27 protein-coding genes and 1 tRNA gene are annotated in these 45,348 nt (G+C 62.3%); 12 read left to right on the plus strand and 16 right to left on the minus strand.

Annotated features, from left to right (window positions below; genetic code table 11):
• Nucleotides 1–267 precede the first annotated feature (267 nt).
• Nucleotides 268–891 (plus strand): hypothetical protein, encoded by a 624-nt coding sequence (locus HMPREF2942_RS04755; protein WP_005505326.1) that lies wholly within the window; start codon nt 268–270, stop codon nt 889–891.
• A gap of 575 nt (nt 892–1,466) precedes the next feature.
• Here HMPREF2942_RS04755 and HMPREF2942_RS04760 read toward each other — a convergent pair.
• The 5 genes from HMPREF2942_RS04760 to HMPREF2942_RS04780 form a co-directional block, all read right to left on the minus strand.
• A complete protein-coding gene (locus HMPREF2942_RS04760; protein ID WP_005505324.1) occupies nt 1,467–2,060 on the minus strand; it encodes a protoglobin domain-containing protein in 594 nt (197 codons plus the stop codon).
• A 104-nt stretch (nt 2,061–2,164) separates the two neighbouring features.
• Nucleotides 2,165–3,400, minus strand: coding sequence for an IS256 family transposase (locus tag HMPREF2942_RS04765; protein ID WP_070688517.1), 1,236 nt, complete (start codon nt 3,398–3,400; stop codon nt 2,165–2,167).
• Between the two features lie 649 nt (nt 3,401–4,049).
• Nucleotides 4,050–4,126 (minus strand) — tRNA-Met (locus HMPREF2942_RS04770).
• Between the two features lie 335 nt (nt 4,127–4,461).
• Complete coding sequence (locus tag HMPREF2942_RS04775; RefSeq protein ID WP_070688518.1) at nt 4,462–7,581, minus strand: UPF0182 family membrane protein; 3,120 nt, start codon at nt 7,579–7,581, stop codon at nt 4,462–4,464.
• Nucleotides 7,582–7,797: 216 nt separating this feature from the next.
• Nucleotides 7,798–9,021 (minus strand): YlbL family protein, encoded by a 1,224-nt coding sequence (locus HMPREF2942_RS04780; RefSeq protein WP_070688519.1) that lies wholly within the window; start codon nt 9,019–9,021, stop codon nt 7,798–7,800.
• A 298-nt stretch (nt 9,022–9,319) separates the two neighbouring features.
• On the opposite strand from HMPREF2942_RS04780, the gene HMPREF2942_RS04785 reads away from it, so the two are divergent.
• On the plus strand, nt 9,320–10,783 hold the full coding sequence (locus HMPREF2942_RS04785; RefSeq protein WP_070688520.1) for a zinc-dependent metalloprotease: 1,464 nt from the start codon (nt 9,320–9,322) through the stop codon (nt 10,781–10,783).
• 191 nt (nt 10,784–10,974) lie between these two features.
• On the opposite strand, the gene HMPREF2942_RS04790 is transcribed toward HMPREF2942_RS04785, so the two are convergent.
• Both HMPREF2942_RS04790 and HMPREF2942_RS04795 read right to left on the minus strand, forming a co-directional pair.
• A complete protein-coding gene (locus tag HMPREF2942_RS04790) occupies nt 10,975–11,598 on the minus strand; it encodes a M48 metallopeptidase family protein (protein WP_070688521.1) in 624 nt (207 codons plus the stop codon).
• On the minus strand, nt 11,582–13,516 hold the full coding sequence (locus tag HMPREF2942_RS04795; RefSeq protein ID WP_070688522.1) for an ATP-dependent helicase: 1,935 nt from the start codon (nt 13,514–13,516) through the stop codon (nt 11,582–11,584). Before HMPREF2942_RS04795 ends, HMPREF2942_RS04790 begins: the two co-directional genes overlap by 17 nt.
• Before the next feature lie 321 nt (nt 13,517–13,837).
• Here HMPREF2942_RS04795 and HMPREF2942_RS04805 point away from each other — a divergent pair, with 321 nt between their 5' ends.
• A complete protein-coding gene (locus tag HMPREF2942_RS04805) occupies nt 13,838–14,839 on the plus strand; it encodes a phosphotransferase (RefSeq protein ID WP_070688524.1) in 1,002 nt (333 codons plus the stop codon).
• Nucleotides 14,840–15,839: 1,000 nt separating this feature from the next.
• Here the strand turns inward: HMPREF2942_RS04805 and HMPREF2942_RS04810 are convergent.
• Together HMPREF2942_RS04810 and HMPREF2942_RS04815 are read right to left on the minus strand one after the other, a co-directional pair.
• Complete coding sequence (locus HMPREF2942_RS04810; protein ID WP_070688525.1) at nt 15,840–20,609, minus strand: ATP-dependent DNA helicase; 4,770 nt, start codon at nt 20,607–20,609, stop codon at nt 15,840–15,842.
• A 79-nt stretch (nt 20,610–20,688) separates the two neighbouring features.
• Nucleotides 20,689–24,546, minus strand: coding sequence for a UrvD/REP family ATP-dependent DNA helicase (locus HMPREF2942_RS04815; protein ID WP_070688526.1), 3,858 nt, complete (start codon nt 24,544–24,546; stop codon nt 20,689–20,691).
• Nucleotides 24,547–24,738: 192 nt separating this feature from the next.
• Between HMPREF2942_RS04815 and HMPREF2942_RS04820 the strand changes: the two genes are divergently transcribed.
• From HMPREF2942_RS04820 to HMPREF2942_RS04840, 5 genes are all read left to right on the plus strand, one after another.
• A complete protein-coding gene (locus tag HMPREF2942_RS04820) occupies nt 24,739–25,434 on the plus strand; it encodes a 3'-5' exonuclease (RefSeq protein ID WP_070688527.1) in 696 nt (231 codons plus the stop codon).
• A 166-nt stretch (nt 25,435–25,600) separates the two neighbouring features.
• Nucleotides 25,601–26,968: a threonine/serine exporter family protein gene (locus HMPREF2942_RS04825; protein WP_049346936.1), complete on the plus strand. Its 1,368-nt coding sequence runs from the start codon at nt 25,601–25,603 to the stop codon at nt 26,966–26,968.
• Nucleotides 26,969–27,177: 209 nt separating this feature from the next.
• Nucleotides 27,178–28,527 (plus strand): glutamate-1-semialdehyde 2,1-aminomutase, encoded by a 1,350-nt coding sequence (gene hemL, locus HMPREF2942_RS04830; RefSeq protein ID WP_049349427.1) that lies wholly within the window; start codon nt 27,178–27,180, stop codon nt 28,525–28,527.
• A 32-nt stretch (nt 28,528–28,559) separates the two neighbouring features.
• Nucleotides 28,560–29,741: a hypothetical protein gene (locus HMPREF2942_RS04835; RefSeq protein ID WP_049349425.1), complete on the plus strand. Its 1,182-nt coding sequence runs from the start codon at nt 28,560–28,562 to the stop codon at nt 29,739–29,741.
• Nucleotides 29,742–29,872: 131 nt separating this feature from the next.
• Complete coding sequence (locus HMPREF2942_RS04840; RefSeq protein WP_070688528.1) at nt 29,873–31,045, plus strand: transcriptional regulator; 1,173 nt, start codon at nt 29,873–29,875, stop codon at nt 31,043–31,045.
• Nucleotides 31,046–31,136: 91 nt separating this feature from the next.
• On the opposite strand, the gene hemB is transcribed toward HMPREF2942_RS04840, so the two are convergent.
• The 7 genes from hemB to hemE all read right to left on the minus strand — a co-directional run bounded on the left by hemB (nt 31,137) and on the right by hemE (nt 39,638).
• Nucleotides 31,137–32,138 (minus strand): porphobilinogen synthase, encoded by a 1,002-nt coding sequence (hemB, locus tag HMPREF2942_RS04845; RefSeq protein ID WP_049346928.1) that lies wholly within the window; start codon nt 32,136–32,138, stop codon nt 31,137–31,139.
• A gap of 36 nt (nt 32,139–32,174) precedes the next feature.
• The gene (locus HMPREF2942_RS04850; protein WP_070688529.1) at nt 32,175–33,059 is read right to left on the minus strand and encodes a uroporphyrinogen-III synthase; all 885 of its coding nucleotides are present in this window, start codon (nt 33,057–33,059) and stop codon (nt 32,175–32,177) included.
• A gap of 5 nt (nt 33,060–33,064) precedes the next feature.
• Nucleotides 33,065–34,198 carry a hydroxymethylbilane synthase gene (locus HMPREF2942_RS04855; RefSeq protein ID WP_005505274.1) on the minus strand — a complete coding sequence of 378 codons (1,134 nt, stop codon included), beginning with the start codon at nt 34,196–34,198 and terminating at the stop codon, nt 33,065–33,067.
• A gap of 168 nt (nt 34,199–34,366) precedes the next feature.
• Nucleotides 34,367–35,815, minus strand: a complete 1,449-nt coding sequence (locus HMPREF2942_RS04860; protein WP_070688530.1) for a ferrochelatase — start codon at nt 35,813–35,815, stop codon at nt 34,367–34,369.
• A complete protein-coding gene (hemQ, locus tag HMPREF2942_RS04865; RefSeq protein ID WP_070688531.1) occupies nt 35,812–36,633 on the minus strand; it encodes a hydrogen peroxide-dependent heme synthase in 822 nt (273 codons plus the stop codon). The genes HMPREF2942_RS04860 and hemQ overlap by 4 nt, the downstream gene beginning before the upstream one ends.
• A gap of 134 nt (nt 36,634–36,767) precedes the next feature.
• The gene (hemG, locus tag HMPREF2942_RS04870) at nt 36,768–38,318 is read right to left on the minus strand and encodes a protoporphyrinogen oxidase (RefSeq protein ID WP_070688532.1); all 1,551 of its coding nucleotides are present in this window, start codon (nt 38,316–38,318) and stop codon (nt 36,768–36,770) included.
• A 138-nt stretch (nt 38,319–38,456) separates the two neighbouring features.
• Nucleotides 38,457–39,638 (minus strand): uroporphyrinogen decarboxylase, encoded by a 1,182-nt coding sequence (gene hemE / locus HMPREF2942_RS04875; protein WP_070688533.1) that lies wholly within the window; start codon nt 39,636–39,638, stop codon nt 38,457–38,459.
• Nucleotides 39,639–39,859: 221 nt separating this feature from the next.
• Between hemE and HMPREF2942_RS04880 the strand changes: the two genes are divergently transcribed.
• The 4 genes from HMPREF2942_RS04880 to HMPREF2942_RS04895 all read left to right on the plus strand — a co-directional run bounded on the left by HMPREF2942_RS04880 (nt 39,860) and on the right by HMPREF2942_RS04895 (nt 45,054).
• Nucleotides 39,860–41,122 carry a glutamyl-tRNA reductase gene (locus HMPREF2942_RS04880; RefSeq protein ID WP_070688534.1) on the plus strand — a complete coding sequence of 421 codons (1,263 nt, stop codon included), beginning with the start codon at nt 39,860–39,862 and terminating at the stop codon, nt 41,120–41,122.
• Between the two features lie 200 nt (nt 41,123–41,322).
• The gene (locus HMPREF2942_RS04885) at nt 41,323–41,550 is read left to right on the plus strand and encodes a DUF3107 domain-containing protein (RefSeq protein WP_005505268.1); all 228 of its coding nucleotides are present in this window, start codon (nt 41,323–41,325) and stop codon (nt 41,548–41,550) included.
• A 502-nt stretch (nt 41,551–42,052) separates the two neighbouring features.
• On the plus strand, nt 42,053–43,780 hold the full coding sequence (locus HMPREF2942_RS04890) for a DEAD/DEAH box helicase (protein ID WP_070688535.1): 1,728 nt from the start codon (nt 42,053–42,055) through the stop codon (nt 43,778–43,780).
• An 8-nt stretch (nt 43,781–43,788) separates the two neighbouring features.
• Nucleotides 43,789–45,054, plus strand: coding sequence for a DNA-methyltransferase (locus tag HMPREF2942_RS04895; RefSeq protein ID WP_070688536.1), 1,266 nt, complete (start codon nt 43,789–43,791; stop codon nt 45,052–45,054).
• Nucleotides 45,055–45,348 lie beyond the last annotated feature (294 nt).

The raw sequence follows: 45,348 nt of genomic DNA on the forward strand, positions 1-45,348 counted from the left end.
TCTCTCAAAACCTCCGACTGCCGCGGTAATTTCAGGTGTTCTTCTGTACTTCTGGATAGTGCTACCCGGTAACCTAGCTGACAATGCTACCCCATACATATCAAACGCCCTCCACTCCGTAGGGCTGAATCTCAATGGTACCGCAATCTCGTTCGTAGATATCCAGGAGCAATCAAATTTCGGTTTCTCTGCGCTTATCCCGGTACCAATCCTAATTATTACCTATGTTCTTGTGGCTAGGTTTCGAAGTAAAGGAGCAGTAAGAAAATGAAGTCTTTGTGTTCTATCGAGCGAATTGCAATCATTCGTTGGGTCACGATCGCTTATCTCGGTGCACTAGTTCTTCCGCTGCTGTTTCTCCGTTATGGAAATACCATTGCCGTAGCGCAATCCGCGTTACTCATCATGCTCCCAATTGCCACGGCAGGTCTAGCTTTGTCGCATGCTAAGGTCCCTGCCTCGTACGTCTCGTTTAGTATTCACGATAAAGTTCTGCTCCGGTTCATTGCTAAATCGCTGCTTCTCGCACAAGTAGTTAACCTTTGTTTGAGTCTGCTTTATGTCTCTATCATTGGCGAGCTTGTTAATGAGCGACTGTCGAGTCATACTGCTTTAGTACTTGTTTTCTCTTCGGTTGTGCTAACTCTGGCCTGTTTTGCGCTTCGGCTTTGGACTACTTCATTAGTTTCATGGATTGTTATCATCTTTTTTGTGGTGGCAGGTCTTCCGATTAGCACAGGTGATTTTGCGAACTCACCGATCTTGTTTGCTGTCGTTCCCACGACTTGGATTTTAAAAGGCGCCACCTTTGGCTCCTATATATTTTCTACCGGGTTTCTGTTGGCTGCGATAAGTTCGGGGTTTTTACTAACGTCGGTGAAACGTGCATAGCTATACTTCACTTGGAAAAGCGTATGTGAGGATAGCTGCACTTCCAACGGATAGGTTTCCAAGTGACGGCAAAGCGAAGTCAGCGTTTGCTAAACTGTTCTATCGAATCCCAGTTTGAGATCGGTCCTTGCAAGTTCCACACCTTCGTTTTATTCCGCTATCACGAAGGCTATTTCCGGCTCTTCCGAGTTGAGTGTGGGTGACCAGGTATTGGTCGGGGGTTGTGGGTAGAGGTCGAGGTCCTTGATGATGAGCGGACTTCTACCACCGCGATCTTCAAAGGACCTCCTGTTGACTTCTTACCGTGACGGATCATGGGGCAGCCACACACAGAGCACGATGCAGTATTCACAGGAACGAGGCAAACACGACCAACTGAAAGAGTGACTTTCCCGCACCAGAAAGCCGAAAAGTCACCCAACCAGCAACACGTAGTGTCCTATAACCCAGAAAGAAAGCTCTCCCTGGAAGCCACTGAGGCTTCCAGGGAGAGCAGTCAGAGAGTGCGAAAGACGAATACACCGCTATCAAGCGTGAGGCGGCCGATGGGGGAGTCGTAGGTGGCGAGCGCCGGATCAGAATTGCTCGGGGTGATCGCGGTAGGCATACGCCCACACTGTCACGGCGACAGTCACAGCGCGAGTCCACGCGTCACGGACAGCGTCCAGTTCTGCGCCCTCGAAGCCCTCCGCCAGGAGACGGTGCCCGACCTCCACAGTCGGCGCGATGAAGGCGAGCACGTAGCGCAGAGGCACGAATGGCGTCGAGTCCGCCCCATCCGCCGCGTTCTTCGCCGCGGTCATGTGTCGAGCTCCGATCAGGTACTGGTAGTCCAACCACGCCTGATCCCGCTCGCGCGTGCACATGTCGATGATCCACTGGGCGAATCGGGGCTTTGACGCCTGCGCGTACTCGGGGTTCGGCTGTCCATCCGGATGCGCGGAATGTGCTGCCAGGTAGGTCTTTTGAGCCAAAATCCCGCGCCACGTGTCGACCATTTCCATGGCATGCGGCGCCAGGATGGGTTCTGCTCGCGCGAGCAGCTCTGCGTCACCGGGCTGGACGTGCGCGGCGGCCTCAATCTGGCGTAGATCCTCGAGTGTGAGCGGAGACGTGGGGACGGCATCGGTGCCGTAGGTGTACCCCGACGAGTGGTCGTAAGCGGTCATGCGAACCTCCTTGAACTTGAACTTATGCGTCAATTGTAGAACGTGCTCTTGCTCAGGCCAAGTCCTGTGGAGTGGTGTAATCGTTTTGTGTCCTTCGGGTTGGGTTATGCGCTGAGTTGGAGTGGGGTGTCCTCCTGCCCGGTGGGTTGTGGTGTGAGTCGTGATTTGGTGAGGATGTCGAGGCTGAGGTAGCGTCGGCCTTCGGCCCATTCGTCGTTTTGTTCGGCGAGGACGGCTCCGACTAGGCGGATGATTGCTTGTCGGTTGGGGAAGATTCCCACGGTGTCGGTGCGGCGGCGGATTTCGCGGTTGAGGCGTTCGTTGGGGTTGTTGGACCAGATCTGGGTCCACACCCCGGTGGGGAAAGACGCGAACGCGAGGACGTCTGCCCTGGCTTGATCGAGGTGATCACACACGGCGGGGAGCTTGTCGTGGACGTAGTCCAAGAGCCGGTCGTATTGAGCGTTGACCGATGCCGCGTCGGGCTGGTCATACACCGAGTGCAGCATCGCTTTGACAGCGGGCCATAGTGCTTTGGGGGTGACCGACATGAGATTAGCGGCGTAGTGGGTACGGCATCGTTGCCAGGTGGCTCCGGGTAGGTTGGCGGCGATGGCCTCAACCAGGCCCAGATGGGCATCACTGGTGACCAGGCGCACGCCGGTCAGGCCCCGGGCGACCAGGTCAGAGAAGAACTCCTTCCAGGCTGGAGCGGTCTCACTGGTAGATACGCGCACCCCCAGCACTTCGCGATGTCCGTCATTGTTGACTCCAGTGGCAACCAGAACCGCGCACGAGACGACGCGTCCTCCTTCGCGCACTTTCATGGTGAGCGCATCAGCGGCAACGAAGGTGAAAGGCCCGGCATCGTGGAGGGGCCGGTTGCGGAACTGATCCACGTGCTCGTCCAGGTCGGCTGCCATGCGTGAGACCTGGGACTTGGACAGTCCTGTGATCCCCAGGGTTTTGACGAGCTTGTCCATACGGCGTGTAGACACTCCTGCTAGGTAGCAGTCAGCGACCACTGTGATCAAGGCGCTTTCGGAGCGTTTGCGGCGTTGAAGCAACCACTCTGGAAAGTAGGTACCTGAGCGCAGCTTGGGGATCGCCACGTCAATGGTGCCGACCCTGGTGTCCAGGGGCCGGTGGCGATACCCGTTGCGCTGGGTGTGACGCTGCGGATCTTGTTGACCCCACTGGGCCCCGCACACGGTGTCAGCGTCCGCTGATAGCAACGCGTTGATCACGTGCTGGAGCAAGGAACGCATCAAATCTGGGGATGCCTGGGACAACGCCTCGCCAAGCATGCCAGCAGGGTCGATAATATGAGGAGCGGTCATCGTTGTGCCTCCAAATCGTTTCGAGTCAGAAGTAGAAGAGCTTTCTCGAAGGATCACACGGTGACCGCACCCATCACAAGCAACGGGCCGATCACCACACGGTTACACCACTATGCGGGACGCTACTCTTTCAACCGCTTAGTTACCGCCTGTTTGAGGCTAAGCGGTATATCGAAAACGTTGGTATATCAGTCAAAACATGGTGTGTTGCCGCCTCTACCGCCTAATTTCTAAAAAGTGTACACGCGAGTGTTCATCTTCCTACATATGCGTGTGTATATATAAAAGTTTTCGGTTTTAGGCGGTGAAGGCGGTAAAGGGTTGGGATTCGGTTGAGATACGAGGGAAAATGCTATACCGCTTTTGCATTTTCAGGCGGTAAACAGCCGGTATCAACGCCGATTAGGCGGTGAAAATCCTCCTCTGCAACCTCCCTCCCACGAGATCATGCACGAGCGAAGATAGTCATACGCCCCGAAGGGGCGTTGGATGATAGTCCTCGATGTTGGGTGATAGTCCCCCCTCCCCCCACCTCGACGACGGGCCTGAGTTTGGCTGAAAGGTAGGGAATAACATAGGGATTCGGTCTCGTCAGGGCAAAACAAAACCCGGTATCTCAGCGACTTTTCGTTGAGATACCGGGTTTTTCTGGTTGCGGGGACAGGATTTGAACCTGCGACCTCCGGGTTATGAGCCCGGCGAGCTACCGAACTGCTCCACCCCGCGGCGACTCATACAACTATACAGACCCCAAACCGGGCATGCAAGCCAAAAACGCGATTTGTAACCAAGCACACAAAAATAGGGGCTGTTGGGTAGAAAGCAGTTGGGTAGAAAGCAGTTGGGTAGGAATAGGGGCTACGGGGCAGTGCCAGGGGTAGAACATACAGGAACGGGGTGGAAGTGAATCACTTCCACCCCGTTCCCGCAGAGACCGCTAGAGGTAGTCAGTAGGAGCCGTATCCAGTGCAGGCCCCGGTTCTAGAGCGAGGACGCTAGACCCGTGGACATCCGATCCGTGAGCATCCGGTATGCGCTACTCCCCCGCTGCCTCAGGCATCTTAGTGAGAAGCCGAGGGGCTCGCACTGGGCTTAACACTTACAGGGGCACTCGCAGAAGAGCTAGCCGCTGCGCTCGGAGCTGCAGAAGCACTCGGGGTTGCCGAGCCCTTACTCTGCGCCTCCTCAGCCTCCAGCGCCTTCTTTACGGCAGCTTCCAGGCGCTTCTGAGCCTCACCATAGGCGGCCCAGTCGCCCTTCTTCATTGCCGCATCAGCATCGGTCATTGCCTTCGAGGCATCCGTCAGAGCCTGCTTCAGTTCCGAAGACTGCGAAGCCGACGAGCCGCCGGTCGAAGAGCTAGACGAGCCGGAGGCAGACGCCGAAGGAGCCGGCGAAGCCGTAGCCGAGCCGTCCAACTTAGCACCCGAAGAGCCACCGAACACCTGGTTCAGCGCCTCCTCCAGAGTCGGAGCGAAGCCGACCTTATCGCCGAAGCTCACCAGCACACGCTGCAGACGCGGGTACTTAGCGTCACCGCTCGACTGCACGTACACCGGCTGAACGTACAGCATGCCGCCGCCCACCGGCAGAGTCAGCATATTGCCGTTAATAACCTCGGACGAACCGCGGCGCAGCAGGTTCAGCTGGTTCGACACCTCAGCATCAGAGTTGAAAATGTTCTGAGCCTGGCCCGGGCCCGGAACCACCGAAGAACGCGGCAACTCCAGCAGACGCAGCTTGCCGTAATCGGGGCTACGCTCGCCGTCCTTACCGGTACCGGCATCACCATTAGCGGCAAGGAAGCCGTACATCACGTTACGAGAGTTCGAATCGCTCTGCTGAGGAATGAACGTGGTCGTCAACGAGAAGTGCGCACGAGAATCGCCGGGCATCTGCAGGGACAGGTAGTAGGGCGAAATCGGCTGGTTACGATCATTGGTCGGGTCGTTCGGAATCGACCAGACGTCGTCACCGGCATAGAAGCTATTCGCGTTCGTCACGTGGTACTTATTCAGCATGGTGCGCTGAATATTGAACATGTCAGTCGGGTAACGCACGTGGCTCATCAGCGAAGCGTTCATCTCACGGTAGCTCTTCACCGTGCCAGGGAAAACACCCTGCCACGCCTTCAGCACCGGATCCTCCTCATCCCACGCGTACAGGGTCACCGAACCGTCGTACGCGTCCACGGTAGCCTTCACCGAGTTACGGATGTAGTTCACCGAGTTAGAACGCTGAGCACCCGCAGCGGTTGCCGCATCCTGGGAGCTACCCTGCGCGTAAGGGAACTGGTCACTCGTGGTGTAAGCATCCACAATCCACTGCACGCGGTTATTCACAATCGCCGGGTACGGCTTAGAATCCACGCTCAGGTACGGTGCCACCTTACGCACACGATCCAGCGGGTTACGTTCGTACAGAATCTGCGAACCCTCACGCACTGCATCCGACAGCAGAATGTCAGAGGACTGGAACTTAATCGCATAGGACAGGCGAGCCAGCAGCGAATCAACGCGAGGACCACCGTAACCGGTGAAGGTGTACTTCGCATCGGAGGCGTTGGTTTCGTCAGCAGAGAGCGGACGGTCCAGCTCCAGGGTGTCGCCCTTACCGCCCACAATCGAATACTCCGGCGAGCTCGTGCCAAAGTAAATACGCGGCTCGTAATCCTCGCTCAGGGTACCGGTCGCCTTAATACCGGACTGCAAGAACTTCGGGTTACCCGCAGAATCCACCTGGTTACCATAGGCGGCAATCACACCGTAACCGTGGGTGTACACCACGTGGCGGTTATACCAAGAATCGCCGCTCGTCTGCGCCGGGTTCAGCTCACGAGCCGCCAGCACCGTATCCTGCGTGGTGTTACCCACCGAATAGCGATCCACCGACAGCTGCGAATCAAAACGGTAGTACGGGCGGAACTGCTGCATCTGCGCAAACGCCGAGGACACAACATTCGGATCCAACAGACGGATATTCGCAATGGTCGCGCTCGAAGAGCTCAACGCACCGGCACGAGTATCAATCGTCGCGTCATACGGAGTGGTCTCAATCTTGTCCAGACCGTACGCGTAACGGGTCGCATCAATATTGCGCTGAATGAACTTTGACTGAGCGCCCTGCTCATTCGGAACCACCTGGAAACGCTGAACAATCCACGGGTACAGGCCGCCAGCAACCACGGCAACAATCACCAGCATCGCGGTGCTAATCAGCGGCAGACGCCAACGATTCATCGAAGCAGCCACCACAAACATGATCGCCACCAGCAGAGCAGAAATCGCCAAAATAGCGTTCACCGGGATTGACGAGTTCACATCCGTGTACATCGCGCCAGCCCAGCGGCCCACCTGCTGCTGAGTCGACGAATAGCGGTCCAACCAGAAGCTCACCGCACGAGTCAGCAAGAACGCAGCTGCCACAATCGCAGCGTGACGACGGAACGCCGACGTAGTGCTCACACCGCCCGGCTGAACCTTAATACCGCCGTAGAAGTAGTGCATAAACAGGCCTGCGAGCGCCGACAGCACCACAGCGGAGGTCACCAGAGTCACCACCATGCGGAAGAACGGCAACGCAAACAGGAAGAAACCGTAATCCAGACCAAACTCGGGGTCCGTCTTACCGAAGGACTGCTGGTTGAAGAACAGCGCAACCGTGCTCCACTGGGTCATCGTTGCCGAAGCAATGAATAGACCCAGCAGCAGCGGAACCACAATCAGCAGAACCTTACGCGCCTTATCCACGCTCTCGTGGTAGCGGCGCATGCTCTCCTCAGCACGCTGCTGACCAAACACGTCACGCAGCATCTGCTCGGCAGCATCCGTGCCGCTGGTCGGCACGCTCTGATTCGGGTTCGGCGCCTCCTGCGGCTTCTTCTCGGACGCGGGCGCCACATCAGCATGACGGACCGCATACGACATCGAAGCCCACAGCGGCACAGAAACCACCAGGGCAGCCACCACAAACACGGCGGCCTTCAACAAAATCTGGGTAGTGAACACGGTGCTATAACCCAGCTGATCAAACCACAGCCAGTCCGTGTACACCTGAGACGCACCCACAAAAGCGGCAATGAGCACCGCCACCACAGCAATCGTCACCCGCAAGGGGCTACGACGCTTAGGCGTGGACTTCTTCGGCTTGGGATGCGCGGTGTTATTGGTCGACTCAGACACAATTCCTCGCTCATCATACGTTCAGAGAAAATAACTGCCTTTAAGTATCTCAGAGGTACAGCAGAAGGGCAGAATGAGGCGTAAGCCGGGTGAAATATATGGGGTCGCGGGCGCTGATGAGGACAGAGAATAGGGTGCAGAACAGCCCCGGTACCGTAAAATACCGGGGCTGTTCTGACGTTATAGGGGTTGTGGTTGCGCCGCTAGGAGCCGCGATTAGGAACCGCAGCGGGGCAGGGAATCATCCGGGGTGCCGGACTTAATCGCCTCCACCGTCTTCACCGCCTCATCCAGGGTCGACACCGGCACAACCACCATCGTGCCGCGCACCTGACCGGCGTGATAGTAGTTGAACAGGTCGGGGTCCTGCGCCTGCATCTTCACAATCGATTCGCAGTTCTCCTTAGGCGCCAAGAAGTAGCGCGCACCGTAACGGCCCGTCGCCAAAATCTTGTACTTGATGCCGCCAATTGCACCGACCTTACCGTTCGCATCAATCGTGCCGGTACCCGAAATGTAGCTGCGGTACGGGTCGCCGCCGGCATCCTCATCGGCGAGCAGGGTACCCTCGCTCAGCTTATCGACCGTGCCCAGCGCCAGCATCAGACCGGCACTCGGGCCGCCCACACCGTCCAGGTTGTACTGCACGTGTGCCGGCAGGTCATAGCTCTGCTTCAAACCCGCGCCCAGAATCCAGCGGCTATCGTCACTGGCACGAACCGGGGTCAGCTTAAACGTCTGCTGCTTGCCGCCACGTTCCACGGTCACATCAATCGGCGAACCGTTCGAGGCGTTTACCGCCTTCGGAACATCGGTGAGGGTCTCAATCTGCTTCTCCCCCACCTTCACGATGCGGTCATCAGCCTTCAGCACGCTCGCCGCCGGGGAACCCTCCACCGTGGAAAGCACCTGAACCTTCTCAGTCACCGCCATCTTCAGCTGACGCATCGCCGCGACCTTCGCCTGAGTCTGAGAATCAGCCATCTGCGCGCCGGTCGCCGCCGTCGCCTGCTCATGACTCACGTGCGGGTACAGGGCATCGGTCGGCACCACGAGGCTGCGGTTACCGTCAAACGCCAACCAGCCGTAGAACGCCTCCGCGCCGGACAGCTCCGTGTACGGGCCGCCCGAAACCGACACCGTCGTCATGTTCATCTTGCCGAACGTCTTATAGCTGGGCGCACCCGAGACCTCAATGACGTCCTTCTCCTGGTAGGTTCCGAGCACATCAAAGAGCGGGCCGGGGCCCTCCTTCACATAGGAACTGGGCAGAACAAAAGCACCAGCCAGCAGGGCGCAGGTCGCCACAGCGCTCACCGAACGCAGGTTCACGCGGCGCGGCGCAAAACGCGAACGGCGCTTAGCCGCCTTCTCATTACTCTTCACGCTCGCGGAGGCGGCGTTCGGCTGCTGCTCAGCATCGGGGGTGGACTTAGTCATGGTTTCTACAGTACCGGATAAACCTGCTTTTCAACACGCGCGCGGGCACCGTCGCCCCGCTAAAAATAGAGCAACCAGGAGGCGTTCACGCTCTGACCCGCGCTGCGCTGTGTCAGCACCCGACGGTGACAGCGGCACGAAAAAGCTCCCAAACCCCGGCGACAGAGACAAGCTTGTGAGCCCTCAGCTGATTAAGCCGCATCCACAGCGGTGGCGCGGGAAATTCTCAGCAAAAATCGGTAGGCTGGACAGCGAGCGAGCCAGCTACGCCCACCCCCGGATTACGAAAGGCTTCTACATGTCTGAGAACCCCACCGGCGGCGCCTCCAACGAGCGCGACCCCCTCGAAGAATTCATTAAGAAGATGCAGGAGCAGGGCTTCGACCCCTCCGCAGGGGCAACCGGCCAGGGCGGCAAGGGCACCTCCTCCAACGCACAGAACCCCTTCGGCGCGCTCTTCGGCGAAGGCGGTCAGAACCCCTTCGGCATCAGCATCGACCCCGAAGACCTGAAGAACATGGGCATGGGCTTCGACCCCGCCATGATGCAGAGCATGTTCGCGCAGGTACAGGCAATGTTCTCCGGCGCGGGCGCATCCGACAGCCCCAGCGGCGTGAACTGGGATAACGTGAAGAACCAGACCCGCCAGATGCTCGCATCCATGGGTGAAGACCCCTCCGTACCCGAAAACCTCAAGCGTGCAGTGGAAGACGCAGCGAACCTCGCCGACCTCTGGCTGGACGCCGTAACCACCGTTGAACGCCACAACCACCCGGTACAGGCATGGTCCAAGGCGGAATGGGTTGAGCATTCCTTCGACTCCTGGCGCGAAATGGTCGAGCCGGTCGCAGCCGAAGTCACCCAGTCCATGGTCATGCCCGGCGCACACGAAGACGTACCCGAAGAGATTTCTCAGATTCTCAACAGCGGCTTTTTGAACAACATTGGTTCCGTGATTTTTGGTGCGCAGATGGCTCAGGCGCTCGCGCAGCTCGCCGGTGAAGTGTATTCCTCCACCGACGTGGGCTTCCCCCTCGCGCCGGGCTCCTCCGCGCTGCTGCCCAACGGCTACCAGCAGCTCGCCGAGAGCATCGAGGTGCCCCCGCAGGAGATCCTGCTCTACCTTGCCGTGCGTGAATCCGCGCTGATCCGCCTGCACAAGGCAAACCCCTGGCTGCGTGAAGACCTGGTCCAGCTCGTGGCGCGCTACGCCCGCGGCATCCGCGTGGACATGAACCGTATGCAGGACGCCGCATCCCAGGTGGACATGAGCAACCCCGACGCCGTACAGGAAGCATTCGAAGGCGGCATGTTCAGCCCCCAGCGCACCGAAGACCAGGAACTGGCGGTACAGCGTCTGGAGGGTCTGCTCGCCCTCATCGAAGGCTGGGTATCCGTCGTAACCGAGGACGCAACCCGTAACCTGCCCAAGGCACCGCAGCTGACCGAAATCATGGCGCGCCGCCGCATCGACGGCGGCCCCAGCGAGCAGGTCTTCGAGAACCTGGTCGGCCTGGAACTGCGCCCGCGCCTGGTACGTGAAGCACAGCAGTTCTGGCGCTGGTACGAAGAATCCCACGGCATTGAGGCACGCGACGGCCTCTGGGACACCCCGGAGACCCTGCCCACCCCCGCCGAGCTGGAAGACTTCACCGCATACGATGCGCGCATGAACGAAATCAGCCTGGACGACGTGGACTTCGACTCGGAGTTGCAGAAGCTGCTGGACGGCGGCTTCGGCGACGCTCCCGAAGAAAAGTAGAGCTGAGCGAAGTAAAGCTGAGCAAAGTAAAACTGAGCGGCGAAAGTAAATAGCTGACACCTCGAGCGGGGGTGGCTTGTGAATGTACAACCCACCCCCGCTCGAGTGTTTCGGTTGGAGTGTTCGGTTGGTTTTTGATTCTTTGATTTTCGGGAAGCGCGTTAGCCGGTTGGATTTTAGCTGGCTGGATTTTAGTCCGCGCTGTTTTCGCCGCGCTCACCCTCAGCACGCGAGCGCCCCAGCGCGTACCCCTCCAGGTAGGCCTGCGCCCGCAGCAGCTGCGGGTAACGCGACTCCAGGGCACGGAACGCCGCCGAATGGTTCGGCTGCAGCAGGTGGCAGAGCTCGTGGTGAATCACCGAATCCAGCACGTACTCCGGTACGCCCTGCAGCTCCGAGGAGATGCGGATCTGCGTGTTCGCGTAGGTTGCCGAGCCCCAGCGCTGACGCTGGTTGCTCACCCAGCGAATCGACAGCTTCTCCAGCCTGCCCGAGGCAACCAGCTCCGGCAGGTGCTTCTGCGCCAGGTGCAGGGCGCGGGAGCGCAGGTACTCGTCCGTGACCGTCAGCTGCGTGGCACGTTCACGGCGGGCGGCACGACGCTGAATGCGCGGCAGCAGGCGGGCAATATGCTCGTCAATCTCTTCGCTCGTGCTCGCGGCGGGAATGAGCAGGCGGTAGGCGGGGTTGCCGTGCTCGTCCACGCCGTCGCGCTGCATGCTGATGGTGCGGGTGCGGCGCGCCGAGCGGACCAGCTCAATCTGCGGGCGGTCCTCGGTGGCGGGCAGAATCTCACGCTTAAAACGCTGAGCCATAGTCTCCTCTTCCCTTCGACGAACGGCGGGGCTGCGTGGCACGGGGCTGAGTGGCACGGGGCTGGCTATACGAGGAGCCGGAGCTCTCAGCCCTGCGGCGGCGCTTCGCCGGATCAATATCGTCCAGGAAACGCGAACGCTTACGCTGACCGCGACCGCCCACGGTGCGGGTCATCGTCCAGGTCAGCCACAGGTACTTGCGGGCGCGCGTAATGCCCACGTACAGCAGGCGGCGCTCCTCATCCACCTCGTCCGGGGTGGTCGCAAAAGTAATGGGCATGAGGCCCTCGTTCAGGCCGCACAGGAACACGGCGTCCCACTCCAGGCCCTTAGCCGCGTGCAGGGAGGCGAGGGTGACGCCGTTGACCTGCGGTGCGTCATTAAATTCGCTGCGGTGGTTCAGGGTCGCCACGACCTCGTGCATGGTCAAAGGTAGTGGCTCGGGCACGCCCGGGCGCGGGTTCGCGCGGTGCTCCTGAAGCTGCTCTTGGCGGTGCTGCGCCATCATGTCCACCATGTGCACCAGGGCGGCGAGGGACTCCCACTTCTGGCGGGTGGCGCCTCCCGAAAGGGGGCCTTCCTCCTTATAGCCGAGGCCGCCGAGCACATCGCGGGTGTAGCGGGTGACGTCCTCGGTACCGTCCGTGGACTTCGCCGAACCGCGCAGGGCAAGCATCGCCTGCTTGACCTCGGGGCGCTCAAAGAAACGCTCCGCGCCGCGCAGCTGGTACGGAATGTGGGCGGCAGCCAGCGCAGACTCAATCGCCGCCGACTGCGCGTTCGTGCGGAACAGCACCGCAATCTCCGAAGGCGGCACGCCGTCCTTCTCAATCAGGTCGCGGATATCCTCGGCAATGCCTGCCGCCTCCTGCTCATCGTCGGCATAGCCGAACCACTCCACATCCACACCGGGGCCGCGCTGAGACATCAACTCCAGCGGCGGCGCCCACGAATGCGGGCTCGAATCCGGATGCGGACGACGCGCCGCCAACAGACGGTTCGCCAACTCCACCACCTGCGAATGGGAACGGTAATCGCGGGTCAGCTTCACCGTGTGCGCGCCACGGTACCGGCGCGCAAAATCCAGCAGGTAACGGCTGGTCGCGCCGGTAAAAGAGTAAATCGTCTGGGAGGCGTCACCCACCACGCAAATATCCTCGCGGCCACCCAGCCACACATCCAGCAGACGCTGCTGCAGCGGGGACACGTCCTGGTACTCATCCACCACAAAATGGCGGTACTGGTTGCGGACGGTCGCCGCGAGCTTCTCATCCTCCTCCAGCATGGCGATGGTCAGCAGCAGCACGTCCTCAAAATCGATGAGGTTACGCTCATCCTTCAAATCCTCATACGCCTGGAAAATACGCTGCATATTCTGCGGGGTAATCGCCGCAGGCAGCTGCTTCTCACTCAGACGCTGCATGATGGTGTCCGGGGTGAGCAGCTGAACCTTCGCCCACTCAATCAGCGACGCCAAATCACGCAGCAGGGAACGGTCCGTGCTGATGCGCAGACGGTTCGCCGCCTCCGTAATGAGCGCTGCCTTATTCTGCACGATGGACGGGAACGTACCGCCCACCACCTGCGGCCAGAAATACGCCAGCTGACGCAGCGCCGCCGAGTGGAAGGTACGCGCCTGCACGCCGTGCGCACCCAGCTGGTGCAGGCGGGTACGCATCTCCTCCGCCGCGCGCAGGGTGAAGGTCAGGGCGAGTACGCGCGGGCCCTGGTAACGACCAATCGCAATACCGTAGGCGATGCGGTGCGTAATCGCGCGGGTCTTACCGGTACCGGCACCCGCCAGCACGCGCATGGGGCCGTCCAGCTCGGTAGCGACCGCACACTGATCCGGGTCAAGACCGGCAAGAATATCGTCTGCGGAGATCATATGCTGAGGCTGCTGAGGTGTGGCGGTCATAATGCTCCATCAGTAAGGCGGGCGGTACGGGCAGACGGCAGGCGCTCGCGCTGGACATATGGATATGCGGGCGCGCGAGGCGGTGATAGCCGGTCTTCCATTGTATTCTCCCAGAGTCCACCGGGGCTTCTTAGCCGCCGCTTCTTTCATTCAGGGCGTGAGTCGCTACCTATCTGGGTGCGTGCAGGTAGAAGCGCAGATAGAGGCGAGCCCAGAAGCGCAGGCGGAAGCGTTTAGGCTTGTCCACAAGTATCTTCACCACTTGGCATAAAGATCCCAAAAACTACTAAACGGCACACATTGGTTTGGTAACCTTAACCCGTGACTTTATCTCCCCTTCAGCTAGCAGCCATTGTCTCCGCCGGAGTGCCCGGGATCTACCCCGTCGGCGCCGAACCGGTCCGCGAAGACAGCGACGACTTCGACTCGGCAATCATCGCCGACTCCACCGGTCGCCGCTGGCGAGTCTGCGCCCCGCGCCGCCCCGACGCCAGCATGCGCCTCGAAGCTGAACACCTCATCCTGCAGTCGTTCAGCCCCGGCCTGCGCGCTCGGCTGCCCTTCGCTGTACCCACCGTTGCCGGCACCGTACCGTACGCGGGCGGCAACGTGTTCGTGTACACGCACATCCCCGGCACCATCTACGACGTAGACCAGCTGGCTGAGCTGAGCCGCCGCGAAGTTGCGGCGAACCGCCCCTCCCTGGCGTCCATCATCGCCAAGGACATTGCGACCCTGCACGTGATGCCCGAAGACATTATTTACGAGGCTGACCTGCCCTCCTACTCCTCGGAGCAGATTCGCCTGCGCAAGAACGCCGAGCTGGAGCGTGCCGCCGCAACCGGCAAGGTGCCCGCAGACCTGCTCGCGCACTGGCGTGCTGTGCTCTCCCCCGGCCCCATGTGGCAGTTCCGCCCGCGCGTGGTCCACGGTGACATGGGCGCCGAGAACCTCGTGTTGCACGTGACTCCTGCGGAGGCGCGCATCGTGGAGGTCACCGGCTGGTCCGAGGTGCACGTGGGTGACCCCGCGCAGGACTTCGCCTGGCTGTACTCCTGCCAGGACATTGACTTCACCGACGAGGCGATCGAGGTGTACCGCCAGCAGATGCCTCAGCTACCCGACGCCTATCTGGCGCAACGTGCGAACTTCTACGCGGAGTTCGCAATTGCCCAGTGGCTCACCCACACCGTGGAGGTCGGAGACCGCGACGGCGCAACCCACGCCGTGTCCATGCTCCTGGACATTCAGGACGACCTGCGTGCCTCCGGCGAACTGCTCGGTCAGGAGGAGGTCAGCCCGCTGGTCGGTCCCGCCGAGTAGGCGTTAGGTTGCCGCCAGGTTGCCGCCCGCCACTCAGGTTTTCAGTTTCAGCCCCGCAGTACTGCACTGCGGGGCTGAAACTGTATCCGGGTGGGTATCTGCAGGAGTTAAAGCATGCGTGGCGCCCGGCGAAATCAGCTCTACAGAGCGTCTGTCAAACCGACGAAATGATGCCTATAAGAGCTAGTGGAGAGGCTTTTGACGGCTTTTTATCAAAATTTATTTAAGTGTTTTCCGACACTTTTTGAGTACCGGTTTTGCATTTTTGTGCATGAATGACTCAGATTAAGGCTGAGAGTTGAAGGTGCGCTAAAGGTGCCATTCACAATATTTCCAGGGTGCAAATACACTCCAAACCCACAAAAACCAACTTTTAATTTTGAGAGTCCACAGAGCCTCAACTTCACCTTGAACCATGCTCAAAATAGTGCATTTTAGGGTAAAAACTTTGCCCGTAGATTTTTTCAAAAACTCCTGGAATACTTTTGCTGTGCCGCGAGAAAACCAGCGGACACACTCCCCATAGCGCACTGACCAGCGCTGATATCGTGGCAGCGATAAATTGGGGAGACAGATTGGACGGGACTCTGACCGGTCATGTCAGACCCGAGCCGGATTCATGCACCGCGCAACCAATCACCGATGGCAGAAATCTATAGAGTTACTTTCGAGGTTGTGTTTGAGAGTAAAGACGCACGCAAACCCCACGGGGCGCCGGCGGCGCGAGTGAGGCCGCGAGAGCGGCAGTCGTTCGGCGCGATTCTTTCCCGGAGCGTGCGAGGGCACGAAGTACCTCTATAGTTCTTCAGCGGCTGAGGACGCCTCATCACCCTAATGCAGTGGGGTGAAGAGGCGTCCTCTGCCGTTAACACGAAAAGTCCGCACAGAAAAGCAGCTCACAAGGCGCAATGCCTCCGTGAACTGCTTTTCTGTATGCGGTTATTGGCTCAAGCTAACGCGCGAGCGCATGCCGGCTAGCACTGCCGCTTAGCCTTGCTGCCTAGCCCTTGCGTGCCTCACGAATCACCTTCGCCAGCTGCGCCTCCGTGGGCAGGCCGCCGCGGATCTGGTGATCCCACACCTCCGCAACGCCCTTGCCGCCCAGGTACACGAACACGGTGCTGATACGCTCCGGGTCCACGCCCATAATGCGGGAGAACGCGATGCGGTACAGGCCCAGCTGGAAGCGTCGAGACTGCATGGTCGCCATCTTCGGGCGGGAACCGCTCTTCCAATCCACCAGGACCCAGCGTTCGCCGTCCTCGTCCTCGGTACGGAACACCGCGTCGATACGGCCGCGCAGGCTTACGCCCTCGATGTGGGTTTCGACCGGGTATTCGACCGCCCAGATGCGGTCCTTCCACTCGTCGCTACCCCACTCGCTGGTGGCAAAGCGCTCCCAGAGGCGCTGAACGGAGACGTCCAGTTCGCTCTCGGCCTCCTCGAAGTCGTCCTCGAAGGTGAACTCGTCCTGTTCCTGCAGGTCAGAGGGGTCTGCAGAATCAGCGGGCGAGGTGGAGGTGGAGGTGGCTGAGGCGGCAGTAGAACCAGGCAGGTCAACGCCCACCGTGTCTTCCGCGTCGGGTGCCTCCAGCGGGTCGGCGCTCGGCGCCACCCCGAAGTGCTCCTCAATCAGCGCGTGCACCGCCGTACCAATCGTTGCCGCGCGTGAGGGACGCTGAGGCACCGGGCGCATCAGCTGATGCACCGTGCCCTGCGGGTCCTCGCTCAGGCGAATGAACGTGGATGCGGACAGGTGCCCCGGCAGCTGATCGCTCAGCACCGGGTCGGTCTGCCCCATCATGAGCAGCAGCAGGTCGGCTTCGCGTTCCCAGTCCACCGCCTGCTGGCGCAGGGATTCAGGAATGGCGGACTCGCCGTGTACAGCGAGTACGGCGGGTGCAGGGTGGTTTGCGCTCTCCCCCGCTACATCCCCGCTCTGGTGCAGGTCATCCTCCCCCGCGCCGACAGCGAGCTCCACCGCCAGGGCGGCACGCTCCACCGCCTCGCGACGGCTCGAGGAGTTAATCGCAATCTCACGTTCCAGCTGCTCATGCTGGCCGCGGCGAAGCACCGCCTCCGTGCCCCGATTGAGGGCATCATCAGAAGCCCAACGCCAAATCACGGGTCGCTCCAGCGGGTCAAAAGGCCACATGGCGGTCAGCACCGCACCCAGGTTCGGGTTCCTGTCCTCGTAGTTCTTCTGGGCGAACTGGCCGCGCACCTCAATCGGCAGCGCCGCCGCCACCGTCGGCGAGAAACCGGGCTGAGGCGGTTGCGCCTCACGCCATTTCTCCCGCTCGGTGGCTTCGATAATCCATTCGGGCACCGGCAGGTTCAGGCGGGTACAGTTCTCCGCCACCGTGCGTGCTCGTACGGAAGGAGCCGCCAGCTGCCAATCCTGCGCGAGGGCGGGGGCCATGACCTCAACCAGCGCCCACGCGTAGCGTTGCACCTGCTCGGCGTATTGTGCCTGAGCGTTCGCACGCGCCTCCGCCTGTACGGGAGTGAGCTCGTCAGCGTCTACGGGGTAGAGTTCCAGCTCTTCCAGCAGCGCCGCCTCATCGGGGGCGGGCGGCAGGTTCGAGGGGTCCACGACCGTACCGTGCACCAGGGTCACCGGCTCCGCCAGGCGGTACTTCGACTCAGCCAGCTGCTCAGCCCAGCGGCGCACATGGTTCAGGTGCACCTTCTTGCGCTTATCGGCGGGGTTCGGCATCGTGTACGACAGGCCCATGCCCACCAACTGCGGCGCTGCCCAGGGGGTATCCATTGTCTCTTCGAAACGTACAGAGGGCGCATCTACCGTGGGGGTGCCCATGTCAAAGAGCGACTTGAAAAGCATCTCCATCAGCTCCTCCCAGAAGGGCTGCACCGGCAGGGGGAGCATAGCGGCGCTCTTCCAGCGGTAGGCGCTCAACGCCAGCAGGTTACGGGCACGGGTCATCGCCACGTACATGAGGCGGCGGTCCTCCATGCCGGCATGCTCGGCGGCATCATCCTTGTGCTCGGCCAGGTAGTCTTCCAGGTCCTTCGCCTTCTCGAAGGCGGTAATCTCCTCCGGGGTCTCAAGGATCGAGGGAAGGTACTCGCGGTCGCCACGCAGCGGCCAGGGCAGAGCCGTATTAGCCGACATCTGCCACAGGTTCGGGGTCTGCCCGCCGGTCGCACTACCGCACAGACCCGGCAGAAGCACGTGATCCCATTCCAGGCCCTTCGCGGCGTGCATGGTCATCAGCTGTACCGCGTTCGGGTCAGGCTCCACAGCGCCCAGCGCCAGGCCCTTCTCCTCATCATCGGCACGTTCAAGCCACGCGAGGAAACCCATCACGTAGCTCACGCCGCCCGAAGACAGCAGGAAGCGGCGCGCACCCGGGTCGCCCTCCTCCGCGCTCACGCCGTCAGAGCCGGCGTAAATCATCGCGTTAATACGCGGCGCCGACATGCCGTAGGCGGCGGCAACCTCGTGGAAAGCGTCCAGGTTCGCACGCGAACCCAGCGGGTCGGTACCCGGGCGGACCGCCAGCTCAATATCCAGCAGCATGGTGCGCTCAATCTCGTACAGCAGCGTGCCCAAATCCTCGCTCAAACCGGCACGCAGCACGCGCATCTGCTCGGCAAAAGCACGCAGACGCTCCAGCGCCGCCGGGGAGAAACGGCGGCCACGGTACTGCTCACCGTAGAGGGGTTCGCCGTCCGCGCCGTCCTGCGGTAGGTTCTCCACCGCCTCGATCAGGGAGGCGTAGCCGGAGGAATCCTCCACCGCGCCCTTGAGGGTTTCGTCCAGGCGCTCCTGGGCGGCGCGCAGGTGCTCTGCCTGCAGGTTGATAGCAGCAGCGTCGTCGGCGTCTTCAGCCTCGGCGAGCATACGCAACGCCATCTGCTCGCGCAGGGCACGCTCACGCTCACGCACCAGCGACTGAGCCCAATCACCCAGCGCCAACATATCCGCCGCGCCCAAACGCCAACGCGCACCCGTCAGCAGGCGCGCCAGAGCATCCGAACGGTTCGGATCAGCCAGCACACGTAACGCCGACACCAAATCCACAACCTCCGGTTGGGAAAGCAAACCGCCCAAACCCACCTGCTGCACCGGAATACCCAGACGCTCGCACTCCACACGAATCGGGTCCAGCTGACCGTGCACACGCGCCAACACCGCAATCTCAGGCATCTTCAAACGCGGATGCACAGAACCATCACCGGAACGATGCGCCGCGTAGGCGCGCTCATACTCGCGCACCGCCTGGGTACGCATCGCCGCAATACGCTCAGCGATAGCCACAGCCTCCTCGCGGTCAGAGTCGTGGTACGTCAAATCAACGCGCCCCACCATGCCCGCGGCAGCCTGCTCAAAGGCGGGTGAGCCCGGCTCCCCCACCAGAGCGCAGCGCGGGCGCAGGTCAGGAACCTGAGCGGCGGTAATATCGCCGTCGGCGGCACGCACCCACTCGGGAACCTCCTTCAGCTTCTCCGCCACATGGTTCGCCGCGTTCAGCACCGAAATGTCGTTACGCCACGCAATGGACAGGAACAGCGGCCGCACATGCTTGGTTGGGAAATGACGGTAGAAGCTGAACATCTGGCCGTCCGAAGCGCCACGGAAACCGTAAATCGACTGCTTCGGGTCACCCACAGCCATCACCGGATGCGCCGGAATACCCGCCGCCTCATCGGCACCGTAAATCGAGGAGAACAAGCTCATCTGCGCGTGCGAAGTGTCCTGGAACTCGTCCAGCAGAACCACCTTGAAGCGGGCACGCTCACCCTCGCGAATCGCCGGGTCAGCCTCCGCAATACGGGCGGCAAAACGCATCAGGTCACCAAAATCCAGCACCTGCATGCGCGCCTTCACGCGGGCGTAGCTCATCGCCATGCGCGCGTACACTCGGCGGTTCCGCAGCAGACGCTGAACCTTCAGAATGTCCTTCTCAGTCTTCGTCTCACGGCGAGGCTCGGGCACCGCCGCATACGCCGCCAACTGCTCGGTGCAGAAGTCAATAACCTGTTGCGGCTCCACCAGGTGCTCCGCGCACTCGTCAGAAAGCTGCAGCATCTGGTTAATCATGGTCGCCGCAGAGACCGGCACGCCGTCCTTATCGAGGGGAAGCTCCCCCTCCCAGTACTGCACAATCTGCGCGGCAAGCTGCCACTTCTGCGCATCGCCAAGCATCTGTGCGTCCTGCTCCACGCCCAAGCGCAGACCGTACTCCTTGACGAGGTTATTCGCGTAGGAGTGGTAGGTGAGCACGGTCGGGTCAGCGATACCTTCGCGCAGCTCCTCATCGGTCGGGGCGACGCGGCGGCTACGGCGCAGCGTGTTCAGGCCGGCACGCATACGGCTGCGCAACTCGGTTGCCGCCTTGCGGGTAAAGGTCACGCCAAGCACCTCTTCAGGGCGCACAAAACCGTTATCAACCAGCCAAATCACGCGGTCAACCATGGTCGCGGTCTTACCCGAACCAGCGCCCGCAATGACGAGGGTCGGGGCGGGGCCCGCCTCAATCATGCGGACCTGCTCGGGGGTCGGCTTCTTACCGTCGGCGCCGTTGAGCATCTCGGCAATGTCGAGGGCGCTACGGTAGTCGGCAGGCTTCAGCGCGGGGTCATTCGCGGCGGATTCAGCAGAGAAGAGCACGCCGTTGGGCAGCTGCCAGCTATTGTGCTCGCACCACTGGGCGGGGGTGAGCATGCCGGTGCCAGAACCGGGGTGAGCGCCGGGGGTAGTAGCGCCCTGCATATCAGCGCCGTATGCGCCAGAGTCAGTCATGATTCCTCTTCCTCATGGATCATTCTCATGGGAGGTTCGGGGTGAGTGATATCGAAAGTAAACGTAGGGTACGCGGCTACTAGGGCTGCGTCACCTGGCGGCCGCGCGTACAAATCGGGCAGATCTCCGGCAGACGGCACCCATAGCCGCCCTCACGGTGACGAGCCTGCACCTGCGAGCCAGCAATCAGCTCCGCGGCGTGCTGCACCAGCTCAGCCGCCCACGAATCGTGCTCCGTCAGAGCGGGCTGAACCTGCAGGCGAGTCTTGCTCTCATCGTTCACGCCCGAGGCGCCCAACTGCACCAGCGCCGCGCCTGCGGAATGACCCGTATAGCCGGTGTACTCCAGCTCCTGGGGGCGGGCATCCGGTAGCGGTTCGCCCGCCTCCAGGGCGGCGGCTTCGGCGCGGTAACGCTCCTCCAGCTGCTCGCCCGCGCCAGCCTCCACCGCGATCTGGTAGGCGGCAAGCTGCGGATGCGTCTCCATCTCCGAGCCGGTCGGCTTAGACTTACCGGTTTTCAAGTCAACAATGGCGTAGCGGCGGGTGCCGTCCTCCGCCGGGGCGGTACCCTCGAGGCGGTCCACACGACCGGTGAGCAGCGCATCCAGCTCGCCAACCTCACCGGCGGGGTCGAAGGGCACGGGCACACGCACCGCGAAGGAACCTTCAACACCGAGGTTCTGCCAGCCGGCGTCACCCATGTGCTGACGGTAGTAGTAGCTCAGGCGCAGAATCATGCGCTTGGCGCGCTCGTAGAGGGCGTAGGATTCCCAGGGCACGCGCTCGCGGTACTCTTCGTCGGTTTCGTCCTCCTTGCGGGCGGGCACGCCGAGAGAGCTAATGCGCTCGTCGAGGGCGGTTTGGAGCTCTTCGAGGGTGCCGGTCGGGTACTCCTCGGCGATGGCGTGCACGAGCGTACCGAGGGAGCGGGACAGGTCGGTTTGGGCCTCGGCACGGGCGGCGGAAACCAGCCAGTCCAGCGGGGAGCTGTGAATGGTTTCCAGGCGCGAGGGCGAGAGCGTAATCGTGCGGCGACCGGGGTTTTCTGCTGGGTTTTCGGCAGGCTCTTCGCCGTGATTTTCGTCCAGCTCAGCGTGGTCTGCCGGGCGGTGCGCAAAGAGCAGCTCCGTGCTAGAAAGCGGTAGCAGGCCCCACCAGTCGTCGGGTGCGGCGCCGGGCGCCTGGGCGTTCACCAGGCGCGCCAGAGTGCGGGAGGCGGCATCGAGTCGGTACGCGGAACCCTCCGGGGTGAGCGCCTCTTCCTCCGGTGCGTTGTGCATCGGTGCGCCGTTCTGCTGTGTGTCCTCCTGCTGGGAGTCTTCGGCGCGCATCGCGTTCATCGATTCCTCAACGAGGGTGCGGCGAAGCTCCGCCACGAGGGAACGCAGGGTCGCGGGGCGGCGCACGCGGGTGATGGGCACGTCCGTGGAGTCGCCGACCGCGTCGGTGGGCAGCACGAAGTCGAAGAACTCGCCGGGTGCCTGATCGTCATTGCGTACGGCGGTGAGCACGAGGCGGGTGCTGGCTCGGGTGGCGGCAACGGCAAACATGCGTAGCTCGTCGTGGCGGGTGTCGCGCACGCGTTCGGGGTAGCTACGGATGCGCGCGGGTGGCACAGGCTGCTCGCCCTCCCTTGCCTGCTGTTCTGCCTGCTGTGCGCGCTGGCGGAGGCGCGCATCGCACAGGTCCGTAAGGTCGCCGGTGCTCAGCAGGGAGCCGCGCACGGTGGTGTTGGGCCAGGTGCCTTCCTGCAGACCGCATACATATACGGTGCGCCAGGACTGACCGGCGGCGAGTGCGGGGGTGAGAATCTCGACCGCGTCTTGGCGTACGCCGCGGGCGGCGAGGGTGTCCATGGGTAGGTCCTGCGCGTCGATGAAGTCGAGGAACTGCTCGGCACCGGCGCCGCGCATCTGCTCGTCGAATCGGTCGGCGGCTTCGAAGAGGCCGATCATGGCGTCGAGGTTGCGGTGGGCTGCATCGGCGTCGGGGCCTGCACCGCGCGACTGGGCGACCCAGGTCTTTTCGAGGCCGCTGGCTTCCCAGAGCGCCCAGAGCACTTCGGTGCTGGTGGATTCGGGGCGCGCGAGTGCTTTACGTCCGGCGGAGAGCACGGCTGCGATGCGGTGCACGGCGCGTCCCACGCCCTCTTCGGGGAGGGTTTCGGGGTGTAGCAGGGCGCCGAGGAGCAGGTCGTCGCTGGGGCGGTGGCCGCCGCTTTGAAGTTCGATGGATCGTAGCTGCTGGCGGAGTCGTCGCACGTCCATGCTGGATGCGCCACCGAGTCGAGAGGTGAGCAGGGTGATGGCGCTCTGCGCACCGCCGAGGGGGTTGGCGCGGCTTTCTTCGGCGATGACGTCGTCGAGGCTTCGGCGCATGAGCTCTTCAGCTTCGGAGGCGCTGAGGGTTTCGTAGCCGCCACGCTCCGCCGCCTCCGTACCTTCTGCACCTTCTGCGGCGGGCATGTGCACGGCGGGGTTCAGTGCCTTCTCGCCGCGCTTGCGGGCGTAGACGAGCAGGCTGAGCGCGTCGAGGAAGGGGCGTACGGCGGGCTCGTCGCGCACCGGTACGAGCGCCGCGGAGGTACGCGAGGGAATACCGTTCGAGGAGAGCACGCGGCGGATGCGCGCCACGTCCGCGCTGCTACGCACGATGATGGCGGACTCGCGGTAGGGGTGGTTGCCGTAGATGCGTTCTTCGAGCAGCATTTGGGCGATGAGGTTCGCTTCGTCCTGAGAGCTGGAGAGCGCATACTTATACACGCCTGCGGGTGCGGTGCGGTAGTGCGCGGGGTCGAGGATTTTGCCGTCGGCGCCCAGGTGCAGCAGCGGTTCGTCGGCGGCGCCCCAGGTGAGGGCTTCGTCGGCGGGGGTGGTGTTGATGCGTCCAAAGGTTGCAGGCGCACTGTTCTTTGTGCTGTCCTTCGCCCCCTCCTGCTCAGCGGTGAGCGGCACGAATCGGGTGTAGCGCGGCAGGCGGCGGCGAATGTCCGCCACAAGCGGCATCATGAGTGCGGGCAGGCGGTACGAGGTGGTGAGCGTGCGGGTGCGCATGCTCGGGAAGCTTGCCTGCAGGGTGGTGACGAGGTCGGGGCGGGCGCCTCGGAAGCCCTGGACGACGGCTTCGTCGCTGTAGGTCATGACAACTTGGGGGCCTTCAGCGAAGAGGTCGGGGTGGGTTTCGGTCAGGTGCGCGGCGTCTGCGGGGGCAATTTCTGCGGCGATGAGGCGCAACAGCCGGTAGATGGAGGGGCTGAGTTCCTGCACGTCGTCGATGAGGATCAGGTCGTAGCGGCGGCGTTCTTCAGCGAGGAATTCGGGGGCGCGCAGTAGCAGCCGGCAGGCGTCGTTGATGAGTACTGCCGGGTCGTAGGCGTTTTTGGCGCGGAGGGCTCGCACGGCGCGGTATTCGGTGTGAAGCTGTGCGAGGGCGTGCCAGGCGGGCTGGTTGTGTTCGTTGGCGAGGCGGTGTACGTCGTCGGCGGTGAGGTCGTATTCTGCCATGCGGTCGAAGAAGTCGCGGATTTCGTGGCGGAATCCGCGGGTTGCGAGGGCGTCGCGGAGTACGTCGGGCCAGGCGGGGCCGGGTGCGATGCCTTCGGCGTGGTTGGCGAGTAGTTCGCCGATGATGACGTCTTGTTCGGGGCCGGAGAGGAGTTTGAGGTTGCCTTCTACGCCGCTGAGCAGCCCCCGGGTTTGGGCTCGTTTGAGCAGGTCGAAGGCGTATGCCGCCCAGGCGCGGGTGGGTGCTACGGAGAGGCTGCGGTCGCTGGAGGCGGCGATGGTGTCTCGCATGCGGGTCGCAGCGGTGCGGGTGGGTGCGAGGATGAGCAGCCGGGCGGGGTCGTTCCCGTCGGCGAGGTAGCGCAGGGCGCGTTCGGTGAGGTGATGGGTTTTACCGGTTCCGGGGATGCCGGTGAGAAGTTGGGTTGTCATGGTTTCAGTCTATCGGCTGTAGCGCGGTTGTACCTTGTCGGCGGTCATGTGGGCTCGTCAGCTACTTATGTGCCGCCTCGGTGACTTAATATGCCGCTCCCAGGGCTTAATATGCCGCCCCGCGGGGGGCTTATCCACAGCCGCGTGACGACCGGGCGCGCGCCTCCTTCTCCGCTGGGTTAGTCTTATAGCATGACCTGGATGAACGGCCTGCGCGCCACTTTTGACCTTGAAACCACCGGTGTGGACGTCACCACCGCCCGCATCGTGACTGCTTCCCTGATTCTGCTGGACCCTCAGGGTAATGTGGTGCGCCGTGGCGAGTGGCTTGCCGACCCCGGCGTTGAGATCCCCGCCGGTGCCGCCGCCGTGCACGGTATTACGACAGAGTACGCGCGTGAGCACGGCCGTCCCGCCCGCGAGGTCGTGTGGGAGCTTGCCGGCGCGATTGGTGCGCTGAACCTTGATGGTGTGCCGATTATTGCCTTCAATGCCGCCTACGATTTTTCGGTGCTGCACCACGAGATGCTGCGCCACAATATTGCCAACGGCGAGCTGCCGCCGGGTGTGGTGCTCGACCCGTATGTTCTGCATAAGCACGTGATTCCTCGTAAGCGCGGCAAGCGCACCCTTGAGGTTCTTGCCGCCGAGTACGGTGTCTCCCTGGAGAATGCGCACACCTCCGCTGATGATGCCCTGGCGGCGGAGCGTCTGCTGGTGAAGCTCACCGAGCAGTTCCCCGAGGTTCTCAACGTGGATGCACGCCAGCTGCACGAGCAGCAGATTCAGTGGGCGGCGGAGCAGGCGGCGAGCTTCCAGGCGTGGTTGCGTACGCAGCCGGGTAAGGAATCTGAGGCCATTGACGGCCGCTGGCCCGTGCGCCGATAAAAATGCGCCGATAAAACTGCGCCGCTAAAAACCTAGGCAACATCCTCAAACACCTCTCCTTTGCTGACGGGCTGACACTATCCCCGTTTGGGCTTCTCCCCTATGCTAGATAAGGAACCACACCTACACGAATAGCACGTGAATAGCACGACCCGGAAGGCCTCTCATGGATGATCAGCCCCGCACTACCGAGCCGTACCCTGACACTAATACGCGCAGTATTTATCTGGGGTCTACCCGTCTGGCTCATGAGCACCTGGTGGCGCAGTCGCAGGTGGTGCTCCGCCTGGGCCGCATCCTGATGAAGTCGGGTGCGAGCGCCTACCGTATTAAGGCGTCGATGGCGCGTTTGGCGAAGGCTGTGGGGTTGAAGGAGCATCACGCGCAGGTGACCTTCACCGAAATTTCGACTTCTTCGTACACTGACGGTAATTTCCGTACCGAGGTCGCTGAGCAGCGCACGATGGGCATTAACGCTCATAAGCTGGATCAGTTGGGTAAGTTCATTTCTGAGCTTCCTGAAAAGATCACCCCTGCGGAGGCGAACGCCGAGCTTGACCTTATTGATTCGGCGAAGCCTCTGTACACCCGCTGGATGTTGGCGCTGGCGTCGGCGGTGGCGTGTGCCGGGTTCGCGTTCCTAAACCGTGGCGGTCTGGTGGAGTGCACGGTGGTGTTCTTCGCGGCGGGTGCCGGCCAGTTTTTGCGTTCGACTCTGCTCAAGCGCGGGGTGAGCCATTTGGCAACGTGGATGGCGTGCGGCTTCCTGGCGGCGGGCCTGTACATTGCGCTTGTTAATGTGCTGGTCGCGGCGGGTTGGATTAGCCCGAACCATATGATTGGTTTTATTTCGTCGGTACTGTTCTTGGTGCCCGGTTTCCCCATGGTGACGGGCATGCTCGATATTTCCCGCATGGACTTTTTGGCGGGTATTTCGCGTCTAACCTATGTGGGTTTGTTGTTGCTGAGTGCGTCGTTTGCGGTGTGGGTTTTGGGTTCGCTCTTCCACCTGCCGTTGGCGGCTCCTGCGCCTCTTAACCTGGATCCGACCCTGTATTTGGTGTTGCAGGTGCTTTCCTCGGGTGTTGCGGCGGCTGGCTTCGCGATGCTTTTTGCCGCTTCCCCGGTGGCGTGTGTGTGGGGTGGCGTAATTGCTGCGGTGGCGAACCCCGTCCGTATTCATATGGTGGAGGCGGGCATGCCCGCGCATATGGCAGCGACGATTGCCGTGTTTGGTGTGGGTATTTTGGCTGAGATTGTGGCTCCGCTGCATCAGCGTAAGTACACGCGTATTTCCCTATCTGTTCCGGCGGTGGTAACGATGGTTCCGGGTGTTCCGTTCTACCGTTCGATGTCGCATTTTGCTAGCGGTGACATGTACTCGGCGGCAAGCGGTTTCGTGCAGTCCCTGCTGATTTTCATGGCGTTGGGTATGGGCCTGGCCTTCGTGCGTCTAATCTTCGACAAGAACTGGCTGTTCGATCAGGACACCCAGGTTCTGAACCGCCTGGATACCGACCGGCACCTGCGTTAGCGCGTTGCGCGTCCTCTCTGTTCCCTAACTTGTCTGTTGTGTTTTATCGTCACCTTTCGGTACGTTCAGGTGCTTGTCACCTGCGGTTCATCTGTAGCGCCTATGATGGTTAGGTACGGGACGCTAGTGGCGTGCGGGCTCCGTTGCCTGGTGCGCATCGTCCCTTGTAATTCTTTAGTTCGCCGTCTCTGTTGAAAGGCACCGATACGATGACTCCTTCCTCTACCCACCCGCTGCACCACGAAGCCAGCGAGAAGCTGTTTGAGCGTTCTCGCGCGGTGATTCCCGGCGGCGTGAATTCCCCGGTGCGTGCTTTCAATTCTGTGGGCGGCACCCCCGCGTTTGCCGCGAAGGCTAAGGGCGCGTACCTGTACGATGCGGACGGCAACGAGTACGTTGACCTGGTCTGCTCGTGGGGCCCGTCGATTCTGGGTCATGCGCATCCTCAGGTTGTTGAGGCGGTTCAGCAGGCGGCTGAGCGCGGCCTGTCCTTTGGTGCGGCGAGCGCGCCGGAGGCTGAGCTGGCTGAGCTGGTGGTCAACCGTATTAACGCGGCGATTCCCGGCGCTATTGATCAGGTGCGTATGGTGTCGACCGGTACTGAGGCGACCATGACTGCGATTCGTCTGGCGCGCGGTGTGACCGGTCGCGACAAGATTATTAAGTTCGCGGGCTGCTACCACGGTCACGTGGATGCGCTGCTTTCCGAGGCTGGTTCGGGTGTGGCTACCCTGGCGTTGCCGGGTTCTGCTGGCGTGACTGCCGCAACCGCCGCGGAGACCATCGTTCTGCCCTATAACGACCTGGACGCTGTGCGTGAGGCGTTCGCAAACCACGAGGGTCAGATTGCCGCGGTTATTACTGAGGCGGCGCCCTGCAACATGGGTGTGGTGACCCCCGAGCCCGGTTTCAACCGTGGCCTGCACGAGATTGCTCACGCGAATGGTGCGCTCGTCATTTTTGATGAGGTGCTGACCGGTTTCCGTGTGTCTTCGGCTGGTTACTGGGGTTACGCGGCCCCCGAGGATGGCGGCTGGGTTCCCGATATTTTCACGTTCGGCAAGGTCATTGGTGGCGGTATGCCCATCGCGGCGCTGGCTGGTAAGCGTGAGGTCATGGAGCACCTGGCGCCGGTCGGCCCCGTCTACCAGGCGGGTACCCTCTCCGGTAACCCGCTGTCCGTCGCGGCGGGTATTACGACCCTGACCCTGGCTGATGCCGCCGTTTACGCGCACCTGGATGCCCGCAGCGCCCAGCTGCAGCAGGCTCTGACCGAGGCGTTCAACGCCGCCGGTGTGGACCACTCCATCCAGAACGCCGGTAACCTCTTCTCGGTCGCGTTTGGCACCTCTCAGGAGGGCGTGCACAACTACGCCGACATCAAGGCGTCGGCAACCAGCCGTTACAACGCGTTCTTCCACTCCATGCTCGAATCCGGAGTGTACCTGCCGCCGAGCGCGTTCGAGGCGTGGTTCGTTTCTGCCGCCCACGACGATGAGGCGATGGACCGTATCATCTCGGCTCTTCCGGCTGCCGCAGCTGCTGCCGCATCCGCGTAGGAGTTTGAGAGACGTAAGGAGGTGAGCCGCTCATGGATCTGAGCGCTCTGGGACTGCCTATGGAGCAGCTACGCGACGTGTGGCTGATCGCCTTCATGGTGTACCTGGGCTTGTGCCTGCTGGTGGATATCGCCTACCCGGTGCCCATCAAGAAGGAGAAGGCAGCCGAACTGTACCTTGAGGTGTCCGGCTCGCCCGTTGATGAGGCGCGCCGCGCCACCGCGGAACGCACCGCGATGGGTGCGCCGCTGAGCTCCTCCCGCAAGGGTAGCGCCACGAAGAAGGCGAAGAAGAAGCTGGATTCTATTGAGGGCGCCGGCGTGTTTAGCGGCTGGTTCCACGTGGTCATGTACCTGTGGGGCTGGATTGTGGCGGTCTCTATCTTCACCCTGTACTGGGATATCGTGTACGACGGTGTTGTACTACCGGCGCTGATTCTGCCGTTCCTCATGGTGTACCTGGGTGCGCGTATTGGCCGCCGTCAGTGGCGTGCAGTTCGCGGATACAGCAAGGACGACCGTGTGCTGGGCATGCCGCGCATCTACTCGGCGACGCTGGGTAAGCTGAGCGCACCGTTCCGTGTGCGCGGCACGGTGCCGGGTGTAGAGCCGATCCGTGACGACCGCACCGCCTACTGGATCCTCGGCGGTATTGCGTTCCTGCTCGCCTCGGTCTTCCTGGTTTCGTTGGCGGGCTGGAGCATTGACGAGGATTGGGAAGCGATCTATATCGGTCACGCATCCTGGTTCTTGCTGGCGGCGGGCGTTCTGCTGATTATCATATTGCTGATGCGTAGCCGCGATTACGTGCTGTACAACCCGGATTCGTTCCAGGCTGGGCGTCTGCTCCTTCCGGCGAAGTCCCGCCCCTACTCTGAGGTTCGCGCATTCCGTGTGTACCCGAAGAACCCGGACGCTATCAAGCTGAACCCGAAGGACGCGAGCCAGTGGACGCTGGAGATTCTGCTCCCCGGCGGCCGCAAGCACGACTATTCGCTGAATGAGCACCAGATTGATTGTTTGGTGGCGCAGATTGCGTTCAATATTGAGCAGGGACGCTGGGCGCAGCTGGATTCGCCGGCGGACCGTGAAATGTTGGCGAAGTACTTCGTGGACGGCCGCGTGATCTGCACGACCATGGGGTACAAGCCTGCCGGTAAGCATGCGGAGGAGGCGGCACGCCGCGCGTCCTTCCAGAAGGCGCAGTACAAGTAAACCTGTAGCCTACATACCGCGAGAAGCCACATGTGTTTCGAGAAGCCACGTTTTATGTTGCTTTTCGAAACACATGTGGCTTCTCAGCACCGTAGACGCACCATCACCGATACCCGTAGAGAGGACAATTCATGGAGCTAAGCGCTTTTGGGATACCCCTAGAGCCGTTGCGCTACATATGGCTCATCGCCTTTATCGTTTACATAGGGTTATGCATAGTACCCGCTATCACTCACCCCGCAACAATCAGCACGGAAAAGGCGAAGGAGCTCTACATCGCCCGTTACGGCTCCCCCGTCAACAATGCAATGAGGTATGCCGAACGTCGTTCCCTGGAGGGTAACCCGCTACCAAAACATAAACTGCGCTCTAACCTCACCCGTGCCCGCAAAGAAATCGATAGCGTATACGGTATCTCCTCGATTGAGGCTTGGTTCCACGTGCTCATGTATGTGTGGGCATGCCTTGTCGCACGGTCCATCTTTCGTCTGTACACAGATATTGCCCATAATGGCATTCTGCTACCGGCTCTGCTGTTGCCGTTCTACATGGTGTTCGTGGGTGCACGTTCAGGTCGCCGCACCTGGCGCAAAGCCCGAAGCATCGATACGGATGACATGACAGCCGGGTTGCCTCAAATCTATAGCGCAGCATTGATGCGTCTCAACCTTTTTGCTGTGCCGAATGGGGCTCATCCTCAAGCTAAACCGGTTCGGGCAAAGAATGATTTCTACGTTGAAACCCACTTTGTGTTGGTTGTGGCTCTCATCGTCTTCTTCTATTCGCTTGTCGGTTGGACAGTTCTAGGTGTTCAGCCAATGCCCATTGGTGGAGCTTCCATAACGCTGGCAATTGTTACCACCGTAACTGCAGTAACTCGGTGGGTTTATATGAGGCGGTACCTGCTGTTCAACCCCGACTCGTTCTACATCGGGCGGCTCTTCCTCCCGGCGAAGAAGTACCGTTACCCCGATATTGTGGAGTTCTGCGTCTTCCCGAAGAACCCCGAACAGATCAAGCCGACCTTCTACGAGCCGTCCCAATGGCAGATAGAAATCAAGGTGCCGTCCAAGATTCCACCGAACCTCGCCAAGCGCATGCCGTGGCTGTGCAGGCATATTGTGGCGGTGCACGATGAGCGGGTCGTCTGCCTGACCTCCCAGGTTGCTTTCTACCTGGAGCAGGAACGCTGGGCGGACCTGCGCTCCCCCGCCGACCGCGAAAAGCTCGCGGAATACTTCACCAACGGCAACGTTGTGTGCACCTCCCTCGGGTACAAGCCAGTCAGCGAAGAACAAGCATAAACGGCGAGAAGCCACATGTGTTTCGAGAAGCCACCAAAGACGTGGCTTTTCGAAACACATGTGGCTTCTCAGCGTTCAAGGAGGGAGGGGGTTAGGCGTCCAGCTCGCGGAGCCAGCCCGCCGCCTCCGTACCGTAATAAGTCAGGATGACGTCCGCACCGGCGCGGTGAATCGAACGCAACGACTCCAACACCACAGCCTTACGGTCAATCCAGCCGTTCGCCGCAGCCGCCTCAATCATCGCGTACTCACCCGACACCTGATACGCCGCCACCGGCACCGGCGAAAACTCCGCCACCTCACGCACAATATCCAGGTAGCTGCCGGCAGGCTTCACCATGACCATATCCGCGCCTTCCTCCAGGTCAGCGCGCACCTCCAGCAGAGACTCACGGCGGTTCGCCGGGTCCTGCTGATAGGTCTTACGGTCACCCGTGAAGCTGGACTCCACCGCGTCACGGAACGGGCCGAAGAACGCCGAAGCGTACTTTGCCGAATACGCCAGAATCGACACATCCTCAAAGCCGGCCTCGTCCAGGGCAGCACGCATCGCCGCGATCTGGCCGTCCATCATGCCCGACGGGGACACCGTGTGCGCACCCGCGCGAGCCTGCGAAACCGCCATCTTGCAGTACAGCTCCACAGTCTCGTCATTATCCACCACGAGGGTGCCGTGGCCGTCATCGACCAGCACGCCGCAGTGGCCGTGGCTCGTGAACTCATCCAGGCAGGTGTCAGCCATAACCACCAGGTCGTCGCCGAACTCCTCACGGCACACCGCAATGGCACGGTTCAGGATGCCCTGCGGATCCCAGGCGGTCGAGCCGACCTCGTCCTTATCCTCATCGCGGGGAATACCGAACAGGTCAATGCAGCGGATGCCCGCCTCGTACGCCTCACGCACGGCGGGGATGATGCTCTCCAGGGTGTGCTGGTACTGGCCGGGCATCGAACGAATCGGCTGCGGCTCAGTGATGCCGTCGCGAACGAAGAACACCTGAATCAGCTGCGCGGGGCGCAGGGTGGTCTCAGCGACGAGGGAGCGCATGGCTGCGGTGGTGCGCAGGCGGCGCGGGCGGCGGGTGAGGTTCATGATCTCTCCTGAAAACTCGATAAAAAACATGTGGTCTTAGTAGATGAGGGATGCAGCGGCGCGCGCCAAATCCTGCGGGGACGGCGAATCGGCCTGCACGTGGCGCAGGTTCAGGGTGCGGCATGCGGAGGCGGTACTCGCCCCAATTGCCACCACCGGCGGCACCGATTCGGGCGGCACGGATTCAGGCGATAGCGCGGGGGTGCCGTCCAGCAGGGCGTGCAGGCGGGAGGGGGCGGTCACCACCAGCGCATCCGGCGCGGGGGTTTCGGGGATACTCCCCTGCACGAGTGCGCGGGCGGCGCTGAGGCTCAACTCGCCGGGTGCCACCTGCTCAGCGGGCACCATGTCGTAGAGCACGCAGCGGTGGCTGTCCCAGCCCAGGTTTTTGAGGCCCTCGCGCAGGGTCGGGCGGGCGTTGGAGCCTTCCAGAACCAGCACGGCGGCTGAATCAGTCGCGGCGGAATCAGCTGCGGAGTCTACGGGGGCAGGGCGCCCAAACTCCGCGAGCATACCCACGGCACTCTGCACCTGCGGCTGAAAATCCGTGCCCAGCCCCAGCTGGGTGTGCACGGCGCGGGCGGTTGCCGCTCCCACGCAGGCGATGCGCACTCCCCCACTCGCGCAGGCGCGGGCGAACTCCGCGCCCCACAGCTCGGCACAGGCACGAACCGTGTTGGCGCTTGTGAAGCTCACCCACGCATAGTGACCGGAGGCGAGCGCCTCCAGCGCGGCGGCGTGGTCTGCGCCCGGTTTGACGGTGCGGGCCTGCTGTAGCGGGGCGAAGAGTACCCGGCACTCCCCTAACCCGTTCTGTGTGCATTCTTCGGCGAGGGCGCGTGCGAAGGCGGCGCCCTGGGCGGCGGAGCGGGTCAGCAGAACCGTGCGCGCGGGTTCAGCTTGCGGACTAGCGGCAGACATGACGCCTACTTCAGATCCAATCCGGCCAGGGCGGCGGCACCCATCTGCAGCAGGTCTTCTGCCACGCGCACGCCCAGGCGTTCGGCGCCGGGCACATCCAGTTCGGCGGTTGCCGAAGTGTGGCGCAGCATGTCGGTGCCGTCGGGGGACGCCACCACAACGTTAAGCACCAGGTCGCCTTCAACCACGTGCGCGTACGCGCCGATGGGTGCGGCGCATCCGGCTTCGAGGCGGCGCAGCAGGGCACGTTCGGCGCTGACGGCGAGGCGGGTTTCGTGGTGGTTTGCGGCGAGCAGGGCACGGCCGAGGGCACGCACCGGGCGCGCCACCTCGGGGTCGGCGAGCACGGCGGGGTCCGGGTTCTCGAATTCGCTTTCGCGCACTTCCAGGGCGAGCGCGCCCTGGCCGGGGGCGGGCAGCATGCGAGTGGGGTCTAGGTACTCGGTGATGAGTTCTTCCTTGCCCAGGCGCTTCAGCCCGGAGACGGCGAGCACCACGGCATCGCAGTCGCCGCTACGTTCGGTGCCTACGCCGTGGTCGGCGCGTTCGGAGGTTTCGGTGTTCTGGCGGAGCACGACCTGCTTGCCGGCGTGCTCTTCCAGGCCCTTCACACGGCCGATGCGGGTTCCCACGTTACCGCGAATGTCCACGATTTCAAGGTCGGGTCGCAGGGCGCGTAGCTGTGCGGCACGGCGGGGTGAGCCGGTGCCCACGCGGGAGCCTTCGGGCAGGGTGTCGACGGTCAGACCGTCGCGTGCCACGAGGGCGTCGCGGGGGTCTTCACGCTTGAGGGTTGCGGCGACCACCAGGCCGGGGCAGGGTGCGGAGGGCAGGTCCTTGAGGGAGTGCACTGCCATGTCCACGCGGTTTTCTTCGGAGGCGTTCTCACCGTCGAGTAGACGCTGGCGCAGTGCCGCAGCGAACACGCCGGTGCCGCCGAGGGTTGCCAGGGGCCCGGTGAGCACGTCGCCTTCGGTTTTGACGGTGCGCAGGGTGAAGTCCACGACCTCGGCATCTGCGGCGCCGTGGTGTGCCTGGTGTTCGGTGTAGAGGGAGGTGACGGTTTCAGCGGCAATACGGCTTTGGGTCAGGGCGAGAGCAGACCCGCGGGTGCCCAAGATGTACTCGTGATGGCTCATATCTCTCCTTTTCGGTGATGTGTGTGATAGCCCGTAGGCGTGTGCGTTTCCCCCAGAGGCTGTGTGTTTGTCTAAATTCTGGGGGTAGCCTGTAGGCACGTGCGCTCCGACCCGCCCGCACACCCCGGTCAGGCGGTGTTGGGGCGAGCCGGAGCTACAGGGGTGGTGTTAGTGGGAGCAACATCCGCCGGAGCCACATCCACTGGAGCGGCTGGCGGGTGCGTTCTCAGAAGCGCTGTCCTCAGCGCCGTCAGCACAGGCTGCGTACTCGGCGATGACCGGCTTCGGCGCACCGCGGCCGGGCTTGCAGCAGTCGGGTTCGCACTCGTCGAACCAGCCGTACTGACCGCTCGCGCTCGGGGCGAGGACGCTCTCACGTTCGGGGCGCAGGTCGGCTGAAACACCGTTCTCCACGCGCTCCTCAATGAGGCGGCGCAGCGACTCTACGTACGCCGGATGCGTGCCGGGGGTGGGGGTGCGCACGGCAACCATGCCCAGGCGTTCGCAGGTGTCCAGCGCCTCGGTATCCAGGTCCCACTTGACTTCCATATGGTCGGAGACGAAGCCGAGGGGCACCAGCACGACGCCTTCCACGGGGGCTTCGCCATCCTCCGCCGGGTTGGCGGGGGTGGGCAGCGCCTCCAGGGCGTCGTTGACGTCCGGTTCCAGCCACGGCATGGACGGCGGGCCGGAACGGGACTGGTACACCAGCTCCCATTCGACGTTCTGCAGAAGCTGCGGGGCCTCATCGCGAACCAGCGAAAGCACGGCGCGAGCGACCTGCAGGTGCTTCTCCACGTAGGCGGAGCCGCCCTCGTAGTTCACGCCGCGCGGACCTGCCTCGTTCGCAGCGGAGGTCGGCACCGAGTGGGTGCAGAACATGATGCGCAGGCGCGGGTTCAGCGAACCGCTATCGCGCGCGGCAAGCTGCTCACGCACCGTGGCGAGGCCGTCCTTCAGCCCGTCAGCGAAAGCGCGGGAGAAGCCGGGCACGTCAAAGAACTGACGGATCTTACCCACGTGCACGCGACCTTCCAGGCCGAGCTGCTCGATTGCCATACCGTAGTCTTCACGGTACTGGCGGCAGCTCGAGTAGCCAGGGTAGGCGCTGGTCGCCAGCACGAGCACGTTGCGGTGGCCGTTCTCGTAGGCTTCGGCGAGCACGTCCTTCACGTAGGGCTTCCAGTTGCGGTTCGCCCAGGTGATCGGGATGTGCGGGCCGCGCTCAGCGAGCGCCTGCTGCAGTGCGGCGAGCAGGGCACGGTTCTGCTCGTTAATCGGCGAGACGCCGCCGTTGGCGCGGTAGTGGGTGGCGACCTCTTCGAGGCGCTCATCCGGGATACCGCGGCCAGCGGTTACATTGCGCAGGAACGGGATGACGTCCTCCTGCCCCTCGGGGCCACCGAAGGAGGAGAGAATCACCAGGTCGTAGGGGCGCACCTCTTCGGCACGTTCACGGGTGATGCTGCGTTCGCTTCGGTAGTCGCCGAGGGTCTGCTCGTTGAGCACGGCGGGGCCGTTGGAAGCGGTGTTCGCCGGGTCGGTGCGGTTGGGTACCACGTCGTCCGGCAGGAGCGTGCCGTTGAGGGTTACGCCGTTGTTCGGCTGATGGCTCACGCCAGAACCTCTGCTACTTCGTCTGCGCCGATGCGGCGGCCGGTGTAGAAGGGGGTGTCTTCGCGAACGTGCAGGCGTGCTTCGGTGTTGCGGAAGTGACGCATCAGGTCGACGAGGTCCACGAGTTCGGGTGCTTCGAGGGCGAGGACCCATTCGTAGTCGTTCAGGCCGAACGATGCGACGGTGTTTGCCAGAACCTGCGGGAAGTCGATTGCCTTCATGCCGTGGTTCTTGAGCATTTCTGCACGTCGTTCGGGGTTCATGTAGTACCAGTCGTAGGAGCGTACGAAGGGGTAGACGCAGACCCAGGTTTCAGGTGCCTTGCCGCGTGCGTAGGCGGGTGCGTGGTTGCGGGTGAACTCTGCTTCGCGGTGTACGCCCATGGTGGACCAGACGATGGTGGTGCCTGCGAACAGTGCGGTGCGGCGAATCTTGCGGACTGCTGCCTGCAGCTTTTCGGGGTTCTGGCCGTGGGTCCAAATCATGACGTCTGCGTTGTCGCGCATTGCGGAGACGTCGTAGATGCCGCGCAGGGTCACACCCTCGGCGGCCAGCTGCTCAACAACCTTCTCGAATTCGGCACGAGCCTTGTCGGTGTTAGCCTCTGCCGGGCGTGCGCCGGAGCGTGCGAACACGGTGTACAGGGCGTAGTGCAGGGTTTCGCCTTCTTCGCGGCCGCGGCGGTTCTCGTCAGCTGCGGAGTGCTGGACTGCGTAGCCCTTGGGTGCGCCGCCGTAGCCGTGGCCTGCGTGGGTGTAGCCGCCCTGACCTGCGCCGTGTGCGCCGCCGTGGCCGTGTGCTGCGTGATCGTGAGACATTGTGTGTTCCTTTCTTCAGCGAGGGTTCGCTGTGCTGGAGGCGCGGCTTCCGTAGCTGCGCGTTTTCTCAATTTTTTGGTCTAGTTACTGGCTGAGCTGAGTTATTGGCTGAGCTTCTGCCGCGGCTGCGCCGTCTACTTGGCGGTTGCGGCTTTCGGGGAGGTGACGCCTTCCCAGTCCTGTGCCGCGTGGTAGATGAGGCGGTCCATCTGCTCGTAGGTGTCTTTGACGGTTAAGACCAGGCCGGAGCCTGCCGCCCAGGAGCCGACGGTGCTGAGGGTTCCGAGTTCGCTGGCGCGTTCGCGGAATTCCTTGACTCGGTCGCGGTGGCCGGGGGTGGAGGCGGGCAGTACGCCGCGCCAACGCACCACGTCCGCGTCGACGAGGTTGTTGTGGGTGAGGGCTACGTCCATCATGCGACTTGCGTCGAGCAGGGCGAGGGTGATGAGCTGCTCGTCTGCGAGGGCGACTTCGGAGAAGCGGGAGTCTTCGCCGCCGCGGCCGTAGGACAGGCGTACCACGTGGCGTCCGGGGCCTGCGGCCTCGGCGACCCACTGCCATTTGGCGGTGGCGTGGGTGAGTGCCTTGGCGCGTACGGCGGTGGCTTCTTCGGAGACGAGCAGGCCGGTGCCGCGGGGGTGCTTGTCCAAGGCGGGGGCATCAACGACGAGGGTGACGAGGGCGACTTCGGGGCCGGGTTCCAGGGCGGGTAGGGCGGTGGAGACGTGCGGGCCGATGAGTCGTGCCACGGTCGGGCCGTCGGTGGCGAGCACCAGGTAGTCGGCGTAGAGGGGGGTGTTTTCGCCGTCGGTGGTGTGGCGCTGGATGATGAACCACTGGCCGGTGGATTCGTCGCGGTCAACGGCGATGACGTCGAATCCGGTGACGATGCGAACACCGGAGGCGTACAGGTCTTCGACGAGACGTTCGGACAGCTGGTTCATGCCGCCCACAATACCGGCGACCTGTGAGCCTGCGGGGGCTGCCGAGCGGAAAGCGTGCGCTGCAGCGGCGAGGGAGCGGTGCTTGCGGAAGGCTTCGCGCAGACCGGGGATGGTCGCATCGACGTCGAGCTTATCGGGGTGGGTGGAGTACACGCCGGAGACTACGGGTGCGACGAGGTTGTCGAGCACTTTCTGGCCCATGCGGATGCGCACGAGCTCACCGAGGGTCTTCGCGTTCTCGCCTGCGGAGACGGGGAGGAACTTGTCCACCTGGGCGCGGCGCAGACCGTTCTTACCGATGACGGGGATCAGCGACTTATCGTTCACATTGCCGGGGATGCCCATGATGCCGGTGCTGGGGGTGCGACGGGCGCCCTGCGGCAGGTACAGCCAGGAGCCGTAGGAGTTGGGGGTGACGATCTGGTCGCCCAGGCCGAGTTCCTTGACGAGGTCGCTGACAATGGGGCTGCGGGTTGCGAAGGATTCTGCGCCGGAGTCCAGCAGAAGGCCGCCAACTTCATGGGCACCAACGGCACCGCCGAGGTGGTGGCGCTGTTCGAGCAGGGTGACGCGCATACCGGCTGCGGCGAGGCGGCGTGCGGAGATCAGGCCGGAGGGGCCGCCGCCAATAACGATGGCGGTGGGTGCCTTCTCTTTGCGGGTGAAAGCTCGTGCGTTCTGGGGCGCGGCGGAGGAACTGACCTGTGCGGTGCGGTGCGGTGCCTGGTTGGTGTGGCCCATGGTGGTTCTCCTTTGGTCTGCGTGCAGTGGAGTTGCCCATTGCGGTAACGGGTGTGGTGGTTGGTTCGGGGTGCAGATGTTCGGTGCAGATGCCGGAGGGTTTCCAGCATCTGCGCCGTCTATTTATCGTTATTTATCCTATGCCTGCGCGGTGCGTTCGTGGATATATGCCACGAGGTCGGTGAGCACCTGCGGGTCGGTGGTCGGGGGTACGCCGTGGCCGAGGTTGACCACATGCGAGGGGGCGGCGTTGCCTTCTGCGAGCACTTCGTCTACGTGTGCGTAGAGGTTTTCGCTGCCTGCGGCGAGCAGTGCCGGGTCGATGTTGCCCTGCAGGGGTACGGCGCCGTTGAGCAGGGTGTTCGCTGCGGACAGCGGCAGGCGGTAGTCCACGCCGATGACGTCTGCGCCGGCTTCGTGCATGGCGGGCAGCAGCGCGGCGGTGCCGGTGCCGAAGTGGATGCGCGGCACACCGTATTCGCGCACGGCGTCGAGGGCGGTGGCGGAGTGTGCCTGCACGTAGCGGCGGTAGTCGCCTTCGCCGAGGGAGCCTGCCCAGGAGTCGAAGAGCTGCACGGCGGATGCACCCGCCTCGATCTGCGCGCGCAGGAACTGGCCTGCGGTGCGGGCTGCCCAGGCGGCGAGTTCGTGCCAGGCGGCGGGGTCGGCGTGCATCATGGTGCGCGGGCGCAGGTGGTCGCGGGAGGGGCCGCCTTCAACCATGTAGGCGGCGACGGTGAAGGGTGCTCCCGCAAAGCCGATGAGCGGGGTGTCACCGAGCATTTCTACGGTTGCGGCGACGGCTTCGCGGATGGGGTCGAGGTCGCTGTCTTTGAGCTCGGGCAGGGCGCGCACCTCGTCGAGGGTGCGCACGGGCTGGTCGAGGACCGGGCCCCTGCCGGGCACGATGTCAACGTTGACGCCCGCGAGCTTCATGGGGATGACGATGTCGGAGAAGAAGATGCCGGCGTCGACCTTGTGGCGGCGGACGGGCTGCACGGTAATTTCTGCGGCGAGCTCGGGGGTGAGGCATGCGTCCAGCATGGGGATGCCTTCGCGTACTTCACGATATTCGGGCAGGGAGCGGCCTGCCTGGCGCATGAACCAGACGGGTCGGTGGCTGGAGGGGCGGCCGGTGAGGGCGCGGAGCATGGGCGAGTCGGCGGTGGTGCCTGCGCGCAGGGGGTGGTTGGCGGGTAGGTGTGCGAGCTGCTCGTCGGTGAGCAGGGGTCGCTGGGCGTCAGTGGGGTGTGCGGGCAGGGAGGGTGCCTGTGCGGGGCCCTTTTCCGATGCGGGGGTGGTGTGCTGGTTTTCGCTCATAGTCTCTAGTGTGACAGGTTTATGTGGGCGTTTTTGCGACACTATGTCATGGTGACTCTTACCTAATGGTGGCTTTCTTAGCGGTGAGGGAAACCTTAGTTCGTGCCTACTCTTTGTGCCCGCTCCCCCACTGTGCAGATTTTCTTGCCCCCTACGATGATGGAACTTAGGTTCTGTGAGCTTTACAGGGGCTTAGTCGGCGTGGTTATGATTAATCTCTAGTGAGTACTTATGCATTTGTGGCATCGCACCACACCGTTGATCTGACCACCGTCGCTGCGTTGAGCGCCGGTGCCTCCGGCGTACCCGATGTTCTGGCGGGCGATATGGCACGCCAGCTGGGCGTGAAGGGTGCAGTCGTTCTTGCCACCTGTAACCGTCTTGAAATGTATGTTCAGCTACACGTATCCGCCCATGTAAACATGGTTCGTGAGCTGATTGCTGATTCGATCGCGCGCACCTCCGGCCTGGATCAAGAACTGGTTGATTCCAGCTTCGACGTGTACGCCGATGATGAGGCTGCACGCCACCTGCTGACGGTCGCCTCCGGCCTGGAGTCTGCCGTGGTTGGCGAGCGCGAAATCGCCGGTCAGGTACGCCGCGCCCTGGCTACCGCGCAGGCGAAGGCTCAGGAGGAGGGCGTGACTCTTCCCGGTGAGCTGGTGCAGCTGTTTGAGCATGCGGCGCATACGGCTCGTCAGGTAGGTCAGCACACGGCGCTTGGCGCCCAGGGCCGCTCGATTGTGTCTGTTGCCCTGGATCTTGCGGATGAGGTTGCCGAGAAGGACTGGTCGACCCGACGCGCCCTAATTTTTGGTACGGGTGCTTATGCGGGTGCAACCATTGCGGCTCTGCGTGAGCGCGGTTGCACCGATATTTGGGTCAATTCCCGTTCGGGTCGTGCCGCCGAGTTCGCGGCGAAGCGCGAGGTTTCTGCGGTGCCGGTGGACGGCATGGAGCAGGCCATGGCCTCTGCCGACGTCATTATTGGCTGCTCCGGCGGATCCGATCCGCTGCTTCCCGAGCAGATTCCGGGCGGTCACCACACGATCCTCGACCTGGCGCTTTCGCGTGACTTTGACCCCTCAGTCGCTGACCTGCCGAACGTTGAGCTGATTACCCTCGAATCGGTACGCCTTGCCGCACCCGAGGAGACCGAGGAGTCCGTGGCGACGGCTACGCGCATCGTGGAGTCTGAGCTGGCGGCGTTTGTGTCTCGTCAGCGTTCCCGCACGATTGACTCCGCGATTGTTGCGCTGCGCTCGCACACTATGGATGTGCTGGATTCCGAGCTGGAGAAGGTACGTAACCAGTTTGGTTGCGGTGCGGCGACGGAGCAGTTTGAGCTGGCGATGCGCCGCATGGTGAAGTCCCTGCTGCACACCCCGACGGTGCGCGCCAAGAAGCTTGCGGCGGAGGGCCGCACGGAGGATTACGTGCAGGCGCTGGAGACCCTCTACGGCATTCAGGTGGAGGATTCTTAAGAGCCTCCCCTCCCCTGCTCTTCCCGGCGTTTTTGCGCGCATTTTCACGCATCCGGCGGCGAGTATTTTATTAGCCCCCGGCGAAGTACTGCCCGTTCACGGTGCCGATGGGCGCATTCACGCTAGAGTAGATGCTAGATAAGATAGTTCCCATACCCGGCGCACGTTTGGCTGTGCCGGACTATTCTGCGAGGAGACTCATGGAAATCAAGATTGGCATTCGCCACATTGCTCGTGAAATCGTTGTTGAGACCAGTGAGGCTAAGGAAATCCTCATGGAGAAGGTCTCGAAGGCTATTGAGGACGGCTCGCTGCTGCAGATTATGGATGATAAGGGCAACACCACCCTGATTTCTGGCGCTCAGATTGGCTACGTTGAGCTGGGTTCCGACGCTAAGCGTCACGTTGGCTTCGGTATCGGCGCCTAATTAGTTCGGTAGCTGTTTACCCTTTAGCTTGAGCTTTCCCCGCATCCGTCACGATGCGTAACCGCGCTTTATGCGCTGTGTGCGTGCGCTTTATGCGCCACGTGGTTACGCCGTGCCGAATGCGGGGGTTTGCGTTTTAAACCGCCTACACAAAAACCTCGCGGCACCCGGTTTTGGGGCGGTATATCGCCCATCACGGGTGCACACCACAACCGGTCGGGGGTGCGCCGGAAGCAAATCCAGGTTAATATTGAGGGGTTAAGTGAATGACCGGTCGTATCCCTTTCAAGACCCCGAGGCTGCACCGCCTTCTCATCATGAATGAACCATGAGTAATAACCATGCGTGCAGGCGGCGTCTCGGTAAGAATTTCCCGTGTAAGAATTTCCCGCGGCCGGCTTTCGACGCCCGCCCGTCACCGTCTCCACTACCGAGGCGCTGGCTGGTACACCCCGTTTCGGGGAGAAACACACCCCGAGCAGGGGTAGAAAGATACGGTCCAATGACTGAAACGAACACGCAGGAAACCACTCAGACTGCAAAGTCCTTCGCCGACTTCGGCGTTCGCCAGGATATTAGCGACGCCCTCGCGGCGGTTGGCATTACCTCCCCCTTCCCCATCCAGGAGCTGACTCTTCCCGTGGCTCTGTCTGGCCAGGACATCATTGGTCAGGCGAAGACCGGTACCGGTAAGACCCTCGGCTTCGGTCTGCCCACCATTCAGCGTGTGGTCGGCCGCGACGATGAGGGTTGGGCTGATTTGGAGTACCCCGGCGCACCTCAGGCGCTGATCCTGGTTCCGACCCGTGAGCTTGCTATTCAGGTGGGTGAGGACCTGGCGATTGCTGCGAAGCTGCGCAACGCCCGCGTCGCCACCCTGTACGGTGGTGTGCCGATTGAGCCTCAGGCTGAGCTGCTGCGCCGCGGCCTGGAGGTTGCGGTGGGCACCCCCGGCCGCATTATCGACCTGTACCAGCAGGGCTTCCTGAACCTGAAGCAGGTTAAGATCGTGGTCCTCGATGAGGCTGACGAGATGCTGGATTTGGGTTTCCAGCCGTCGGTTGAGAAGATCCTCAGCTACCTGCCGGAGGACCGCCAGAGCATGCTGTTCTCCGCAACCATGCCCGGCCCGGTCATTGCGATGGCACGCCAGTACATGACCAAGCCCATGCGTATTAGCGCCGCTGACCCCGAGGACGCCTCGAAGACTAAGGCGTCGATCCGCCAGGTCGTCTACCGTGCACACCACCTGGACAAGGACGAGATGATTGGCCGCATTCTGCGCGCTACCGGCCGCGGCCGCACCGTCATCTTCACCAAGACCAAGCGTGACGCAGCCCGCGTGGCGGAGGAGCTGGTGAACCGTGGCTTCGCTGCCGCTCCCCTGCACGGTGACCTGAACCAGGTTGCGCGTGAGCAGGCGCTGAAGGCGTTCCGCACCGGCAAGGTCGACATTCTGGTTGCGACCGACGTGGCAGCTCGCGGTATTGACGTTGAAGACGTGACCCACGTGATTAACCACCGCGTGCCCGAGGATGAGAAGACTTACCTGCACCGTACCGGCCGTACCGGCCGTGCGGGCAATGAGGGTACCGCCGTGACCCTGGTTGACTGGGATGACCTGCCGCGCTGGAAGGTCATTAACGACGCCCTGGAGCTGGGTGTTCCTGAGCCTGTTGAGACGTACTCTTCCTCTGAGCACCTGTTCCATGACCTGAACATTCCGGCTGGCACTAAGGGCCGCCTGCCGCGCGAGGAGCGTGTGGCTGAGGGTATGGGCGATGAGTTCTTTGAGAGCGCCCGTGACTCGCGTGATGGCCGTCCGGCTCGTTCTCGCGGTGGCCGCGACGGTTCCCGTGAGGGTGGCCGTTCTGGCGGTCGTGACGGTGAGAAGGGTTCGCGCCGTTCTCGCGGTGGCCGCGACGGTCGTTCAGGTGAGGGCCGCGGCGAGCGCCGTAGCCGTTCCGAGGGCCGCAATCGCGCTGAGCGTACCGAACGTTCTTCCGAGCGTGCGGAGCGTAACGAGCAGGGCGCATCCGAGCGTTCCGAGCGTTCTGAGCGTGCGCCTCGTCAGCGTCGCCGTACCCGCCGTGTTGAGGGTCAGCCCGTGGAGGGTGAGGGCCGCCGCCGTACCCGTCGCCGCCCTGAAGGCTCGCGTGCTGAAGGTTCTCGTTCTGAAGGTTCTCGCGGTAAGGGCCGTGGCGCTGACCGTGCTGGTTCTGAAGGCTAGGGCCGGGGTTGGGTATTTCAGTATCCCCGGCGCCTGCCGCGCCCTCCCCTGCCGCTGAGTCGCCCCGCACGGATTCGACGGTTTTCGATCCGCAGGGCCCGTCGCTGCTGGTGCAGGCAGATAACCTGGAGTATCTGCGTGAGCTGCCCGATGGTGCGTTCACCGTGATTTATATTGACCCGCCGTTCAATACGGGCAAGAAGCAGACGCGCCGCACGTTGAGCGCGGAGGCTTCTGAGAAGGGTGACCGCACCGGTTTTAAGGGCAAGAGCTATTCGAGCACCCTGCAGACTCTGGCGAGCTATAACGACTCGTTCGAGGATTATTGGGCGTTCCTAGCGCCGCGTATTGAGCAGGCGCATCGTCTGCTTGCGCAGGACGGCACCCTATACCTGCACCTGGATTGGCGTGAGGTTCATTATGTGAAGATTATGTGCGACATGATTTTTGGTCGTGAGAACTTCATTAATGAGCTGATTTGGGCTTATGACTACGGTGCGAAGTCTACGCGCCGCTGGCCGACGAAGCACGACAATATTCTGGTGTATGCGAAGGATCACCGCAGCTATTACTTCAATACTGCGGAGGTTGATCGTGAACCATATATGGCTCCCGGTTTGGTGACTGAGGAGAAGGCTTCTCGCGGTAAGCTCCCTACGGATGTGTGGTGGCATACTATTGTGTCGCCGACGGGTAAGGAGAAGACGGGTTATCCCACGCAGAAGCCTACGGGTTTGTTGCGCCGTATGATTGCGGCGAGTTCCCGCCCGGGTGATTGGGTGTTGGATTTCTTCGCTGGTTCTGGTTCTACGGGTGCGGCGGCGGCTCAGCTGGGTCGTAAGTTCGTGTGTGTGGATCAGAATCCGCCGGCTATTGAGGTGATGGCTAAGCGCCTGGGTGTGGATTCAGTGTCGTTCGCTGAGTATCGTGGTGTTCCGCGTGGGGCGAGTGTGCTGTTCACGCCGAAGCGTACGGTGGGTGTTCGTGGCGGTACGAGTCGTGATGCGTTGACGGCGGCGAGCCGTCATGCGTTGAAGGCTGTGTTGGATACGTTGACGGAGACTACGCAGCCGGTTGAGGGTGCGTCGTGCCGGTTTGTGCGTCACAGGTCGATGGATGCGGTGGATAAGAAGATGCGTATTGATGGGCGTGATGAGTTGCGTCGTCAGCGTCAGCATCAGGCGCGGGCTAAGGCTCGTGCGGCGCGGGCTCAGCGGGATGCGGTTGCTGCGGGTGCAGTGTTGCAGCATCATGCCTCGCGTGAGAGCGTCTAGGCTGTCTTGTCTGCGCGTTCGTGAGAGCACGTGTTAAGAGTGTGGGGCGGGTTCCCGATAAGGAACCCGCCCCACACTCTTTTGTTTTCACCTCATTGCATATTCTCTAAATCTCTACCTGAAGGTTAGGATTTTTGATACGCTGAGAACATTCTACTCATTGGGGTGTACAAAGATTGTGCCTCCCCTCTGTTCGTGAAGGAGCTATGATGCTTCGACAATTATTCGCCCGCCCCACGAAGCGGACCATCCAGGTTGGCGGCACGGTACTGCTGGCAGGTGCCATGGTGTGCG

Source organism: Rothia sp. HMSC071C12 (genome assembly GCF_001813895.1).
In the GTDB taxonomy this organism is placed as follows: domain Bacteria; phylum Actinomycetota; class Actinomycetes; order Actinomycetales; family Micrococcaceae; genus Rothia; species Rothia mucilaginosa.

What these genes read in the sequence shown, in the direction of transcription:
- HMPREF2942_RS04835 (WP_049349425.1), top strand. Translation starts at nt 28,560, where the DNA reads ATGGATCTGAGCGCTCTGGGACTGCCTATGGAGCAGCTACGCGACGTG.
- HMPREF2942_RS04815 (WP_070688526.1), bottom strand. Translation starts at nt 24,546, where the DNA reads ATGACAACCCAACTTCTCACCGGCATCCCCGGAACCGGTAAAACCCAT.
- HMPREF2942_RS04765 (WP_070688517.1), bottom strand. Translation starts at nt 3,400, where the DNA reads ATGACCGCTCCTCATATTATCGACCCTGCTGGCATGCTTGGCGAGGCG.
- HMPREF2942_RS04820 (WP_070688527.1), top strand. Translation starts at nt 24,739, where the DNA reads ATGACCTGGATGAACGGCCTGCGCGCCACTTTTGACCTTGAAACCACC.
- HMPREF2942_RS04785 (WP_070688520.1), top strand. Translation starts at nt 9,320, where the DNA reads ATGTCTGAGAACCCCACCGGCGGCGCCTCCAACGAGCGCGACCCCCTC.
- HMPREF2942_RS04780 (WP_070688519.1), bottom strand. Translation starts at nt 9,021, where the DNA reads ATGACTAAGTCCACCCCCGATGCTGAGCAGCAGCCGAACGCCGCCTCC.
- HMPREF2942_RS04890 (WP_070688535.1), top strand. Translation starts at nt 42,053, where the DNA reads ATGACTGAAACGAACACGCAGGAAACCACTCAGACTGCAAAGTCCTTC.
- HMPREF2942_RS04790 (WP_070688521.1), bottom strand. Translation starts at nt 11,598, where the DNA reads ATGGCTCAGCGTTTTAAGCGTGAGATTCTGCCCGCCACCGAGGACCGC.
- HMPREF2942_RS04825 (WP_049346936.1), top strand. Translation starts at nt 25,601, where the DNA reads ATGGATGATCAGCCCCGCACTACCGAGCCGTACCCTGACACTAATACG.
- hemB (WP_049346928.1), bottom strand. Translation starts at nt 32,138, where the DNA reads ATGAACCTCACCCGCCGCCCGCGCCGCCTGCGCACCACCGCAGCCATG.
- HMPREF2942_RS04795 (WP_070688522.1), bottom strand. Translation starts at nt 13,516, where the DNA reads ATGACCGCCACACCTCAGCAGCCTCAGCATATGATCTCCGCAGACGAT.
- hemL (WP_049349427.1), top strand. Translation starts at nt 27,178, where the DNA reads ATGACTCCTTCCTCTACCCACCCGCTGCACCACGAAGCCAGCGAGAAG.
- HMPREF2942_RS04855 (WP_005505274.1), bottom strand. Translation starts at nt 34,198, where the DNA reads ATGAGCCATCACGAGTACATCTTGGGCACCCGCGGGTCTGCTCTCGCC.
- HMPREF2942_RS04810 (WP_070688525.1), bottom strand. Translation starts at nt 20,609, where the DNA reads ATGACTGACTCTGGCGCATACGGCGCTGATATGCAGGGCGCTACTACC.
- HMPREF2942_RS04755 (WP_005505326.1), top strand. Translation starts at nt 268, where the DNA reads ATGAAGTCTTTGTGTTCTATCGAGCGAATTGCAATCATTCGTTGGGTC.
- HMPREF2942_RS04760 (WP_005505324.1), bottom strand. Translation starts at nt 2,060, where the DNA reads ATGACCGCTTACGACCACTCGTCGGGGTACACCTACGGCACCGATGCC.
- HMPREF2942_RS04885 (WP_005505268.1), top strand. Translation starts at nt 41,323, where the DNA reads ATGGAAATCAAGATTGGCATTCGCCACATTGCTCGTGAAATCGTTGTT.
- HMPREF2942_RS04850 (WP_070688529.1), bottom strand. Translation starts at nt 33,059, where the DNA reads ATGTCTGCCGCTAGTCCGCAAGCTGAACCCGCGCGCACGGTTCTGCTG.
- hemE (WP_070688533.1), bottom strand. Translation starts at nt 39,638, where the DNA reads ATGAGCGAAAACCAGCACACCACCCCCGCATCGGAAAAGGGCCCCGCA.
- hemQ (WP_070688531.1), bottom strand. Translation starts at nt 36,633, where the DNA reads ATGTCTCACGATCACGCAGCACACGGCCACGGCGGCGCACACGGCGCA.
- HMPREF2942_RS04840 (WP_070688528.1), top strand. Translation starts at nt 29,873, where the DNA reads ATGGAGCTAAGCGCTTTTGGGATACCCCTAGAGCCGTTGCGCTACATA.
- hemG (WP_070688532.1), bottom strand. Translation starts at nt 38,318, where the DNA reads ATGGGCCACACCAACCAGGCACCGCACCGCACCGCACAGGTCAGTTCC.